The sequence below is a fragment of the Amycolatopsis eburnea genome (genome assembly GCF_003937945.1).
Taxonomy (GTDB): Bacteria; Actinomycetota; Actinomycetes; order Mycobacteriales; family Pseudonocardiaceae; genus Amycolatopsis; species Amycolatopsis eburnea.
In genome coordinates this window covers 454,811-511,720 of record NZ_RSEC01000061.1, presented here as the reverse complement: position 1 = coordinate 511,720, position 56,910 = coordinate 454,811, and the positions used below count along the sequence as shown (strand labels likewise).

The 56,910-nt window shown below is 71.7% G+C and carries 48 protein-coding genes and 1 pseudogene (1 of these 49 running past the window's edge); 17 read left to right on the top strand and 32 right to left on the bottom strand.

The window, feature by feature from the left end:
- Positions 1 to 165: 165 nt before the first annotated feature.
- Positions 166 to 2,919, bottom strand: a complete 2,754-nt coding sequence (locus EIY87_RS41605; protein ID WP_225440367.1) for an AfsR/SARP family transcriptional regulator — start codon at positions 2,917 to 2,919, stop codon at positions 166 to 168.
- 236 nt (positions 2,920 to 3,155) lie between these two features.
- Here EIY87_RS41605 and EIY87_RS41600 point away from each other — a divergent pair, with 236 nt between their 5' ends.
- The 4 genes from EIY87_RS41600 (at position 3,156) to EIY87_RS41585 (ending at position 6,762) form a co-directional block, all read left to right on the top strand.
- Positions 3,156 to 3,857, top strand: a complete 702-nt coding sequence (locus tag EIY87_RS41600) for a S1 family peptidase (protein ID WP_125315459.1) — start codon at positions 3,156 to 3,158, stop codon at positions 3,855 to 3,857.
- A 78-nt stretch (positions 3,858 to 3,935) separates the two neighbouring features.
- Positions 3,936 to 5,072, top strand: a complete 1,137-nt coding sequence (locus EIY87_RS41595) for a permease (RefSeq protein WP_125315458.1) — start codon at positions 3,936 to 3,938, stop codon at positions 5,070 to 5,072.
- A gap of 40 nt (positions 5,073 to 5,112) precedes the next feature.
- On the top strand, positions 5,113 to 5,682 hold the full coding sequence (locus EIY87_RS41590) for a TetR/AcrR family transcriptional regulator (RefSeq protein WP_125315457.1): 570 nt from the start codon (positions 5,113 to 5,115) through the stop codon (positions 5,680 to 5,682).
- A gap of 72 nt (positions 5,683 to 5,754) precedes the next feature.
- Positions 5,755 to 6,762, top strand: coding sequence for a medium chain dehydrogenase/reductase family protein (locus EIY87_RS41585; protein WP_125315456.1), 1,008 nt, complete (start codon positions 5,755 to 5,757; stop codon positions 6,760 to 6,762).
- Positions 6,763 to 6,813: 51 nt separating this feature from the next.
- Here EIY87_RS41585 and argG read toward each other — a convergent pair whose 3' ends face one another.
- Positions 6,814 to 8,259, bottom strand: a complete 1,446-nt coding sequence (gene argG / locus EIY87_RS41580; RefSeq protein ID WP_125315455.1) for an argininosuccinate synthase — start codon at positions 8,257 to 8,259, stop codon at positions 6,814 to 6,816.
- Positions 8,260 to 8,350: 91 nt separating this feature from the next.
- On the opposite strand from argG, the gene EIY87_RS41575 reads away from it, so the two are divergent.
- Complete coding sequence (locus tag EIY87_RS41575) at positions 8,351 to 9,283, top strand: aminoglycoside phosphotransferase family protein (RefSeq protein WP_125315454.1); 933 nt, start codon at positions 8,351 to 8,353, stop codon at positions 9,281 to 9,283.
- Here EIY87_RS41575 and EIY87_RS41570 read toward each other — a convergent pair.
- The 4 genes from EIY87_RS41570 to EIY87_RS41555 form a co-directional block, all read right to left on the bottom strand.
- Positions 9,198 to 10,280, bottom strand: coding sequence for a hypothetical protein (locus EIY87_RS41570; RefSeq protein WP_125315453.1), 1,083 nt, complete (start codon positions 10,278 to 10,280; stop codon positions 9,198 to 9,200). The two genes, EIY87_RS41575 and EIY87_RS41570, sit on opposite strands and share 86 nt — an antisense overlap.
- A 65-nt stretch (positions 10,281 to 10,345) precedes the next feature.
- A complete protein-coding gene (locus EIY87_RS41565; protein WP_125315452.1) occupies positions 10,346 to 12,055 on the bottom strand; it encodes a glycerol-3-phosphate dehydrogenase/oxidase in 1,710 nt (569 codons plus the stop codon).
- A gap of 7 nt (positions 12,056 to 12,062) precedes the next feature.
- The gene (gene glpK, locus EIY87_RS41560; protein WP_125315451.1) at positions 12,063 to 13,580 is read right to left on the bottom strand and encodes a glycerol kinase GlpK; all 1,518 of its coding nucleotides are present in this window, start codon (positions 13,578 to 13,580) and stop codon (positions 12,063 to 12,065) included.
- 16 nt (positions 13,581 to 13,596) lie between these two features.
- The gene (locus EIY87_RS41555; protein ID WP_125315450.1) at positions 13,597 to 14,418 is read right to left on the bottom strand and encodes an MIP/aquaporin family protein; all 822 of its coding nucleotides are present in this window, start codon (positions 14,416 to 14,418) and stop codon (positions 13,597 to 13,599) included.
- 154 nt (positions 14,419 to 14,572) lie between these two features.
- On the opposite strand from EIY87_RS41555, the gene EIY87_RS41550 reads away from it, so the two are divergent.
- Both EIY87_RS41550 and glpK (EIY87_RS41545) read left to right on the top strand, forming a co-directional pair.
- On the top strand, positions 14,573 to 15,325 hold the full coding sequence (locus EIY87_RS41550; protein ID WP_125315449.1) for an IclR family transcriptional regulator: 753 nt from the start codon (positions 14,573 to 14,575) through the stop codon (positions 15,323 to 15,325).
- A 13-nt stretch (positions 15,326 to 15,338) separates the two neighbouring features.
- Positions 15,339 to 17,288, top strand: coding sequence for a glycerol kinase GlpK (gene glpK / locus EIY87_RS41545; RefSeq protein WP_125315448.1), 1,950 nt, complete (start codon positions 15,339 to 15,341; stop codon positions 17,286 to 17,288).
- A 162-nt stretch (positions 17,289 to 17,450) separates the two neighbouring features.
- On the opposite strand, the gene EIY87_RS41540 is transcribed toward glpK (EIY87_RS41545), so the two are convergent.
- On the bottom strand, positions 17,451 to 18,221 hold the full coding sequence (locus tag EIY87_RS41540) for a substrate-binding domain-containing protein (protein ID WP_125315447.1): 771 nt from the start codon (positions 18,219 to 18,221) through the stop codon (positions 17,451 to 17,453).
- Between the two features lie 226 nt (positions 18,222 to 18,447).
- Here EIY87_RS41540 and EIY87_RS41535 point away from each other — a divergent pair, with 226 nt between their 5' ends.
- Complete coding sequence (locus EIY87_RS41535; RefSeq protein ID WP_125315446.1) at positions 18,448 to 19,893, top strand: DUF1996 domain-containing protein; 1,446 nt, start codon at positions 18,448 to 18,450, stop codon at positions 19,891 to 19,893.
- A gap of 1 nt (position 19,894) precedes the next feature.
- On the opposite strand, the gene EIY87_RS41530 is transcribed toward EIY87_RS41535, so the two are convergent.
- The 17 genes and pseudogenes from EIY87_RS41530 to EIY87_RS41450 form a co-directional block, all read right to left on the bottom strand.
- Entirely contained in the window at positions 19,895 to 20,587 is a 693-nt protein-coding gene (locus EIY87_RS41530; RefSeq protein WP_125315445.1) for a glycoside hydrolase family 12 protein, read from the bottom strand.
- Between the two features lie 133 nt (positions 20,588 to 20,720).
- A complete protein-coding gene (gene mmsB / locus EIY87_RS41525; RefSeq protein WP_125315444.1) occupies positions 20,721 to 21,941 on the bottom strand; it encodes a multiple monosaccharide ABC transporter permease in 1,221 nt (406 codons plus the stop codon).
- On the bottom strand, positions 21,938 to 23,458 hold the full coding sequence (mmsA, locus tag EIY87_RS41520) for a multiple monosaccharide ABC transporter ATP-binding protein (RefSeq protein ID WP_125315443.1): 1,521 nt from the start codon (positions 23,456 to 23,458) through the stop codon (positions 21,938 to 21,940). The genes mmsB and mmsA overlap by 4 nt, the downstream gene beginning before the upstream one ends.
- The gene (chvE, locus tag EIY87_RS41515) at positions 23,455 to 24,558 is read right to left on the bottom strand and encodes a multiple monosaccharide ABC transporter substrate-binding protein (RefSeq protein WP_125315442.1); all 1,104 of its coding nucleotides are present in this window, start codon (positions 24,556 to 24,558) and stop codon (positions 23,455 to 23,457) included. Before chvE ends, mmsA begins: the two co-directional genes overlap by 4 nt.
- A 17-nt stretch (positions 24,559 to 24,575) precedes the next feature.
- On the bottom strand, positions 24,576 to 26,075 hold the full coding sequence (araA, locus tag EIY87_RS41510) for an L-arabinose isomerase (RefSeq protein ID WP_125315441.1): 1,500 nt from the start codon (positions 26,073 to 26,075) through the stop codon (positions 24,576 to 24,578).
- A gap of 14 nt (positions 26,076 to 26,089) precedes the next feature.
- Positions 26,090 to 26,767 (bottom strand): L-ribulose-5-phosphate 4-epimerase, encoded by a 678-nt coding sequence (locus EIY87_RS41505; protein WP_125315440.1) that lies wholly within the window; start codon positions 26,765 to 26,767, stop codon positions 26,090 to 26,092.
- Positions 26,767 to 28,395, bottom strand: a complete 1,629-nt coding sequence (gene araB, locus EIY87_RS41500) for a ribulokinase (RefSeq protein WP_125315439.1) — start codon at positions 28,393 to 28,395, stop codon at positions 26,767 to 26,769. The genes EIY87_RS41505 and araB overlap by 1 nt, the downstream gene beginning before the upstream one ends.
- Positions 28,396 to 28,418: 23 nt before the next feature.
- Positions 28,419 to 32,228, bottom strand: coding sequence for a LamG-like jellyroll fold domain-containing protein (locus tag EIY87_RS41495; RefSeq protein ID WP_125315438.1), 3,810 nt, complete (start codon positions 32,226 to 32,228; stop codon positions 28,419 to 28,421).
- A 68-nt stretch (positions 32,229 to 32,296) separates the two neighbouring features.
- A complete protein-coding gene (yjfF, locus tag EIY87_RS41490) occupies positions 32,297 to 33,280 on the bottom strand; it encodes a galactofuranose ABC transporter, permease protein YjfF (protein WP_125315437.1) in 984 nt (327 codons plus the stop codon).
- Positions 33,277 to 34,311, bottom strand: a complete 1,035-nt coding sequence (locus EIY87_RS41485) for an ABC transporter permease (RefSeq protein WP_125315436.1) — start codon at positions 34,309 to 34,311, stop codon at positions 33,277 to 33,279. The genes yjfF and EIY87_RS41485 overlap by 4 nt, the downstream gene beginning before the upstream one ends.
- A complete protein-coding gene (locus EIY87_RS41480) occupies positions 34,308 to 35,801 on the bottom strand; it encodes a sugar ABC transporter ATP-binding protein (protein WP_125315591.1) in 1,494 nt (497 codons plus the stop codon). The genes EIY87_RS41485 and EIY87_RS41480 overlap by 4 nt, the downstream gene beginning before the upstream one ends.
- A gap of 30 nt (positions 35,802 to 35,831) precedes the next feature.
- The gene (locus tag EIY87_RS41475; protein WP_404800145.1) at positions 35,832 to 36,851 is read right to left on the bottom strand and encodes an ABC transporter substrate-binding protein; all 1,020 of its coding nucleotides are present in this window, start codon (positions 36,849 to 36,851) and stop codon (positions 35,832 to 35,834) included.
- Positions 36,852 to 36,889: 38 nt separating this feature from the next.
- Positions 36,890 to 37,933 carry a LacI family DNA-binding transcriptional regulator gene (locus tag EIY87_RS41470; RefSeq protein WP_125315434.1) on the bottom strand — a complete coding sequence of 348 codons (1,044 nt, stop codon included), beginning with the start codon at positions 37,931 to 37,933 and terminating at the stop codon, positions 36,890 to 36,892.
- A 237-nt stretch (positions 37,934 to 38,170) separates the two neighbouring features.
- Entirely contained in the window at positions 38,171 to 39,142 is a 972-nt protein-coding gene (locus tag EIY87_RS41465) for an endonuclease/exonuclease/phosphatase family protein (RefSeq protein ID WP_125315433.1), read from the bottom strand.
- Between the two features lie 257 nt (positions 39,143 to 39,399).
- Positions 39,400 to 40,326 (bottom strand): D-alanyl-D-alanine carboxypeptidase family protein, encoded by a 927-nt coding sequence (locus EIY87_RS41460; protein WP_125315432.1) that lies wholly within the window; start codon positions 40,324 to 40,326, stop codon positions 39,400 to 39,402.
- 266 nt (positions 40,327 to 40,592) lie between these two features.
- Positions 40,593 to 41,429: pseudogene (locus EIY87_RS41455) on the bottom strand (glycoside hydrolase family 16 protein); the annotation flags it as partial.
- A gap of 176 nt (positions 41,430 to 41,605) precedes the next feature.
- Positions 41,606 to 41,851 (bottom strand): hypothetical protein, encoded by a 246-nt coding sequence (locus EIY87_RS41450; RefSeq protein ID WP_125315430.1) that lies wholly within the window; start codon positions 41,849 to 41,851, stop codon positions 41,606 to 41,608.
- Between the two features lie 181 nt (positions 41,852 to 42,032).
- On the opposite strand from EIY87_RS41450, the gene EIY87_RS41445 reads away from it, so the two are divergent.
- Positions 42,033 to 44,072: a phosphocholine-specific phospholipase C gene (locus tag EIY87_RS41445; protein WP_125315429.1), complete on the top strand. Its 2,040-nt coding sequence runs from the start codon at positions 42,033 to 42,035 to the stop codon at positions 44,070 to 44,072.
- A gap of 120 nt (positions 44,073 to 44,192) precedes the next feature.
- On the top strand, positions 44,193 to 45,632 hold the full coding sequence (locus EIY87_RS41440) for a cellulose binding domain-containing protein (protein WP_225440366.1): 1,440 nt from the start codon (positions 44,193 to 44,195) through the stop codon (positions 45,630 to 45,632).
- 5 nt (positions 45,633 to 45,637) lie between these two features.
- Here EIY87_RS41440 and EIY87_RS49080 read toward each other — a convergent pair whose 3' ends face one another.
- Together EIY87_RS49080 and EIY87_RS41435 are read right to left on the bottom strand one after the other, a co-directional pair.
- Positions 45,638 to 45,763: a hypothetical protein gene (locus EIY87_RS49080; protein WP_263855658.1), complete on the bottom strand. Its 126-nt coding sequence runs from the start codon at positions 45,761 to 45,763 to the stop codon at positions 45,638 to 45,640.
- Between the two features lie 219 nt (positions 45,764 to 45,982).
- Positions 45,983 to 46,777: an SDR family NAD(P)-dependent oxidoreductase gene (locus EIY87_RS41435; RefSeq protein WP_125315427.1), complete on the bottom strand. Its 795-nt coding sequence runs from the start codon at positions 46,775 to 46,777 to the stop codon at positions 45,983 to 45,985.
- Positions 46,778 to 46,984: 207 nt separating this feature from the next.
- On the opposite strand from EIY87_RS41435, the gene EIY87_RS41430 reads away from it, so the two are divergent.
- Complete coding sequence (locus EIY87_RS41430) at positions 46,985 to 47,602, top strand: LysE/ArgO family amino acid transporter (RefSeq protein ID WP_125315426.1); 618 nt, start codon at positions 46,985 to 46,987, stop codon at positions 47,600 to 47,602.
- Between the two features lie 100 nt (positions 47,603 to 47,702).
- Complete coding sequence (locus EIY87_RS41425; RefSeq protein ID WP_125315425.1) at positions 47,703 to 48,407, top strand: DUF6008 family protein; 705 nt, start codon at positions 47,703 to 47,705, stop codon at positions 48,405 to 48,407.
- A gap of 6 nt (positions 48,408 to 48,413) precedes the next feature.
- On the opposite strand, the gene EIY87_RS41420 is transcribed toward EIY87_RS41425, so the two are convergent.
- Together EIY87_RS41420 and EIY87_RS41415 are read right to left on the bottom strand one after the other, a co-directional pair.
- Positions 48,414 to 49,451, bottom strand: a complete 1,038-nt coding sequence (locus EIY87_RS41420; RefSeq protein ID WP_125315590.1) for a LacI family DNA-binding transcriptional regulator — start codon at positions 49,449 to 49,451, stop codon at positions 48,414 to 48,416.
- A gap of 83 nt (positions 49,452 to 49,534) precedes the next feature.
- Positions 49,535 to 50,386, bottom strand: a complete 852-nt coding sequence (locus EIY87_RS41415; RefSeq protein ID WP_125315424.1) for a serine hydrolase — start codon at positions 50,384 to 50,386, stop codon at positions 49,535 to 49,537.
- A gap of 104 nt (positions 50,387 to 50,490) precedes the next feature.
- Here EIY87_RS41415 and EIY87_RS41410 point away from each other — a divergent pair, with 104 nt between their 5' ends.
- From EIY87_RS41410 to EIY87_RS41400, 3 genes are read left to right on the top strand one after another with little or no spacing between them, the layout of a single operon-like run.
- Complete coding sequence (locus tag EIY87_RS41410; protein WP_225440365.1) at positions 50,491 to 51,060, top strand: RNA polymerase sigma factor; 570 nt, start codon at positions 50,491 to 50,493, stop codon at positions 51,058 to 51,060.
- Entirely contained in the window at positions 51,057 to 52,121 is a 1,065-nt protein-coding gene (locus EIY87_RS41405; RefSeq protein ID WP_191984456.1) for a CU044_5270 family protein, read from the top strand. The genes EIY87_RS41410 and EIY87_RS41405 overlap by 4 nt, the downstream gene beginning before the upstream one ends.
- A 51-nt stretch (positions 52,122 to 52,172) precedes the next feature.
- Positions 52,173 to 52,913 (top strand): sulfite exporter TauE/SafE family protein, encoded by a 741-nt coding sequence (locus tag EIY87_RS41400; RefSeq protein ID WP_125315422.1) that lies wholly within the window; start codon positions 52,173 to 52,175, stop codon positions 52,911 to 52,913.
- Here EIY87_RS41400 and EIY87_RS41395 read toward each other — a convergent pair.
- Positions 52,910 to 53,566 (bottom strand): helix-turn-helix transcriptional regulator, encoded by a 657-nt coding sequence (locus EIY87_RS41395; protein WP_125315421.1) that lies wholly within the window; start codon positions 53,564 to 53,566, stop codon positions 52,910 to 52,912. The genes EIY87_RS41400 and EIY87_RS41395 overlap by 4 nt on opposite strands.
- An 88-nt stretch (positions 53,567 to 53,654) precedes the next feature.
- Between EIY87_RS41395 and folE the strand changes: the two genes are divergently transcribed.
- Positions 53,655 to 54,263 (top strand): GTP cyclohydrolase I FolE, encoded by a 609-nt coding sequence (gene folE / locus EIY87_RS41390; protein ID WP_191984455.1) that lies wholly within the window; start codon positions 53,655 to 53,657, stop codon positions 54,261 to 54,263.
- The gene (locus EIY87_RS41385) at positions 54,263 to 55,471 is read left to right on the top strand and encodes an NAD(P)/FAD-dependent oxidoreductase (protein ID WP_191984454.1); all 1,209 of its coding nucleotides are present in this window, start codon (positions 54,263 to 54,265) and stop codon (positions 55,469 to 55,471) included. Before folE ends, EIY87_RS41385 begins: the two co-directional genes overlap by 1 nt.
- A 60-nt stretch (positions 55,472 to 55,531) precedes the next feature.
- On the opposite strand, the gene EIY87_RS41380 is transcribed toward EIY87_RS41385, so the two are convergent.
- The 3 genes from EIY87_RS41380 to EIY87_RS41370 form a co-directional block, all read right to left on the bottom strand.
- Positions 55,532 to 55,969 (bottom strand): hypothetical protein, encoded by a 438-nt coding sequence (locus EIY87_RS41380; RefSeq protein ID WP_125315420.1) that lies wholly within the window; start codon positions 55,967 to 55,969, stop codon positions 55,532 to 55,534.
- Between the two features lie 109 nt (positions 55,970 to 56,078).
- Positions 56,079 to 56,738: a response regulator gene (locus tag EIY87_RS41375; protein ID WP_125315419.1), complete on the bottom strand. Its 660-nt coding sequence runs from the start codon at positions 56,736 to 56,738 to the stop codon at positions 56,079 to 56,081.
- Positions 56,735 to 56,910 carry the 3' portion of a sensor histidine kinase gene (locus EIY87_RS41370; protein ID WP_125315587.1) on the bottom strand. 1,321 nt of this gene lie beyond the right edge of the window, so 176 of the gene's 1,497 nt are visible here — the last part of the coding sequence; its start codon lies off the right edge, out of view; the stop codon is at positions 56,735 to 56,737. Before EIY87_RS41370 ends, EIY87_RS41375 begins: the two co-directional genes overlap by 4 nt.

Sequence of the window (56,910 nt, the reverse complement as noted above, 5' to 3'; positions counted from 1 at the left end):
CGACGGCCACCACCTCACGAGCGATCCCGGAACCGGCCCGCCCAGCACCCGGCCGCACCCCGCTCGGCTCGACGGCACCGGCACGCGCACCACCCGGCCGCGCCCGGGTTCAACGGCACCGGCCCGCCCAGCACCCGGCCGCAGCGCGCGCCGAACCCACCCGGCTCAAGGCCGGGTCGTCGCCGTCGATGGACTCCGCCTCCGCTGGGCCTGCTCCAGCAACGCCAGTCCCGTCGTTTCCCCTTGCCGGTTCCCGGTTTCCCGGAACACCCGCAACGCCCGGTCGCACACCCCGCGCGCCTGCACCGGCTCCCCCGCCGCCAGCAGCGTCTGCCCGATGCCCAGCAACGCGTACGCGCTGCAGCGCTCGTCGTCGAGGTCCTCCAGGATGCTCAGCGCCAGCCGCAGGCACGCCAGCGAATCCGGCAGCCGGCCGGCGTCGCGGTGCAGGGTGCCCAGCTCGGTCAGGACCTTCGCCTCGCGGTGCGGGTCCGCGATCTCGCGCGCCAGGTCGCGGGCCCGCCGCAGCCACGTGTCTGCCTCGGTGAACTCGCCCAGCAGCGCGTACGTCGAGCCGATCGCGTTGCGCATCTGCGCCACGCCGGTCCGGTCGCCCGCCTGCTCCAGGCCGGTCAGGGCCCGCCGGTAGTACTCGAGTGCCTCGCGCGGGCGGTCGCGGACCCGCGCGACCGTGCCGAGGCCCGCCACCGCCAGTGCTTCGCCGCGGACGTCGCCCAGTGAGCGGAACAGCGCCGCCGAGCGGTCCATGTCGGACACCGCCGCCTCGTATTCGTCGTGGTACAGCCGGACCTGGCCGAGGCCGCGGTGCAGCACGGCCGCGCCCGCGACGTTGCCCGCCGCCTCGACCGCCGCGAGCGCCGTCAGGTGGCTGCGGCGCCACTCGTCGTACGCGCCGCGCAGGTCGTAGAACGGGACCGCCGCCGCTGTCAGCTGCCAGGCCAGCTCGTCGAGGCCCGCGTCCGCCGCGAGCTGGACCGCGCCGGCGAGCAGCTTGCGTTCGGCCGTGAACCACTCCAGCGGCGCGGCGGGCAGCTCCGGGCTCGCGGCGGGCAGCGCCGGTCCCGTCATCGCGCCGAACGCCGGTGGCAGGCCCGCGGCGGCCGTCTTCGCCAGCGCGAGCAGCACCGACAACACGCGGGAAAGCGTTTCCCGCCGCACCGAAGCCGGCTCCTCCGCCAGCAATTCCGCCGCGTAGCACCGAAGCAGGTCGTGCAGCCGGTAGCGCGGCTGGCCGCCCGCGTCCCGGCCGGCCAGCGAAACCAGGTTGGCGTCGACGAGCACGTCGAGCACCTCGTGCGTGTCCTCGCGGCCCAGCACGGCGTCGACCACCCAGCTCGGGAAGTCCTGGGCGCCCAGCACCGCCGTGCGGCAGAACGCGGTCCGCGCCCGCGCGGGCAGCTGCCGCAGGCTCAGCTCGAAGCTCGGCCGGACGCCGAGGTCGCCGACGCGCAGCTCGCTCAGCCGGCTCGACTCGTCGGCGAGCCGGTCGTGCAGCGTCCGCAGGCTCCACGCCTGCCGCCCGGCCAGCCGCGCCCCGGCGATCCGGATCGCCAGCGGCAGGTACCCGCAGCAGCGCACGATCGCCGCCGCTTCGGCCGGTTCGCCGACGACGCGGTCCGCGCCCGCGACCCCGGCCAGCAACGCCGACGCCTCGCGTTCGCCGAACACGCCGAGCTCGACGTGCTTCGCGCCCGCCAGCTCCGGCAGCCGTCCGCGCGTCGTCGCCAGCACCGCGCACCCCGCGTCGGCGGGCAGCAGCGGCCGGACCTGCGCGGCCGTGGCGGCGTCGTCGAGCACGAGCAGCATCCGCCGCCCGGCCAGCCGCGAGCGGAACAGCGCCGCCCGCTGGCCGAGCCCGGCCGGCACGGCGTTGCCGGTGACGCCCAGCGCGTGCAGGAAGTCGGCGAGCACTTCGGCCGGTTCGCGCGGGGTGCCCGTGCCGGCCAGGTCGACGTACAGCTGGCCGTCCGGGTACCGCTCGGCGAGGCGGTGGGCGACGTGCATGGCGAGCGCGGTCTTGCCGGTGCCGGGCGCGCCGGTCAGCACCACCGGCGCCGGGCCGACGGCGGCCTCCAGGTCACGGACGTAGCCGTCGCGGCCGGTGAAGTCCGGCAAGTCGGCCGGGAGCTGCCGGACCGGCCGCGGATCCGGCGAAGGCGCCTGAAGCGGTTCGCCGGACAGGATCGCGGCCTGCAGCGCCCGCAGTTCCGGTCCCGGCTCGACGCCGAGTTCGGTGACCAGGCGCTCCCGCGCGGTCGAGTACGCCCGCAGCGCTTCGGCCCGGCGGCCCGCGCCGGTGAGCGCGAGCAAGTACTGCTGCCACAGGCGTTCCCGGTAGGGGTGCTCGGCCAGCAGCACGGTCAGCTCCGCGATCGCCGGGTCGTGGCGGCCCAGCGACACCTGCAGCGCCAGCCGTTCCTCGACCGCGGCCAGCCGGTTCTCGACCAGCCGCCCGAGTTCGGCGTCCCACGCCGGCGCGGTGGGCAGGTCCTCGAGGGGATCGCCGCGCCAGAGCGCTTCGGCTTCGGCCAGCAGCGTCAGCGCGACTTCCGGCGAGTCCGCGCGCTTCGCGTCACCGACGAGCCGGGTGAACCGGTGCGCGTCGACGGCGTCGGGATCGACGGCCAGCGAGTAGCCCGGGCCGTGGGTGCGCAGGAGCGTGTCCGGCAGCAGGCGGCGCAGGCGCCAGACGTAGGTCTGCAGGTTGGCGGTGGCCGATGTGGGTGGTTCGCGCGGCCAGATGGTCTCGACGAGCTGGCCGGGCGGCACCGTCCGGTTCGCGTTGAGCAGCAGGTGCGCCAGCAGCACCCGCTGCTTCGCCCCGCCGAGCGGCAGCGGCCGGCCGCCGACCGTCACGGTCAGCGGTCCGAGCAGGTGGAACCGCACTTCTGGCGCCATCGAGCCGGACTCTAACGAGGGGCCGCCGCGGCCGTGGGCGATTCGCTGACATCGCGGGCGCCGTTGTCACTCGGTTGGCAGCACACTGGACCGGACGGCCCACGACGAAAGTCGCGTCCTTGATCAACCGACTATCGGCGGGTTTCGGAGATTCACCCACAGCCGTGACGGTGGGTGTGTCCTTGACCACCCCGTCACCGCGAGGCCCCGGTCCGCGGCTGGAGGTTGATCGTAAAGTGCGTATCGCGCGAACCGGCGTAGTCGTCTCCGGTGTTTTCCTCTCGGCGTTCGTGGCCGCCGCGCCCGCCCTGGCCGCGCAGCCGGCCATCATCGACGGCGGCAACGCCGACTCGCTCCACTCCGCGGCCCGGATGTTCGCCGGCGGCCAGGAGATCTGCTCGGCGACTATCATCGCGCCGGACTGGATCCTCACCGCCCGCCACTGCACGCAGGGCGCCGACGGCCAGTCGATCAGCTTCCACGTCGGCGACCTCGACCAGACGAAGGGCACCACGGTCAACGCGACCTCGGTGCACGAGGCGCCGGACGCGGACATCGCGCTGGTGCAGATCGACCAGCAGGTGCAGACGGACTACGCGCCGCTGGGCAGCGAGGGCGACGTCAAGGTGGGCGACCAGGCCGAGGTCTACGGCTGGGGCGCGACCTGCACCGACAAGCCTGAGATCGAGTGCCAGTCCCAGCTGCTCAAGGTGGCGAAGGTCAGCGTGACGTCGATCGACTGCCCGGACGGCGCGGCGGGCGTCTCGGTCTGCGCGAACCGCGGCGACGGCATCACGGCGGGCGGCGACTCCGGCGGCCCGATGTACGCGAACGGCAAGCAGGTCGGCGTCGCGTCGACCAGCGACCGGCAGTCCTACACCGCGTACATCAACATCACGAAGTACCGCGACTGGATCTCCCAGACCGCCGGCGTCTGAGCCCGGTCACCGAACCGCCCGCCGTGTCCCTTGTGGACGCGGCGGGCGGTCGCGCCTCCCCGGGGGTACCTTGCGGACGTGGCGGAGATCGGTGAAGCACTGGCCATGGCGGGGTCGATGACCTGGGAGATCCTGTGGGCGCTGATCCTCGGCTTCCTGCTGAGCGCCGTCGTCCAGGCGGTCGTGCGGAAGTCGACGATCGTGCGGCTGCTGGGCGACGACCGGCCGCGGACGCTCGCGGTGGCGTCGCTGCTCGGCGCGGCGTCGTCGTCCTGTTCCTACGCCGCGGTCGCGCTGGCGCGGTCGCTGTTCCGCCGGGGCGCGCACTTCACCGCCGCGATGGCGTTCGAGATCGGGTCGACGAACCTCGTCGTCGAGCTGGGGATCATCCTGGCCCTGCTGCTGGGCTGGCAGTTCACCGCCGCGGAGTTCGTCGGCGGGCCGATCATGATCGTGCTGCTGGCGGTGCTCTTCCGCGTGTTCGTCCGCGGGCGGTTGCTCGAAAAGGCTCGCGAACAGGCAGAAAAGGGCATCGCCGGGTCGATGGAGGGTCACGCCGCGATGGACATGTCCGTCCAGGGCCCGGGTTCGTTCCGCCACCGGCTGTTCTCGGCGGACGGCTTCACCGCCGTCGCGCACGTGTTCGTCATGGAGTGGGCGGCGATCCTGCGCGACCTGGTGATCGGGCTGCTGATCGCCGGCGCGGTCGGCGCGTGGGTGCCGGAATCGTGGTGGCGCGCGCTGTTCTTCACCGACCACCCCGTCGCTTCGGCGATCTGGGGGCCGATCATCGGGCCGGTCGTGGCGATCCTCGCGTTCGTCTGCTCGATCGGCAACGCGCCGCTGGCCGCGGTGCTGTGGAACGGCGGCATCAGCTTCGGCGGCGTGGTCTCCTTCATCTTCGCCGACCTGCTGATCCTGCCGATCCTGAACATCTACCGGAAGTACTACGGCGCGCGGATGGCGCTGGTGCTGCTCGGCACATTCTACGCGGCTATGGTCGGCGCGGGCTACCTCGTCGAGCTGCTCTTCGGCGTCGCGGGCCTCATCCCGGCCGAGCGCTCGGCGACGATCGTGCGGGAAGGCATCAGCTGGAACTACACGACGTGGCTGAACATCGCGTTCCTGCTGCTCGCCGCGGCACTGACGACCCGCTTCTTCCGGACCGGCGGCGCCGGGATGCTCCGGATGATGGGCGGCGCCCCCGAGCACTGACGCTTGCCCCGCCGTCGAGAGTGAGTGTACAGTCACTCACATGACGAAGCGCGGTGCCACGCTCTCCACCTCCGACGCCCGGCGGGACGTCGTCGTCGACGCCGCCATCGCCGAGTTCGCCCGCGGCGGGTACCACGGGACGCCGATCAGCGCGGTGGCCGAGCGGGCCGACATCTCCCCCGCGTACGTCTTCAAGTTGTTCCCCGGCAAGGTTTCCCTGTTCGTCGCCGCGCTCGACCGGTGCTACGAACTCGTCACGCACGCGCTCTCCAACGGGGCCGCCCGGGCCGACGGCGAAGACCCCGACCAGCTCCTCTACGAGATGGGCGGCGCCTACGCCGAACTGATCGCCGACCGGAACCTGCTCATGCTGCAGGTGCACGCCCAGTCGGCCGCCGACACGCCGGAGATCGCCGACGCCGTGCGGCGCGGGCTGGCGAAGGTGACCGAGTTCGCCCGCTCGCGCTCCGGCGCCGGGGACGAGCAGGTGCAGCGGTTCATCGCCTACGGCCAGCTCTGCCACCTGATCGCCACCCTCGACCTGGACGAGCATGCCGGCGAGTGGGCCGCGATCCTCTCCGCCGGCATCCGCCACCCCGGCAAAAACTGACCCCGGCCAGCAAGTCCTTTTTCGCGCCCGTCGAGTGATTGACCAGTCACTCACATCTGGAAGGAACCCCTGATGACCGTCACCGAAATCGTCCTCCCCGGCCTCGTCGAGCCGGACGGCCTCCGCGTCGAGCACCGCGAGCTGCCGCCCCTCGCCCCCGGGGAAGCCTTGCTCCGCGTCGAGGCGAGCGGCGTCTCCTTCGCCGAACAGCAGATGCGGCGCGGCAAGTACTTCGACCAGCCGCCGTTCCCGTTCGTCCCCGGCTACGACGTCGTCGGCACGGTCCTCGACGCCGAGGATCCGGCGCTCGTCGGCCGCCGCGTGGCCGCCCTGACCAAGATCGGCGGCTGGCGCAGCCACCTCGCCGTCCCCGCCGCGGACCTGGTGCCGGTGCCCGGCGGGCTGGACGCGGCCGACGCGGAAACGTTCGTGGTCAACGGCATCACGGCGTGGCAGATGCTGCACCGGCACGCGAAGGTGCGGCCCGGCGGCACGATCCTGGTCCACGGCGCGAGCGGCGGCGTCGGCTCCACGCTCGTGCAGCTCGCCCGCACGGCCGGCATCACCGTGATCGGTACCGCCTCGGCGCGCAACCTCGACGTCGTGACCGCGCTCGGCGCCACCGCGCTCGACTACCGCGGCGATGTCCCCGCCCGGGTGCGCGAACTGGCGCCCGGCGGCGTCGACGCCGTCTTCGACCACGTCGGCGGCCCCGGCATCGCCGACTCGTTCCGCCTGCTGGCGCCCGGCGGCGCGCTGATCGCGTACGGCAGCGCGGCCACGAAGGACACCCCGGGCAACTCGCGGCTGCCGGTGCTCAAGCTCTTCGCGCGGCTGCTGTGGTGGAACGCCCTGCCGAACCGGCGCCGGGCGCACTTCTACAACGTCTGGGGCGGCAAGCGGAATCCCGCCCGGTTCCGCGCGCGCCTGGCCGAGGACCTCACGGCCGTCTTCGACCTCGCGGCGAAGGGACAGCTCGAAGCCCAGGTGGCCGCGCGGATTCCCCTGACGGAAGCGGGGAAAGCGCTGGCGCTGGCCGAATCCGGAACGGTGACCGGCAAGGTCGTCCTCGTTCCCTGAACGCACCGAAGGCCACCACGGCGGGCGTGGTGGCCTTCGGTGCGTGCTCGATCAGTCCGTGCCGAACTCCATCGCCGCGCTGTCGAGCAGCTCGACGTCGTCGGTCTTGCCGCGCGAGGCGATCACTTCGGCGCCGCCCTCCGGCATCGCGCCGATCAGGCCGGTCGACGCGGCCTGGGCGGCGCCGATCAGCTTCGGGTTCTTGCCGCCGACCATGCCGAGGCTCGCGTACTGCTCCAGCTTCGCCCGCGAGTCGGCGATGTCGAGGTTGCGCATGGTCAGCTGGCCGATCCGGTCCACCGGGCCGAACGCCGAGTCCTCGGTGCGCTCCATCGACAGCTTGTCCGGGTGGTAGCTGAACGCCGGGCCGGTCGTGTCGAGGATCGAGTAGTCCTCGCCGCGCCGCAGCCGCAGCGTCACCTCGCCGGTGATCGCGGTGCCGACCCAGCGCTGCAGCGACTCGCGCAGCATCATCGCCTGCGGGTCCAGCCAGCGGCCTTCGTACATCAGGCGGCCGAGCCGGCGGCCTTCGTTGTGGTAGCTGGCGAGGGTGTCCTCGTTGTGGATGGCGTTGACGAGCCGCTCGTAGGCGGCGTGCAGCAGCGCCATGCCCGGCGCCTCGTAGATGCCGCGGCTCTTCGCCTCGATGATCCGGTTCTCGATCTGGTCGGACATGCCCAGGCCGTGGCGGCCGCCGATGGCGTTGGCCTCCAGCACCAGGTCGACGGCGGAGGCGAACTCCTTGCCGTTGATCGTCACAGGCCTGCCGTGTTCGAAGCCGATCGTGACGTCTTCGGCCGGGATCTCCACGGCCGGGTCCCAGAACGCCACGCCCATGATCGGCTTGACGATCTCGATGCCGGTGTCGAGGTGCTCCAGCGACTTCGCCTCGTGCGTGGCGCCCCAGATGTTGGCGTCGGTGGAGTAGGCCTTTTCGGTGCTGTCCCGGTACGGCAGGTCGTGCGCGGCCAGCCACTCCGACATCTCCTTGCGGCCGCCCAGCTCGGTGACGAAGTCGGCGTCGAGCCACGGCTTGTAGATCCGCAGGGAGGGGTTGGCCAGCAGGCCGTAGCGGTAGAACCGCTCGATGTCGTTGCCCTTGTAGGTGGAGCCGTCGCCCCAGATCTGGACGTCGTCCTCGAGCATGGCGCGCACCAGCAGCGTGCCGGTGACGGCGCGGCCGAGCGGCGTGGTGTTGAAGTAGCTGCGGCCGCCGGTGCGGATGTGGAACGCCCCGCAGGTCAGCGCCGCGAGCCCTTCTTCGACGAGGGCTTCCCGGCAGTCGACCAGCCGCGCGATCTCGGCGCCGTACTGGCCGGCCCGCCCGGGCACGGAGTCGATGTCGGGCTCGTCGTACTGCCCGATGTCGGCGGTGTAGGTGCAGGGCACCGCGCCCTTGTCGCGCATCCACGCGACCGCTACGGAAGTGTCGAGGCCACCGGAGAAGGCGATACCGACACGCTCGCCGACGGGCAGGGAAGTGAGCACCTTGGACATGCGAATGATTATGCACGGCTATGCATCACCGTGCAATCCGGGGTGCCTGGCGTCACTGATATCGCGTTGACGTCGGTGGTTCGCTGGACGCATGGCCCGGATGCACGCCGACGAGCACGCGATCGACACCGCGCTGGTCCGGCGGCTCGTCGACGGCCAGTTCCCCCGGTGGGCCGGCCTGCCCCTCACTCCGTTGGCGTCCGGCGGCACGGTCAACGCGGTGTACCGCCTGGACGGTTCCCTGACCGTCCGGCTGCCGCTCACCGCGGGCGGCGCCGGCGACATCGCGAAGGAACGCCGAGCCCTCGCCACCCTCGGCGAGCTGCCGGTGGCGGTCCCGGCCGTCGTCGCGGTCGGCGAGCCGGCCGAGGGCTACCCGTGGCGGTGGGCGGTGCACGGCTGGCTCGACGGCACACCGGCCCGCGAAGGCCACCTCGCGCCGGCCCGCGACCTGGCGGAGTTCGTGCGTGCGCTGCGGGCGCACCCGCCGGACGGTCCCCCGACGCGCCGCGGGAAGCCCCTGTCCGATGTGGACACGGCCACCCGCCGGGCGATCGAAGAGCTGCGCGGCACCGGCGAGCCGTTCGACGCGGAGGCGGCCCTCGCCGTCTGGGCCGAGGCGCTCGAAGCTCCGCAGTGGACCGGGCCGCCGTGCCGGCTGCACGGGGACCTGATGCCGAGCAACCTCCTGCTGCGCGACGGCCGCCTCAGCGGCGTCCTCGACTGGGCGACCGCGGGTGCCGGCGACCCGGCGGCCGACCTGATCCCGGCGTGGAACCTGCTGACCGCGGACACCCGCGGCACCTTCCGCGACGAGGTCGGCGGGGACGACGCGACCTGGGCCCGCGGCCGGGGCCGCGCGCTGTCGATGGCGGTGATCCAGCTGCCCTACTACCGCCACACCAACCCGGTCATCTCCGCCAACGCCCGCTACGTGCTCACCGAGCTTGGTTGCCGACCGGCTCCCCGAAGCGCCACAGCACCGCGTGGGAGTTCTGGCCGGGCACCGAACACGACCCCGTGACCTCCCAGTCGTTCAGCCCCTTCGCGAAGCAGATCCCGCCCTCGGGCACCGGCAGCCGCAGCACCCGGCCGGCCCGGTCCCACACCACCGGCGTCCCCGCGTCGAGCTGCCCGAGCACCGCGCCCGACGGGCTCACGGCCGTGAACCGGCTGTCCGCGCCGTCCGCGAGCACGGTGAGCGTGCCCGCCGGGTCCCAGCGCGCGATCCGCGTGGTGGCGTCCTTGTCGCGCACCTCGCCGACGATCGTCCCGTCGGCGGCGATGGCCAGCGCTTCGCTGGCCTCCCAGGTGGTGTCGAGGACCGTGGGCCGGCCCGTCGAGTCCCACTTGGCCGCGTGGCCGCCGGTGCTGCCGACCACGGTGCCGGCGTTGTCGATGTCGTGCAGGGAACCGCCGTCGGTCAGCGCGACGACGGTGCCCGCGGGGTCCCAGTACGTCGTCTCGCTGATCACCGCGCCCGCGTCGTTCATCGCCCGGACCCGGCCGAGGCCGAGCACGGTGACCGTGCCCTGGCTGTCCCACCGCACCGCGGCGTCCGGACCGGGCGCGCCGTAGGCGGTCCCGGCGACCATGCCGCTCTCGTTGACCGCGACCGGCGTGGACCACGCGTAGCCGGGGAACCCGGTCGGCTGTTCCAGCTCCACCGGCACGCCGGAGGCGTCCCAGCGGGTGGCCCGCCCGGTCGTGACGTGGTTGGTCGAGTCCCCGACCGCCACGCCCGCCTCGCTGAGCGCGGTGGCTTTCACCGTGCTGTAGCCGTCCAGCGGCCGCAGCTCGCTGATCCGGCCGGCCGCGTCCCAGCGGGCGCCGTGCACGTCGAACGCCTTGTCGTAGGCCTCGCCGAACACCGTGCCGTGGTTCGTCACCAGCAGTCCCGAGCTGGTCAGCCCGCCGGGCAGCGTGCCGAGGTCGATCGGCCCGGTCACCTCGTCCGCACTCGCCGGGACCGCGGCGAGCACCGTCATCGCCGCCGCCGTCGCGAGAACACCTCTGAACATCCCCTGCTCCTCCCCTGTCGGGTGGGTTCCGGGGGGTCCACGCGCGGCGGCGGCGATCGGTTGAGTCAGCCCGGCAAAAGCGCCGGTGCCGCGAGGCGGGTGGCGTTCGCCGCCTCGTCGTCCGGGGCCTCCTGCGCCGAGCGTTCCGCCTCGACCCGCGCGAGGTAGTTCGCCACCTCGCGCTCGGTCCGCGGCGCGTCCCAGCCCAGCACCGGGGCCATCAGCGCGGCCACTTCGGGCGCCGCCGTCACGCCGCGGTCGCGCTCCTCGATCGAGATGCGCGTGCGGCGGGTCAGGACGTCCTCCAGGTGCAGCGCGCCTTCGTGCGAAGCCGCATACACGGCCTCCGCGCGCAGGTACTCCGAAGCACCCGGAATCGGTGACGCCAGCGAAGGATCGTCGCGGATCAGGTCCAGCAGGTTCCAGATCCGCGTGCCGTACCGCTGCAGCAGGTGCTCCACCTGCGGCACGGTCAGGCCCGCCCGCGAAGCGACGGCGAAGCGGTCGTCCCACAGCTCGTGGTAGCCGTCCGCGCCGACGATCGGGAGCCGGTCGGTCCACGACGGCGGGGCCGGGCGGCCGACGTCCTCGACCACCACGTCGACCGCGTCCGCGGCCATCACCCGGTACGTCGTGTACTTGCCGCCGGCCACGATCACCAGGCCCGGCACCGGGTGCGCCACCGCGTGTTCGCGCGACAGCTTCGTCGTCGCGGCCGCCTTCGCCGCGAGCAGCGGCCGCAGACCCGCGTACACGCCTTCGATGTCGTCGTGCGTCACCGGCGTCCGCAGCACCTTGTTGAGGTGCTCCAGCACGTAGTCGACGTCCGCGCGGCTCGCCGCCGGGTGCTCGCGGTCGAGATCCCACTCGGTGTCGGTGGTGCCGACGATCCAGTGCCGGCCCCACGGGATCACGAAGAGCACGCTCTTCTCCGTGCGCAGGATCAGCCCGGTGTCGAGGTCGATCTTCTCCCGCGGCACCACCAGGTGGATGCCCTTCGACGCCCGGACGGTGAACGGCGCGGGAATGCCGGCCGCCGCCGCCATGTCGTCGCTCCACACGCCCGTCGCGGCGACCACCGTGCGAGCGCGGATCTCGAACTCGATCCCGCTCTCGCGGTCGACGACCTTGGCGCCGACCACCCGGTCGCCGTCGCGCAGCAGCGACGTCACGCGGGCCCGCGTCAGCACCGAAGCGCCCTGCTCGGCCGCCGTCCGCGCGATCGTCATCGTGTGGCGGGCGTCGTCGACCTGGGCGTCGTAGTACTGGATCGCGCCGATCAGCGCGTCGTCGGCCAGGCCCGGCGCCGCCTTGAACGCACCGCGCTTGGACAGGTGCCGGTGCCGCGGCAGCGCGCGGGCGCCGCCGAGCGTGTCGTACAGCGTGACGCCGGCGCCGATGTACCCGCGCTCCCACACCCGGTGCTGGAGCGGCACCAGGAACTTCACCGGCCGCACCAGGTGCGGGGCCAGCTTCTGCAGCAGCAGCCCGCGCTCCTTCAGCGCCTCGCGCACCAGCTTGAAGTCGAGCTGCTCCAGGTAGCGCAGTCCGCCGTGGATCAGCTTCGACGACCGGCTGGACGTGCCGGCGGCGAAGTCGCGGGCCTCGACCAGCGCGGTCGACAGCCCCCGGGACGCGGCGTCGAGCGCGACGCCGGCCCCGGTCACTCCCCCGCCGACGACCAGCACGTCGACCTCTTCGCGCGCCAGCTTCTTCAACGTCTCCGCGCGGTACAGCGGGGACAGCGGCACGGCTTCCACCGAACTCCTCTTCATCGGATCCTCACTCCACATCGACCCAGTCGAGCGTGCGGCCGACGGCTTTCTGCCAGCCCGCGTAGCCCTCGGCGCGCTGCTCGTCGCTCCACGACGGCGTCCAGCGCTTGTCTTCGTTCCAGTTCTGCTCGAGCTCGTCGGTCGACCGCCAGAAGCCGACGGCCAGCCCGGCCGCGTAGGCGGCCCCGAGCGCGGTGGTCTCGGCGACGACCGGCTTCGACACCGGCACGCCGAGGATGTCCGCCTGCAGCTGCATGCACAGCTCGTTGGCGGTGACGCCGCCGTCGACCCGCAGCACGTCGAGCGTGACGCCGGAGTCGTTCTGCATGGCCTCGACGACGTCGCGGGTCTGGTAGCAGATCGCTTCCAGGGTGGCCCGCGCGATGTGGGCGTTCGTCGTGGCGCGGGTGAGCCCGACGATCGCGCCGCGCGCGTCGGAGCGCCAGTACGGCGCGAACAGGCCGGAGAACGCCGGGACGAAGTAGACGCCGCCGTTGTCCTCGACCTGGCGGGCCAGGCTTTCGCTCTGCGCAGCGCCGCTGATGATGCCCAGCTGGTCGCGCAGCCACTGCACGGCCGAGCCGGTGACGGCGATCGAGCCCTCCAGCGCGTAGACCGGCTTCTCGTCGCCGAACTGGTAGCAGAGCGTCGTCAGCAGGCCGTGCTGGGAGCGCACCAGCTCGTGGCCGGTGTTGAGGAGCAGGAAGTTGCCGGTGCCGTAGGTGTTCTTGGCCTCGCCGGGCCGGAAGCAGACCTGGCCGACGGTGGCCGCCTGCTGGTCGCCGAGGACGCCGGTGATGGCGACCTCGCCGCCGAGCGGGCCGTCGGCGCGGGTGGTGCCGAAGAAGCCCGGGTTCGACGAGGGCCGGATGGCCGGCAGCATCGAGCGGGGGACGTTGAAGAACGACAGCAGTTCGTCGTCCCAGTCGAGGGTTTCGAGGTCCATCAGCATGGTGCGCGACGCGTTGGTCGGGTCGGTGACGTGCACGCCGCCGTCCACTCCGCCGGTCAGGTTCCAGATGAGCCACGAGTCGGTGGTGCCGAAGAGCGCGTCGCCCTTCTCCGCGTCCTCGCGCACGCCGTCGACGTTCTCGAGGATCCACTGCAGCTTGCCGCCGGAGAAGTACGTCGCGGGCGGGAGGCCGGCCTTGCGGCGGATGGTGTCGCCCTTGCCCTCGCGCTCGAGCGCGGAGGCGATCCGGTCGGTGCGGGTGTCCTGCCAGACGATCGCGTTGCCGTACGGGCGGCCGGTGCGCCGGTTCCACACGACGGTGGTCTCGCGCTGGTTGGTGATGCCCAGCGCGGCCAGGTCGCCGTGGGTCAGGTTGGCCTTGTTGAGCGCGGTCGCGATGACCGAGCGGGTGCGTTCCCAGATCTCGGTGGCGTCGTGCTCGACCCAGCCCGGCTTGGGCAGGATCTGCTCGTGTTCGAGCTGGTGGCGGGCGATTTCGTTGCCGCCGTGGTCGAAGATCATGAAGCGGGTGCTCGTGGTGCCCTGGTCAACGGCGCCGACGTAGTCTGGCATCGGGGTTCTCCTCAACTCAGTTGGCGGGCTCGAGGTCCTTGGCGGGCATGGCGTCGAGCGGGTCCCCGGTGGGCAGGAAGCGCTCGATCAGGTACTTGTAGATCGCGCCGCCGACGAGGGCGCCGATGATCGGCCCGACGATCGGGATCCACCAGTAGGGGAAGCCGTACTGGTCGGACCACGCCGTGTCGTAGCCGGTCAGCCAGGACGCCAGGCGCGGGCCGAAGTCGCGGGCGGGGTTGATCGCGTAGCCGGCGTTGGTGCCCCAGGCCATGCCGATGGCGACGACGAGGAAGCCGACGACGACCGGGGCGAGGTTCGCGCCCGGCGAGGTGTTGCGCAGGTCGGTGATGGCGAACAGGACGATCAGCAGGATCGCGGTGCCGATGATCTGGTCGCGGAAGGCGCCCCAGTCGCCGACCGGGAGCGTGCCGTTGCCCGGCAGGGTGGAGAAGACGCCCTGGGTCTTGATCGTGAGGCCGGGGTCCTTGGCGTTGAGCACCTCGGTGTAGTTCCAGCGCACCAGCATCGCGGCGAGGAACGCACCGGCGGTCTGCGCGAGGGCGTAGGGGGCGACCTTGCGCCACTCGAAGCCCTTGAACACCGCGAGCGCGATGGTCACGGCCGGGTTCAGGTGCGCGCCGCTGATCCGCGAAGCGACGTAAACACCGAGCGTGACGCCGAGCCCCCAGGCCCAGGCGATGCTGTCGTGGTCCCCGATGCCCGCGGCGGCGACCTGCGCCACCACCCCGCACCCGAACAGGATGAGGATCATCGTTCCCACGAACTCGGCGGCCATCTCGCCGCCGAGCCCGCGGGCCTTGAGGTTTCGCACCATTGCTTTCCTCCACAAAGGACCTTGTCCCCCTACTGGTGGATGAAAGTTAAGTTCGGGTTTCGGGGTGGTCAACGCACGGCGGTCGGCATTGTCGAACGGCCGATGTGGATGTTCGACATTGTCGAATCGGGGCCGGTCAGGTTAAGGTCGCGCCGTGCCCGGTCCGATCCAGTCCATCGAGCGCGCCGCCGCGATCCTGCGGTTGCTGGCGCGCGGTTCGGGCCGCCTGGGCGTCGGCGAGATCGCGGAGTCGCTGGAGCTGGCGAAGGGCACGGCGCACGGGATCCTGCGGACGCTGCAGGGCGTCGGGTTCGTCGAGCAGGACCGCGACACGGGCAAGTACCAGCTCGGCGCGGCGCTGCTGCACCTGGGCACGAGCTACCTCGACGTCAACGAGCTGCGGTCGCGGGCGATCAACTGGGCGGACGCGCTGGCGGCGCGCAGCGGCGAGGCCGTCCGGATCGGCGCGCCGCTGGAGGGCCGGGTGCTGGTGGTGCACCACGTGTTCCGCCCGGACGACAGCCTGCAGACCCTCGACGTCGGCACGCTGCTGCCGCTGCACGCGACGGCGCTGGGCAAGGTGCTGCTGGCCTACGACACGACGCTGAAGGCGGACCCGGAGCCGTACACGCGCCGCACGCTGGTCACCCAGACGGCGATCAAGCGCGCGTGTGCGAAGGTACGTGAGGCGGGCTGGGCGGCGGAGAACGGCGAGATGATCTCCGGCGAGGCCGGTATCGCGGCCCCGATCCGCGGCCACGGCGGCATCGTGGTCGGCGCGATCGGGGTGACCGGCGCGGTGGAGCGGATCTGCGAGCCGGACGGCAGCCCGAGCCCGCGGCTGCTGGGCCACGTCCGCGACGCGGCGCGTGCGGTGTCGCGGGACCTGGGCGCGTCCCGGTGGTGAAGGAGGTGAGCACGTGGTCCAGCGGTACGTGATGTCCATCGACCAGGGCACCACCTCCACCCGGTGCATCCTGTTCGACGCCCGCGGCCGGCTCGTCTCGGTCGTGCAGCGCGAACACCAGCAGCACTTCCCGCGCCCCGGGTGGGTCGAGCACGACGCCGTCGAGATCTGGCGGAACGTCTCCCGGATCGTGCCGCAGGCACTGGCCGACGCCGGGGCGAGCGCGGAGCAGGTCGTCGGGCTCGGGATCGCCAACCAGCGCGAGACCACCGTGCTGTGGGACCGGCGGACCGGCAACCCGGTCGGGCGGGCCATCGTCTGGCAGGACACCCGCACCGACGCCATGCTCGAACAGCTCGCCCGCGAGCCCGGCGCCGACCGCGTGCGGCAGCTGTGCGGGCTGCCGCTGGCGACGTACTTCTCCGCGCCGCGCGTCCGCTGGCTGCTCGACCGCACCCCCGGCCTGCGCGAGCGCGCCGAGCGCGGCGACGTCCTCTTCGGGACCATCGAGAGCTGGCTGATCTGGAACCTCACCGGCGGCGCCGAGGGCGGCGTGCACGTCACCGACGTCACGAACGCCTCGCGCACCATGCTGATGAACCTGCGCACGCTCAGCTGGGACGACGAGCTGCTCGACTTCTTCGACGTCCCGCGCGCGATGCTGCCGGAGATCCGGTCCTCCACCGAGGTCTACGGCACCACTTCGCGCGTGGTTCCCGGCATCCGCATCGCGGCGGCGCTGGGCGACCAGCAGGCCGCGCTGTTCGGCCAGACGTGCTTCGCGCCCGGCGAGGCGAAGTGCACCTACGGCACCGGCAGCTTCCTGCTGCTCAACACCGGTCCGACGCCGGTGCTGTCCACCCACGGCATGCTCACCACAGTCGGCTTCAAGATCGGCGACGAGCCCGCGGTGTACGCCCTCGAAGGCTCGATCGCCGTCACCGGGTCGCTGGTGCAGTGGTTCCGCGACGGCCTGGAGCTGATCGGCAGCGCGCCCGAGATCGAGACCCTCGCCCGCACGGTCGAGGACAACGGCGGCTGCTACATCGTGCCCGCGTTCTCCGGGCTGTTCGCCCCGCACTGGCACAGCGAGGCCCGCGGCGTGATCGCCGGCCTGACGTCGTACATCACGAAGGGCCACCTGGCGCGCGCGGTGCTGGAGGCGACCGGCTGGCAGACCCGCGAGGTCGTCGACGCGATGAACGCGGACTCCGGGCTGGCGCTCTCGTCGCTGAAGGTCGACGGTGGGATGACCGCCGACAACCTGCTGATGCAGTTCATCGCCGACGTCCTCGACGTCCCGGTGGTCCGCCCGATGGTGGCGGAGACGGTGTCCCTCGGCGCGGCCTACGCGGCCGGGCTGTCCGTCGGGTACTGGCCGGACCTGGAGGGCCTGCGCCGCAACTGGCACCGCGCCGGCCAGTGGCTCCCGGCGATGGACCCGGCCCGCCGCGCGTCGGAGTACGGCCACTGGCGCCAGGCGGTGGAGCTGACGTTCGGCTGGATGCGCCCGGGCCCGGTCGCCGCCGCACCCGGGTCCGACCTGGTCGAGGTGCTGCTGGCCGACCACCGCCGCTTCGAGCAGCTGCTGCGCGACCTCCGCAACACCGAAGCCGACCGCGAGGCACTGGTGGCGGAGCTGGCGGCGTTGCTGGTCGCCCACGCGACGGCGACCGAGCGCATCGTCCGCCCGGACTCGCCGGGGATCCCGTTCGCCGAAGACCTTCTGGCCGTCCTGGAGAGCGAGGACTTCGAGAAGGCGTTGCCGCAGCTGGAAAACGTCGTGGACGCGCACGTGCGCGGCGAGGAACGCGGACTGCTGAACGACCTGCGGCGGGCGATGTCCACTTCGGACCGGACCGGGCTGGGGCGGGCGTTCGTCGCGGAACGGCGCCGTCAGCTGGACCTGGCCTGCGGGAACCCCGGCCACATCCGCGAACTGGGCGACCGGCTCACGCTCTAGTGTCGCGCGTCGCAAGTTGCCTTCCACGTTCGGAACGAGCGCCCCAATGTGGCGTTCGGTGCGTCCAACGCACCCAATGTGGCGTTCGGTGCGTCCAACGCAACCAACGCCACATTGGGGCGCATCAGTGGGCCGCTGTCAACGAACCTCGGACGCACGACACTAGCCCGCCCGCAGGCAGCGGCTGCTCTCCCGCACCACCAGCTCCCCCTCGACCGTCCCCCGCACCGGAGCCGCGACACCCTCGATCCGGGCCACCAAAGCAGCCAGCGTCTGGCGGCCCGCCGCCACGAAATCCTGCCGGACGGTCGTCAGCGGCGGGGCGAAGTACGCCGCCTCGGGGACGTCGTCGAAGCCGACCACGTGGGCGTCACGAGGGACTCGCACGCCCGCTTCGGTGAACGCCGCGAGCAACCCCAGTGCCATGTGGTCGTTGGCCGAGAACACCGCCTGCACGCCGGGTTCGGCGGCCAGGGACTGGCCCGCGCGGTAGCCGGACCGTGCCGTCCAGTCGCCGCGGACCACCGGGGGAACCTCGGCGCCGTGGCGCTCCAGTGTTTCGCGCCAGCCGCGTTCGCGGGCACGGGCCGCCGGGCCGTCTTCCGGGCCGCCGAGGTGCCAGACCGTCAGGTGGCCGAGCTCCAACAGGTGCTCGGTGGCGCGGCGCGCGCCCGCGTACTGGTCGGTCAAGGCGGCCGGGACGAGCGGGATCGGGGCGCGGTCCGGGACCAGGCTCCCGTCGAGCACGACGATCCCCGCCACGCCCTGCAGCCGCAGCCCCGCCACCGCGGCCGACACCGCCGCGTCGCCGGGACCCGGGACGCTGAAGACGTTCAGCGCATACCCCTGCTCGCGGGCGGCCACGCGGAGGCCGTGCAGCAGCGGTCCGGACGCGGTCGTGCCGGTCGCGATCACGCCGAGGGTGCCGGGCATGCCTCGATGTTAGCGATCACACCACCAGACGTGAACTTTGTTCACCTTCCATAAATAACGAAACGGTAACGCGCGATTCCACGCTTGAACCGGCCTCCGACAGGAGCCGTTTCTGCCAATGCCGGAACCAGTGCCCCGGACGCGGTGGCACTCCCCCGGGTTCCGCGCGTCTCCCACCGGGCACGCAGCTGTTTCCAGCGCGCCCGGAAAACCGAACGAGGTGACCATGGCCCGGAAAACCACCCGCACTCCCGCCACGGGCAGGCATCGCATCACCCGCCGCACGAAGATCGCGACCGGCGGTCTCGCGCTCGCGCTCGCCGTCGGCGGCATCGTCGTCGCGACCACCGCCGGGCGCACCGGCGAGGCCAGCGCCGACGAGGCCGACCCGTCGTTCTTTCTCGACATCGCCAAGGTTCCCAGTGGTGTTAACGTGAACAAAGCGCTGCAGAGACAAGGCGCGCGCGGCACGTTCACCGTCGACTGCGGCCGCAACGAAAACCAGCACTTCAACCCCGACAACTTCATCGCACAGCCCGGTGTCCGCAACGGCGCGCAGCACTTGCACGACTACGTCGGCAACCTGTCGACGAACGCCGATTCGAACAACAAGAGCCTCGCGAAGGCCGGCACCACCTGCAAGAACGGCGACAAGTCCGCGTACTTCTGGCCCGTCGTCCGGATCGACACCGGCGAGGCGGAGGCGAACCCGCCCGCGACGCAGCCGGACCGCGCCGGCAGCGCGAAGGACAAGGCGAGCACCCAGGTCGACTGCCCGGACGTCGCCAGCAAGCTCCCCGACGTCCCCGACCAGGCCATGGACGAGGTGAACCGCAACCTCGACCTGCTCGACAAGCAGATCGACGAGGCGAACGCGCGGATCGCGAACGGCGACCTCAAGACGCCGCAGGACGTCCAGAACGCCGTCGTCGGCCCGCTCAAGGACAAGCGGGCCGCGACCATCGACCGGATCGCCATCGCGATCGGCCGCCGGGCGGCCAAGCCGACGAACCTGGGCGGGCTCGCGGCGTGCGTGCTCAAGCAGAACGGCCAGGGCGGGCTCGACAACGGCGGTCAGAACAGCGGCGGCCAGGCGGCCGAGCTGCCGGGCGTCAACGACAAGAACGAGCTGGCCGGCAACGACGGCGAGATCCAGCGCGTCCGCTCGGCGACCATCACGTTCACCAGCGGCGGCGCGAAGAAGGTCGTCGCGATGCCGCAGTTCCTCCGCATCCTCTACGGCGACGCCAAGCAGAGCACCAACGGCCCGGCCAACGCCCGCCCCAGCTGGACGTGCACCGGCTTCGAGGACCGGCTGACCGACCACTACCCGATCTGCCCGCCGAACAGCCGGGTCGAGCGGATCCACGCGTTCCCGAACTGCTGGGACGGCAAGAACATCGACAGCGCCAACCACCGCACGCACATCGTGTTCGCCGACCAGCAGGGCAAGTGCCCGCAGGGCTTCAAGAACGTGCCGCAGCTGGTCATCAAGCTGGTCTACGACATCCCGCACGACATCCAGGTGAAGGGTCAGTACAAAGTGGACGCCTTCCCGCAGGAGAGCCACAACCCGCGCTCGGACCACGACGACTTCGCCAACGTCATGGGCCAGCGCCTGATGAACCAGGTGGTCAACTGCATCAACACCGGCCGTACCTGCCGGCAGTGATTCAGGACGACGTGACCGAATAGCTGTTCGCGGCGAAGTCCAGTCCACCGGCGGACGAGGTGATCTCGAAGCCGAACTGGACTTCGCCGAGCGTCACGTCGCCGAACCACCCGCGGGCGCGGATCCAGTTCAGCACCGCCAGGACGTCGACCGTCCCCGCGTTGGTGTTCGACGTCCGCACGAACGAGAAGACCGCGTTCGACCCGTTCGATCCCTGGTAGACGTCCCAGGTGTGGCCGCCGACCGTCGCCGTGGTCTGCTTGGTGCCGAGCGGACCGACTGCGCCCTGCTTGTTCATCCACAGCATGATTTCGTAGGCGTTGTTGTCCGCCCAGATGTCGTACGCCGTCTCGTAGGCGCCGCTGCCGGGACGGTTCACCGAGAAGCTGCTCGACACCTTTCCGAGCGCGCTCAGCTTCTTGCCGACGTTCTTCGCCGAATGCGGGTACGACTTCACGCCACCCGTGTTCGGCTGATCCGACCACACACCCCAGTTGGAATACGAATTCGCCCAGATGGTCTGCGGGCCGGCACCACTGCCCCAGACGTCGTTGCGGATCGTGTACCCGCCATTGGACCAGGTCGCCCATTTGTCCGAAGACGACCACGTCGCAGCTGTTGCCACACCTGTAGAACCGGCCACGGAAGCGGCCACGGTCAGGGAAACCACAAGGGAACGCACGACTTTGCGCATGGGGAAGGCCTCCACGGTGAGGGATTCACCAGCACTATGAAGGTCCCGTTACCACCCGGTCAAGCAATTCGAGAACTTCGAAAAGGAAAGGGGCTTTCCCGTCGAACGGGAAAGCCCCTTTTCGATGCCGGACTCAGGAAGCCGCGCGGCGTTTCGTCCAGATGTCGTACGCCACGGCCGCCAGCAGCACGACGCCCTTCACCAGCATCACCCGCTCGCTCGGCGCGCCGATCAGGGACATCCCGTTGTTGATGACCGCCATGATCAGGCCGCCGGTGATCGCGCCGACCACCTTGCCGACGCCGCCCTGCACGGCCGCGCCGCCGATGAACGCCGCCGCGATCGCGTCGAGCTCGAAGTTGACGCCCGCCGTCGGGCCCGCCTGGTTGAGCCGGCCGGCGAAGATGACCCCCGCGAGCGCGGCCAGCACGCCCATGTTGACGAAGATCCAGAACGTCACCTGCTTGACCTTGACGCCCGAGAGCGTCGCCGCCTGCAGGTTGCCGCCGACGGCGTAGATGTGCCTGCCGAACACCGACTTCCCGGCCACGAGCGAGTAGCCGAGCACCAGCGCCGCCAGCAGGATCAGCACCCACGGCAGGTTCTTGAACCGCGCGAGCTGCACGACCAGCGCCATCACCAGCACCGCGATCCCGGCGAGCTTCAGCACGAAGACCGCGAACGGGTCGACGTCCTGGCCGTAGCCCAGCCTGCCCATCCGCTTGCGCCACTGCGTGAACACGATGCCGGCCACCGCGGCCACGCCGGCCAGCAGCGACACCAGGTCGGCGCCGCCGAGCGGGCCGAGGCCGATGTTGCCGAGGTACCCGTCGGTGAAGCCGTTGGACAGCGTGCGGATCGCGTCCGGGAACGGGCCGATGCCCTGGTTGCCCAGCACGGTCAGGGTCAGCGCCCGGAACGCCAGCATGCCGGCGAGCGTCACGATGAACGCCGGGATGCCGAAGTAGGCGACCCAGTAGCCCTGCCACGCGCCGATGACCGCGCCGACGGCGAGGGTGATCAGCACCGCCCAGAACCACGGCATCTGCGAGTTCACCATCAGCACCGCCGACACCGCGCCGGTCATCGCGACGACGGACCCGGCGGACAGGTCGATGTGCCCGGAGATGATCACCAGGATCATCCCGATCGCGAGGATCAGCACGTAGCTGTTCTGCACGATGATGTTGGAGATGTTCTGCGGTTCCAGCAGCGCGCCGCCGGTGAGCACCTCGAACAGCACCACGATCAGCGCGAACGCGACGTAGATGCCGCTCTGGCGCGGGTTGATCGAGATCCTCCGCTTGGAGCGCTCAACCGGGGGCGCGGCCGGCCGCGCTTCGGTCGTGGTCATTCCCGTTCCTTCGTCATGTACTGCATGAGCAGTTCCTGGGTGGCTTGTTCGCGGGTCGCCTCACCGGTGATCCGGCCCGCCGACAGCGCGTAGATCCGGTCGCAGAGCCCGAGCAGCTCCGGCAGCTCGGAGGAGATGACCAGCACGGCCTTCCCCTGCGCGGCCAGCTCGTTGATGATCGTGTAGATCTCGAACTTCGCGCCGACGTCGATGCCGCGCGTCGGCTCGTCGAGGATCAGCACGTCCGGGTCGGTGAAGATCCACTTGGCCAGCACGACCTTCTGCTGGTTGCCGCCGGAGAGCTTCCCGGTCACGCTGCGCACGGACGGCGCCTTGATCCGCAGGTCGCGGTGGTAGCGGGCGGCCGTGTCGTGCTCGGCGTGCTCGTTCACCCACCCCCGCTTCGCCAGCTTGCCCAGCCCGGCCGCGGACACGTTGCGCTGGATGTCCTCGATCAGGTTGAGCCCGTAGCGCTTCCGGTCCTCGGTGGCGTAGGCGATGCCGTGGCGGACGGCGTCCTGCACGGACCGGACGTCGATCTCCTTCCCGTGCTTGACGATCCGCCCGGAGATGTCCTTGCCGTAGGACCGGCCGAACACGCTCATCGCGAGCTCGGTGCGGCCCGCGCCCATCAGCCCGGCCAGCCCGACGATCTCCCCGCGCCGCAGCGAGAGCGACGCGTTGTCGACGATCACCCGGCCCGCCTGGGTCGGGCTGTGCACGGTCCAGTCCTCGATCCGCAGCACCTCTTCGCCGATGTCCGGTTCCCGGGGCGGGAACCGGTGCTCGAGGTCGCGGCCGACCATGCCGGTGATGATGCGTTCCTCGGTCAGCCCCGCCGCGTCCAGCGTCTCGATCGTCTTGCCGTCGCGCAGGATCGTGACGGTGTCGGCGATCGCGGTCACCTCGCCCAGCTTGTGCGAGATGATCACGCAGGTGACGCCCTCGTCGCGCAGCCCGCGCAGCAGCTCGAGCAGGTGGGCCGAGTCGTCGTCGTTGAGCGCCGCGGTGGGCTCGTCGAGGATGAGCAGCTTCACCTCCTTGGACAGCGCCTTGGCGATCTCGACGAGCTGCTGCTTGCCGACGCCGAGCTCCTGCACCGCCCGCGTGGCGTTTTCGGCGAGGCCGACGCGCTTGAGCAGCGCGCCGGCCTCGTGGTTGGTGCGGTTCCAGTCGATCCAGCCCCGCTTGTGCTGTTCGTTGCCGAGGAAGATGTTCTCCGCGATCGACAACTGGCCGCACAGCGCGAGTTCCTGGTGGATGATCACGATCCCGCGCCGCTCGCTGTCGCGCACCGACCCGAACTCGCACCGCTGCCCGTCGAAGGTGATCTCGCCGTCGTACGTCCCGTGCGGGTAGACGCCCGAGAGCACCTTCATCAGGGTGGACTTCCCGGCGCCGTTCTCCCCGCAGATCGCGTGGATCTCCCCCTGGCGCACGGAAAGCGTGACGTCGGACAGCGCCTTGACCCCGGGGAAGGTCTTGGTGATCCCGCGCATGCCGAGTAGTTCGGTCATTTCAGCTGACCTGCCGTGTAGTAGCCCGAGTCGACCAGTTCCTTCTGGTAGTTCGACTTGTCCACGGTCACCGGCTGCAGCAGGTAGGACGGGACGACCTTCTTGCCGTTGTCGTAGTCGGTGGTGTTGTTGACCTCGGGCTTCTGTCCCTTGAGGACGGAGTCGGCCATCTTGACGGTGGTGTCGGCGAGCTTGCGGGTGTCCTTGAAGACCGTCGAGTACTGCTCACCGGCGATGATCGACTTGACCGAGGCGACCTCGGCGTCCTGCCCGGTGACGATCGGGTAGGGCTGGCCGGCGGTGCCGTAGCCGTTGCTCTTCAGCGCCGACAGGATGCCGATCGACAGGCCGTCGTACGGCGAGAGCACGCCCGCGACCTTCGCGCCACCGGTGTAGGTCTTGGTGAGCAGGTCCTCCATGCGCCGCTGCGCGGTGGCCGGGTCCCAGCGCAGGATGGCCGCGCGGGCGAAGTCGGTCTGCCCGCTCTTGACGACCAGCTTGCCGCTGTCGATCAGGGGCTTCAGGACGGACATCGCGCCGTTGAAGAAGAAGGTCGCGTTGTTGTCGTCCGGGGAACCGGCGAACAGCTCGACGTTGAACGGCCCCGGCCCGGTGCCCAGGCCCTTGACCAGCGAGTTCGCCTGCTCCACGCCGACCTTGAAGTTGTCGAACGTGGCGTAGTAGTCGACGTTCGGCGAGTTGCGGATCAGCCGGTCGTAGGCGATGACCGGGATCTTGCGGTCGGCCGCCTCCTGCAGCTGGGTGGTGATGGCGGTGCCGTCGATCGAGGCGATGACCAGGAGCTTGGCGCCCTTGGTGATCTGGTTCTCGATCTGGTTCACCTGGGTGGGGATGTCGTTCTCGGCGTACTGGAGGTCGACCTTGTACCCGAGCTTCTCCAGCGCCGACTTGATGTTGTCGCCGTCGTGGATCCAGCGCTCCGACGACTTCGTCGGCATCGTGACACCGACCAGGCCGCCCGCCGCGCTCGTGCCGGACGGGGCCGCCTGGTCCGCCGTCTTCTGGCTCGAGCCGCACGCCGACAGCGTGAGCGCGAGCCCCGCGGCCGCGAGCGCCGCGATTCCTCTGGTGAACTTCATTGTTCCGTTTTCCTTTCTCAGAAACCCTGGGCGAGCCGGTGGTAGGCCTGGTTCCAGCGGATGCGGTCGGCGAAGCCGTGCGGCGTGGTGTCGGAGTCGATCACCAGCAGCTCGACGCCGAGCAGGTTCGCGAAGTCGCGAAGGGATTCCGTGCTGACGGCCTGGGTGAGCACGGTGTGGTGCGGGCCGCCCGCGGTGATCCACGACTCCGCGGACGTCGACAGCGACGGCGCCGGCTCCCAGACCGCCCGCGCCACCGGCAGGTTCGGCAGCGGCTCGTCCGGCTCGACGACCTCGATCTCGTTGGCCACCAGGCGGAACCGGTCGCCGAGGTCGACCAGGCCGAGGGTGACGCCGGGGCCGGGTGCCGCGTCGAACACCAGCCGGACCGGGTCCTCGCGGCCGCCGATGCCCAGCGCGTGGATCTCGCACGACGGCTTCGCGGCGGCGATGCTCGGGCAGACTTCGAGCATGTGGGCGCCGAGGATCTTCGGCGTGCCCGGCCCGAAGTGGTAGGTGTAGTCCTCCATGAACGACGTGCCCCGGTCGGACCCGACGCCCATCGCCTTGACCGCGGCCAGCAGCGCCGAGGTCTTCCAGTCGCCCTCGCCGCCGAAGCCGTAGCCGTCGGCCATCAGCCGCTGGACCGCGAGCCCGGGCAGCTGGCGCAGGCCGCCCAGGTCCTCGAAGTTCGTCGTGAACGCGCCGAACCCGCCGTCGGTGAGGAACTTCCGCAGCCCGGCTTCGATCTTCGCGGCGTACCGCAGCGACTCGTGCCGCGCTCCCCCGGCCGCCAGGTCCGGGACGACGTCGTAGTCCTGGGCGTACTGCGCCACGAGCGAGTCCACATCGGACACCGAGTCGACGGCTTCGACCAGGTCGTTCACGCCGTAGGTGTTGACGGAGACGCCGAACCGCAGCTCGGCTTCGACCTTGTCCCCTTCGGTGACGGCGACGTCGCGCATGTTGTCGCCGAACCGGGCCAGCCGGAGGTTGCGCAGGTGGTCGGCGCCGATCGCGGCGCGTGCCCACGCGTCGATCCGCGCGACGACGGCCGGGTCCGACACGTGGCCGGCGACGGTCTTGCGCGGGACGCCGAGGCGGGTCTGGATGAACCCGAACTCGCGGTCGCCGTGCGCGGCCTGGTTGAGGTTCATGAAGTCCATGTCGATGGTCGACCACGGCAGGGCTTCGTTGAGCTGGGTGTGCAGGTGCAGCAGCGGCTTGCGCAGCGCGTCCAGCCCGGTGATCCACATCTTCGCGGGCGAGAAGGTGTGCATCCACGCGATCACGCCGACGCACGCGGCGTCGGAGTTGGCTTCCTGCAGGACGCGGCGGATCGACGCGGACTCGGTCAGCACCGGCTTGCCGACGATCTCGGCCGGGAGCCCGCCGGAGGCGGCCAGGAGCTGCTGGATCCGCAGGGACTGGCCGGCGACCTGTTCGAGGGTTTCCTCGCCGTAGAGGGCCTGGCTCCCGGTGAGGAACCAGAGCTGGGGTTTCGACGCGCGGGTCATCGTTCTCCTTGGAATCAGTGCTGGCCGTAGACGTTCTGGTACCGGGCGTAGAGCCGGTCGACGTCCTCGGGCGGCAGGGGTTCGGGCGTGCCCAGCTCGAAGGCCTTGTGGACGGTGCGGGCCACGTCCTCGACCATCACGGCGGCCTTGACCGCGTCGCGGGCGGTGCGGCCGACGGTGAACGGGCCGTGGTTGCGCATCAGCACGGCCGGCGACCGGCTCGCGCGAAGCGTTTCGACGATGCCGCGGCCGATGGAGTCGTCGCCGATCAGGGCGAACGGCCCGACCGGGATCTCGCCGCCGAACTCGTCGGCGATCATCGTGAGCACGCACGGGATCGGCTCGCCGCGCGCGGCCCACGCCGTGGCGTACGTCGAGTGCGTGTGGACGACGCCGCCGATCTCGGGCATGTGCCGGTAGACGTAGGCGTGCGCGGCGGTGTCCGACGACGGCGCGAGGTCGCCCTCGACGAGCTCACCGTGCAGGTCGGTGACCACCATGGTGTCCGCGGACAGGTTGTCGTAGGACACCCCCGAGGGCTTGATCACCAGCAGGTCGCGGCCGGGGACCCGGGCCGAGACGTTGCCCGCGGTCCAGATGACCAGCTCGTTGCGGGTCAGTTCGCCGTGCAGCTTCGCCACGGTGTCCCGCAGTTCGGCGACGGTGTCGAGCACTTCACCGGTCAGGGACATCAGGACCGTCCTTTCGCGACTGCGCGGCGGCGGGCGGCGAGGCGGTGCATGACATCGTTGCCGCCACGGCCGAAGTAGTCGTGCAACGTCGTGTACTCGGCGTACAGCTCGTCGTAGGCGGTGACGTGCGCGGGCACCGGCTGGTAGACCGCGCGCTCGACCGAGCCCATCGCGGCGGCGGCCGCGCGGATGTCGGGGTAGGCCCCGGCGGCGACCGCGGCGTGGATGGCCGAGCCGAGCGCGGGTCCCTGCTCGGAGCCGATGACCGACAGCGGGAGGTTGGTGACGTCGGCGTAGATCTGCATGAGCAGCGCGTTCTTGACCAGGCCGCCCGCGATGATCAGCTCGGTGACCGGGACGCCGGCCTCGCCGAAGGTCTCGATGATCTTGCGGGTGCCGAACGCCGTGGCCTCCAGCAGCGCGCGGTAGACGTCTTCGGCGCGGGTGGCCAGCGTCTGGCCGACGATCACGCCGGACAGCTCGTGGTCGACGAGCACCGACCGGTTGCCGCTGTGCCAGTCCAGGGCGACCAGGCCGTGTTCGCCGATCTCCTGCTGCGCGGCCAGCCGGGTGAGCTCCTCGTGCCCGTCCTGGGCGAAGTGCTCGGTGAACCACCCGAAGATGTCGCCGACACCGCTCTGCCCGGCTTCGTAGCCCCAGAGGCCGGAGACGATCCCGCCGTCGACGACCCCGCACATGCCGGGGACTTCCCGCAGCTCGGCGCCGTTCATCACGTGGCACGTCGAGGTGCCCATGATGGCGACCATCTGACCGGGTTCGACGGCGTTCGCCGCGGGCGCGGTGACGTGCGCGTCAACGTTGCCAACGGCCACGGCGATGCCCTCGGGCAGCCCGGTCCACTCGGCCGCTTCGGCGCTCAGTGAGCCGGCGCGCGAACCCAATTGCCCCAGGGGGTGTTCGAGCTTGTCGGCCACGAAGGACTCGAAGCCGGGCGCCAGTTCGCGGAGGAAGTCGCGGCTGGGGTACTGGCCGTCCTGCAGGATGCCCTTGTACCCGGCGGTGCACGCGTTGCGGACGTAGGTGCCGGTCAGCTGCCAGACGATCCAGTCGGCCGCCTCGACCCAGTACCGCATCGCGCCGTAAACCTCCGGTGCCTCTTCGAACACCTGGAGTCCCTTGGCGAACTCCCACTCCGACGAGATCAGCCCGCCGTAGCGCGGCAGCCACTTCTCGCCGCGCGTGCGGGCCAGCTCGTTGATGCGGTCCGCCTGCGGCTGGGCCGAGTGGTGCTTCCACAGCTTGACGTAGGCGTGCGGGTTGCCTGCGAACTCGGGCAGCTCGCACAGCGGCGTGCCGTCCGCGGTGGTCGGCACCATCGTGCAGGCGGTGAAGTCGGTGGCGATGCCGATGACGTCGGCCGGGTCCGCCCCGGCCGCGGCGAGCGCGGCCGGGACGGCGGTGCGGAGCACTCCGACGTAGTCCGCGGGCACCTGCAGCGCCCAGTCCGGCGGCAGCGGGCGACCGGTGGCGGGCAGCGTCTCGTCGAGCACCCCGTGCGGGTATTCGAAGACCGCGCTGCCCAGCTCGGCGCCGTCCGCCACGCGCACGACCACGGCGCGGCCCGACAGCGTGCCGAAGTCGACGCCGACGGTGAGTGGTTGTCCCACGGTGTCCTCTCTCCTGGTGTTGTTCAGCGGCCGGTGATGACCAGGGTGGTCACGGAGTTGGCGGGCAGGGTCAGCTTCGACGTCGCGGCCAGTCCGGTGATCTCCCTGGTCTGCGGCACGATGGCGGTCGGCGCGGCGAGGCTGTTGCGGCCCGCCGGGTCGCCGGTGAGCGTGGTGAGCGTCCCGGTGCCGTCGACCGCGGTGACGCCGGTGAGCGCCAGCCGCGCGGTCTGCACCTGGCCGGTCGGGTTGACGAGCTTGACCGTGAACGTCTTGCGGCCGTTCTTGGTGGTCACGTTGACCACCTGCCGCAGCGGGCTGCCCTGGTTGAGGCGGCTGGTCACGATCTGCTTGCCGAGGGTGCTGGAGAACATCTGCTGCACCCAGTACGACGGCGAGGCGTAGCTCGTCCCGGCGTCGAAGCCGATCAGGTTGACCGGCCAGTTCGACTGGTTCTCCTGCACCAGCACCGGCGCGTACATCGAGCCGATGACGACGTCGCTGTTGCGTTCGAGGCCGGTGAGGAACGCGGCTTCGCCGATGGCGGCGGCCAGGGTGCCGGTGGGCCGGCCGTCCTGGGCGCCGTACTCGCCGACGAGGATGTCCGGGCCGGAGCGGTCCGCGGTGTCGTAGCGGGTCGAGTTGTCGGTGAACCACTGCGGCGACTGGTAGTAGTGGTCGTCCGCGGCGTCCGAGCGCACCCCGGTCGAGGTGCTCGACGCGGCGCCGCCCTGCAGACCGCCGGTCGTCGCGATGACCGTCAGCTGCGGGTACTTCGCCTTGATGGCGTTGTACATGTCGGTGAACCGCCAGGCGTAGCTGCCCGAGCCGTCGAACCAGTCCTCGTTGCCGACCTCGACGTAGTGCAGGTCGAACGGTGCCGGGTGCCCGTCGGCGACCCGCTTCGCGCCCCACGTCGTGGAGGCGTCGCCGATGGCGTACTCGATCTCGTCGAGGGCTTCCTGGACGTACTGCGGGTAGTCGGCCTGGTCGACGTGCTGGCCGTTGAGCGTGTAGCCGGCGAACAGGGCCAGCAGCGGCTGGGCGCCGATGTCCTCGGCCAGCTTGAGGTAGTCGAGGATGCCGAAGCCGTCGGTGGACCAGTAGCCCCACGCGGTGTTCTGGTGGCCCGGCCGCTCCTCCGGCTTGCCGATGGTGTTCTTCCAGGCGAACCGGGTGTCGAGGGTGTTGCCTTCGAGGTAGTTGCCGCCCGGGACGCGGAACAGGCCGAGCTTCATGGCCGCGAGCTTCTGCCCGAGGTCGAGGCGGACGCCGTGGTTCTTGAAGGTGGGCGGGAACAGCGAGACCTGCTGGAACCAGGCGTCGCCGGTCAGCGCCGTCTTCCCCTTGTTGACCAGGGAGACGACGATCCGGTTGTCGGTGGACGCGGTGATGGTCGACGGCGTGGTGAAGCTGAACGTCTGCTGCGCCCACGCGGGGCCGACCGGCTGGACGTCCTTGCTCGCCAGGACCGTGCCGTCCGGCTTCTCCAGGCTGACGCGAACCGCGCCGGTCCAGGTGCCCTTGCCGAAGAAGCTGCCGGTGTACTTGGTGGCGGGTTTCGCGGCGATGCCGTAGTAGCCGACGTTGGCCGCGGCCACGCGACCACCCGCCGGGACCGCGTCGGCGTGCAGCTTCAGCGACCGGTCGAGGGCGGTGTTGAGCGGGGTGGCGGTGTCGATCGCGTACGTGCCGGTGGCGCCCGGCGAGGTGACGAGCGACCAGTACGGGACCGGGGTGTCGCCCGCGCCGCTGCCGCGCTGGTAGGCCTCCTTGAAGGTGCGGTTGCGGACGAGTTCCGCGTACAGCCCGCCTTCGACGGAGTGGCTGATGTCTTCGAGGATCGAGCCGTAGGTGGTCGGGCGGGTGTTGGCGCGGACGACGTTGGCGTCGACGTCCAGGTGGTTGGCGCCCGCGAGGGTGCCGATCTGGGCCGCGGTGAGCGGGAAGCGGCGCAGTTCGAGTTCGTCGACGGCGCCGGTGAACCCGGCGCCCACGGTCAGCGGCGCGGTGGCGGTGCCCGAGGCCGGGCAGGCGGAAACGTCCAAAGTGGTCCCGGTCGGGGTGCCGCAGGTGCTGGTGACCGCGGCCGCGTCGCCGTCGGCGTAGACGGTGAGCCGCTGCGAGGCGCGGTCGAGGACGAGGGCGGCGTGGTGCCAGTTGCCGTCGGCCAGGCCGCCGCCGGTGGTGGTCACCTGGATCGTGCCGACCCGGGCGGTCAGCTTGCCGCCGGTGACGCCGAGGGCGTAGCCGTCGCCGTGGTCGACGAGGGTGCCGTCCGCGGTGGTGCGGAACCAGGCGGCCAGCGAGAGCGAGCCGGTGCCGGTGTCGAACGCGGGCGAGGTGCCCATGTCCACAGTGGACTTGCCGTCGAACTGGACGGCCTTGCCCGCCGCGCCCGCGGTCCACGTCGCCCCGCGGAGGGTGCCGTCGGCCGCGTTGGCGCTCGAGTCACGGGCGACCGTGCCGGCGCCTTCGTCGAAGTGCCACGATCCGCTGGCGGCCAGCGAAGCGACGGCGGAGGCGGTCAGCGGGGTCGGGTAGGCGCGGACGTCGTCCACTCCCCCGGCGAACCAGTCCGCCGGCGCGCCCGCCCACTTTCCGCGCCCGATGACCAGGTGCCCGGAGGCGGTCCACGGCGTCGTGAACGGGACGCTCTGCTGCAGGGTTCCGTTGACGTACAGGGAAAGCGTGCCGGCCGCGCGGTTGTAGACGCCGACGACGTGCTGCCACTGGTCGGCCTGCGCGGGCAGCGTGGACACCGCCGAGGACGACGCCGTGTCGCCGTCGCCCGCGCGGCGGGTGAAGGCGAACCGGCCGTCGGCGGCGCGCTGGAGGTAGAAGCCGCTGATCGCCGAGCCGTCGACGCTCACCGCGGTGCGGAAGCCGGTGGCCGCGGTCGGCTTGACCCACGCGGACACCGAGAAGCTCTGCGCGGTGTCGACGACCGGCGCCGGGGCGTCGATCGCGGCGTCGGTGCCGTTGAGCACCGCGCCGTGCGGGCCGACGACGCCGTCACCCCAGGTCGCGCCGCCGGTGAGGGTGGCGGTGCGCGCGTCGAGGGAGTCGTCGGCGGCGGTGGTGCCGGTGCCTTCGTCGAGGGTCCAGTGCCCGGCGATGGCCAGGCGGGCGGCGTCGGCCGGGGTCAGCGCGCCGGAGTACGCGCGGACGTCGTCGATCGAGCCGTCGAAGTAGTCCACCGGGTTGCCGCCGTACTTGCCGCGGCCGATCACCAGGTGACCCGTCCCGGCCCAGCCGGCGGGCGCGGCGACGGTGGCCTGGCGGGTGCCGTCGACGTACAGCGACAGCGTGGACGCCGCGGCGTCGAACACGCCGGTGAGCTGGTACCACTGGCCCACGACCGGGTCGAAGTTCGCGCCCGCGACGACGCCGTCGGCCGGGGCGTCCCCGGCCAGCCGCGTGAAGGCGAACCGGCGCGAGTCGTCGCGGAACTGCAGGAAGAAGTTGCTGACCTGGTTCCCGTCGACGCTCACGAACGTCTGGAAGCCGGACGTCTTGTCGAGCTTGACCCAGCTGCTCACCGAGAAGCTCTTGGTCGTGTCCAGCACGGGCGCGCCGGCGTCGGCGAAGCCGCTGGTGCCGTCGGTGGTCAAGGCACCACCGCGGATTCCCGGGCCCCAGCCCGCGCCGGGGTTCAGGGTGGCGGGGTGGTCGCCTGCGGTGTCGGCGGCGGTGGTCCCGCTGCCGTCGTCGAACGCCCAGTGCCCGGCCAGCCCCGGCTCGGGGCCGGCCGCGGCGGTCGTCACGGGCAGGGCGGACAACAACGTGACGGCCGCGAGCACGGCCAGGGGCCGCCGGAATCTGTGGGGCATGGCTCTCCTTCGAGCGTTAGCGCTCACATTACGGGTGCGAAGGCGGAGCTTTCACGGGAAAGCTCCGCCTAACGGGTTCGTCGGGTGACCAGGCGTTGCAGGACGATGAAGACGAAGAGGAGTGCGCCGGTGATGATCGAGGTCCACCAGGAGTTGAGGGTGCCGTCGAAGGTGATCAGCGTCTGGATGATGCCCAGCACCATGATCCCGAGCACGGTGCCCAGCACGTAGCCGGAACCACCGGTGAGGATGGTGCCGCCGATGACGACCGCGGCGATCGCGGTCAGCTCCAGGCCGACGCCGTTGAGCGGGTCGCCGGAAGACTTGTACAGCACCAGCAGCAGCCCGCCGAGCGCCGAGCAGAACCCGCTGATCGTGTAGACGGCGATCTTCGTGCGGCCGGTCTTGAGACCCATCAGCATCGCGGACTGCGCGTTGCCGCCGATCGAGTAGACCGTGCGCCCGAACCGGGTGAAGGCCAGCACGTACACCGCCGCGAGGACGACGACGAGCGCGACGACCACGCTGATCGAGATGTGCAGCTCCCCGCCCAGCGGGATCTGCGTCTGGGCGAGGGTGGCGATCGTCGGGTTGTCGATCGAGTACGCCTCGGTGCTGATCGTGTAGCAGAGCCCGCGGGCGAAGAACATCCCGATCAGCGTGGCGATGAACGGCTGGATCTCGAAGAAGTGGATGAGCGCGCCCATCCCGGCCCCGAGCAGGGCGCCGATCACCAGCACCACGGCGATCGCCGCGTACGCGGACCAGCCGTGCTTCTGCATCAGGTCGCCGGAGACCACTGTGGACAGTGCGACCACCGAGCCCACCGACAGGTCGATGCCGCCGGTGAGGATCACGAACGTCATGCCGACCGCGACCACGAGCAGGAAGGCGTTGTTGATGAACAGGTCGAGCACGACCTGCCCGGAGCCGAACGCGTCATAGCTGGCCGCGCCGAAGACGTAGGCGCCGATGAGCAGCGCCATCGTGGCGAGGATCGGGAGGTGCCGCTGCTGCGGCCGGTAGCCCTTGATGCGGGTCAGCGTGGTCATGCCGTGACCTCCACCTTTTCCGGAGCGGACGCGGGCGCCGGCGCGGCCGGGCGGGCCTTGCGGCGGCGGAGCTTGCGGCGGAACGCGGGCGACTGCAGCAGGCACACCGCGAGCACGACCACGGCCTTGAACAGCATGATCGCCTCGGGCGGGATGCCGAGGGCGTAGACGGTGGTGGTCAGCGTCTGGATGAGCAGCGCGCCGATCACCGCACCGCCGATCGAGAAGCGGCCGCCGGTCAGCTGCGTGCCGCCGACGACGACGGCGAGGATGGCGTCGAGCTCGATGAACAGCCCGGCGTGGTTGGCGTCGGCGCTGTGCACGTTCGCGCTGATCATCAGCCCAGCGATGCCCGCGCACAGCGCGCAGAAGACGTAGACGAGCCAGGTCAGCCGGGCCGACCGGAGGCCCGCCAGCCGGCTGGCCTCGGGGTTCCCGCCGACGGCTTCGACGAGCAGGCCGAGGGCCGAGCGGCGGACCAGCAGCGACGCCAGCACGAACACGGCCAGCGCGATGAGGATCGCGCTGGGCAGGGTGAACACGAACCCGCTGCCGATCCATTCGTACGGCGCCGAGTTGATCGTGATGATCTGCCCGCCGGAGATCAGCTGCGCGATCCCCCGGCCGGCGACCATCAGGATGAGCGTGGCGATGATCGGCTGGATGCCCAGCTGGGCGACGAGCCAGCCGTTCCACACCCCGAGCACCAGCGACAGCCCCAGCGCGAGCCCGACCGCGACGAGCGTGGCACCGACGCCGTCGGGGTGGTCGGCGATCCACAGGCACGCGAGCGAGCCGCTGATCGCGACGACCGCGCCGACCGAGAGGTCGATGCCGCGGGTGGCGATGACGAGCGTCATGCCGATCGCGATGAGGATCAGCGGGGCGCCGTTCTTCAGGATGTCGACGAGGTTCCCGTAGAGGTGACCGTCGCGCAGTTCGATCGAGAAGAACGCGGGGCTCGCGATCAGGTCGCCCAGCAGCAGCGCGAGCAGCGCCACCACGGGCCAGAACAACCGGTGCTTGGTCATGAGACGGCTCCCTCGGCCATCGTGGCCATCACGTCGTCCGCGGTGAGTCCCTGGTTTTCGCGCTGGGCCACGACTTTCCGGTCGCGCAGCACGACGACCCGGTGGCTCAGCCGCAGCACCTCGTCGAGTTCGGCGGAGATGAACAGCACGGCCATCCCCTCGGCGGACAGCTGCGTGACCAGCCGCTGGATCTCCGTCTTCGCGCCGATGTCGATGCCGCGGGTCGGCTCGTCGAGGATCAGCAGGCGCGGTTCGGTGATGAGCCAGCGGGCCAGCAGCACCTTCTGCTGGTTGCCGCCGGACAGGTTGCCCACCAGCGCTTCCGGGTTGGCGGGCCGGATGTCGAGCGCCTTGATGTACTTGCCGGCGATCTCGTCCTGGCGGCGCCGGGACAGCGGCCGCGCCCAGCCGCGCGAGGCCTGGAGCGCGAGGACGATGTTCTCCCGGACGGTCAGTTCTTCGACCAGGCCTTCGGTCTTGCGGTTTTCCGAGCAGAACGCGATCCGGTGGTCGAGCCCGGCGCGCGGGGTGCGCAGGTTCGTGGTTTCCCCGTCGACGCGGATCGACCCGCTGTCGGCGTGGTCGGCGCCGAAGAGCAGCCGGGCCAGCTCGGTGCGGCCCGAGCCCAGGAGCCCGGCGAGACCGACGACCTCACCGGCGTGGACGTCGAGGCTGAACGGCTCGACGCCGCCCTTGCGCCCCAGGTCCGCGGCGGACAGGAACACCGGCGCGTCCGCGACCTCGGCCCGGGTGGGGCCGGAGTCCTCCAGGTCCTCGAGGACCTGGAGTTCCTTGCCGATCATCTTGGTGACCAGCTCGACCGGCGTGATGTCCGCGGTGCGGTACTCGCCGATCAGCTTTCCGTTGCGCAGCACCGTCATCCGGTCCGCGACGGCGAAGACCTGGTCGATGAAGTGGGAGACGAACAGGATCGCCAGGCCCTGCTCGCGCAGGGACCGGACGACCTTCAGCAGCTGCTCGACCTCGCCGGCGTCCAAACTGGACGTCGGCTCGTCGAGCACGAGCACCCGCGCGTCGACGTCGAGCGCGCGGGCGATCGCGACCAGCTGCTGCACCGCGATGGAGCAGGTGCTCAGCTCGGCCGAGACGTCCACGTGGACGTCCAGCCGGGCGAGGAGCTCCTCGGCCCGCCGCCGCATCGGCCCCCACTGGATGCGGCCGAAGCGGCGGGGTTCCCGGCCGAGGCAGACGTTCTCCGCCACGGACAGGTTCGGGCAGAGGTTGACCTCCTGGTAGACCGTGCTGATGCCGGCCTGCTGGGCCTCGCCGGGCCCGCCGAAGGAGACGGCGGTCCCGGCGAGGGTGATCGTGCCCGCGTCCACGCCGTACACCCCGGTCAGCACCTTGATCAGGGTGGACTTGCCGGCGCCGTTCTCCCCCATCAGCGCGTGGACTTCGCCGGGGAACAGGCGGAAGCCGACGCCGTCGAGGGCGAGGACGCCGGGGAACTCCTTGCGGATCCCGGTCATGGTCAGGATTTCGGTGGACACGGGGACCTCTCAGTACTGCCGCTGCGGCAGGGCGGCCTTCGCCGACGCCTGGTCGAACTCGGTTTCCTGGGTCTCGATGCGGGCGGGCACCTGCTCGCCGGCGGCGACCTTCTTCACCAGGTCCATCAGCTGCGGGCCGAGCAGCGGGTTGCACTCGACGACGTGGTTGATCTTGCCGTCGGCCAGCGCGGTCAGCGCGTCCTTGACGCCGTCGACCGAGACGATCTTGATGTCCTTGCCCGGGACCTTGCCCGCGGCTTCGATCGCCTCGATGGCGCCGAGCGCCATGTCGTCGTTGTGCGCGTAGAGGACGTCGATCTTGGGCTGGGACTTCAGGAAGGCCTCCATGACCTCCTTGCCCTTGGCGCGGGTGAACTCACCGGTCTGCGAGGCGACGATCTTGTACTTCGGGTCCGCCGCGATGACGTCCGCGAAGCCCTTCTTGCGGTCGTTCGCCGGGGCGGACCCGGTGGTGCCCTGCAGTTCGACGATGTTGACCTGGCCGGTGGCGCTGCCGAACTCCTTGGTCAGCCACTGCCCCGCCTTCTTGCCCTCGGCGATGAAGTCCGAGCCGAGGAAGGTCTTGTAGAGCGACTTGTCCGGCGAGTCGATCGCGCGGTCGGTGAGGATGACCGGGATGTTGGCCGTCTTGGCTTCCTTGAGCACGGTGTCCCAGCCGGACTCCACCACCGGCGAGAAGGCGATGACCTTGACCTTCTGCTGGATGTAGGAGCGGATGGCGGAGATCTGGTTCTCCTGCTTCTGCTGCGCGTCGGAGAACTTCAGCTCGATGCCGGCGGTCTTGGCCGATTCCTGGATCGACTTCGTGTTCGCCGTCCGCCAGCCGCTCTCGGCGCCCACCTGGGCGAAGCCGAGCGTGACCGCCCCGCCGGAGCCACCGGAAGAGCCACCACTCCCGCAGGCGCTGAGCAGCACGAGTCCGGCCGCCGCGGCCGCCGCGGCGGCCCATCGCTTCTTCAGCACGTTCACTCCTCGATCGACGGTGATCAAATTTGTTAGCGTTAACATTCAGAGGGGTCGTTCTGGGGCCGGGCGCGTTCGCCGTGCTAACGCGGCCCGGTGCTCTCGCGGACGATCAGCTCGGGCACGACCAAGGCGCGCGCGTGCCGGTCACCCCCGTCCATCCGCTGGGTGAGCAGGCCGAACGTGCGCCTGCCGACTTCGATGAAGTCCTGGCGCACCGTGGTGAGCGGCGGCGTGAAGTACGCCGCCTCGGGCACGTCGTCGAAGCCCGCGACGCGCACGTCGCGCGGCACCGAAACACCGGCCTCGGCGAACGCGCGCAGCAAGCCGAGCGCCATCTGGTCGTTGCCGGCGAAAACGGCGTCCAGCTTCGGTTCCTTGGCGAGGGATCGCCCCGCCTCGTAGCCCGACCGCGAGCTCCAGTCTCCGCGGATCACCCGCGGGGCCGGGACCCCGTGGCGTTCCAGGGTTTCGCGCCAGCCGAGCTCGCGGTCGCGGGCCTCCAGCCAGTCCTCCGGCCCGGCGACGTGCCAGACCGTGCGGTGGCCGAGGGCGAGCAGGTGCTCGGTGGCGCGGCGGGCGCCGTCGCGCTGGTCGACGGAGATGACCGGCACGGGCGCGGTCTCCCCGCCGCCGACGGCGACGACCGGGAAGTCCGCGGGCGCGGCTTCCAGCGCACGGCCCGCACTGACGTGCGGGGCGATGACGATGATGCCTTCGACCGCCTGGCGGCGCAGGTTCTCCACCGCGTCGGCGATCGACGACCGGCCCGGCCGGCTGACACTGGAGATCGTGATCGCGTACCCGGCTTCGCGGGCGGCGTTCTCGATGCCGTACAGCGTGCTGGCCGGACCGTACAGATTGGACTCGAGCGCGACGACGCCGAGCGTCCCGGTCCGCCCGGTGACCAGCGCGCGGGCCGCGGAGTTGGGCCGGTAGCCCAGTTCCTCGATCGCCGCGAGCACCCGGGCCCGCGTCTCGGGGCGCACCGGGCCGGTCCCGTTGATCACCCGGGACACGGTCATGTGCGAGACCCCGGCCACGCCCGCGACGTCGGTCAGGCTCGGCTGCCGCGTCCCGGCCGCGGTCACCCGCACGGGTCCGCCGGAGCGGGGTCGTTCGGCCACCGGCGTCCCCTCTCCGTCCGCGTCGACTGGGCCTGCGTCACCTGTTCCGGTGACGGCGAGGAGTAGTGTTAGCGATAACACCCTCGCGGTCAACCCTGGGTCGCGTAACGGTGTGGTCACGTGCGCCGGACTCCCCGCCGCCGCGGCTTCCGGGCCCCGGCCTGCGGAAAGCCTGGTTTGTGATTCACCAGGTGCGCGGTGACCACGGTGTTCAGGCGCATGTTCGCGCCCCCGGCGTCAGAGCGCGACGGTCGCCGCCACGGGCAGGTGGTCGCTCCCCGTCGCGGGCAGCGTCCAGGCCGCGACCGCCCGCACCCCGCCGACGAAGACCTGGTCGATCCGCGCCAGCGGCAGCGACGCGGGCCAGCTGAACCCGAACCCGTCCCCGGCCTCGTCCTGCGCGGCTTTCAGGCGAGCGGTGATCGGGGCGAGCGCCCGATCGTCGGTGGTCCCGTTGAAATCCCCGACGAGCACGACCTTTTCGGCGGAATCCGCGGCGACTTCGGCAGCGAGCCGCTCGACAGCGGCGTCCCGGCCGTTGGCGGTGAACCCCGAATCGAGCCGCACCCGCACCGACGGCAGGTGAGCGACGAAGAGCGCGACGGGCCCCTTCGCAGTGTCCACAGTGGTCCGAAGCGCCCGCGTCCACGGCATGATCTCGACCGGCCGGGTGTCCCGGAGCGGGAAGGTGCTCCAGACCCCGACGGTCCCCTGCACGGTGTGGTGCGGATACCGGGCGGCGAGCGCGTCTTCGTACTTCGGGATCTCGGACCGCTTCAGCTCCTCGAGCGCGATCACTTGCGCGTTCGAGGCGGCGAGGGCTCGCGCGGTGCCGGCGGGGTCGAGGTTTTCGTCGTTGACGTTGTGCGAGACGACGGTGAGGTCGCCGCCGGTGCCGCGGTGGTCGAAGAGCTTGGCGCCGAAGGAGGTGCTCCAGACCAGAGTCGGGAGGAGGAGCGCGACGAGAGCCAAGGCCGAGCGGCGCAGGAGGGCTGCGGTGAGCAGGAGGAGGACGAGGGCGCCGGTCCACGGGAGGAAGGTTTCGAGGAGGCTGCCCGCGTTGCCCGGCCAGTTGGGGATGAGGGGGTGGGCCAGCAGGAGCAGGGCGGTGAGGATGGCGAGGGCGGCGATGATGCGGCCGCGACGCCAGGTTCCGGGCCGGCGTCGGGACGACGGTCGCCCGCCCGGTCCCGGCGGCTGGGACGGCACTCGCCCGCCGACCGACGCCACAGACTCAGAACCCGCGACCGGCGGCCGGGCGCCTGCGCCGGGCACTCGCCCATCCGCCGACCCGGACCGGGTCTTCGCCCCCGGCACTCGCCCATCCACCGACCCCACCGGCCGCAAACCCGCACCCGGCACCGGCCCGCCTGCCTGCTCCACCGGCGCCGTGGCCGGGCGCCCGCCGCTCCACCCCAGCGGCTGGGTCACCGCCGAACCCTGGTCGCCCGGTGGCACGGTCGCCGTCATCGCGTGGCCGCCGTCGGCAGCTCGTGCTGGATCGCCGCGATCAGCCTGCGGCTGTTCTCCAGCGCCGCTCGCAAGCCCGATGCCGGGCTTCCACCCGGGCTCTGGTGCAGCACCACGCCCAGGATCAGCGCACCGCCCGGGGCCTGCGCCGCCCACATCAGCGCGCCGCCCGCGGCTGTGGACGAGCCCGTCTTCAGGCCGATCACGCCGTCTTGGCCGAGGAGGGTGTTGGTGTTGACCACCGTGCCCGGGACGCCGTCGACGCGCAGGCTCGGCGTCGCCACGATCGCGCGCAGCACCGGGATCTTCATCGCCTCGCGCGCCAGCCGCAGCTGGTCGGCGGCGGTGCTCGTGGTGGAGTCCTCGACGCCGCTCGCGCCGGTGTACGTCGTGCTCGTCATGCCGAGCGCCGCGGCCTCGCGGTTCATCTTGGCGACGAACGCCTCCTGGCTGCCCGCGTCCCAGCGGGCCAGCAGCCGGGCGACGTTGTTGCCGGACGGCACCAGCATCAGGGCCAGCAGGTCGCGCTCGCTGATCCGGCGTCCCGCGCGGACCGGCGCGGTCGACTCCTCCGCCGAGGTCGATTCGGCCTCGGCCTGCTCGTCGACGGTGATCCGCGGGCCCGCCTCGCCCGCGTCGAGCGGGTGGTCCTTGAGCACCACGTAGGCGGTCATCACCTTGGTGACGCTGGCGATCGGCACCGGCTCCTGCGCACCACGCGTGCCGAGCGACCCCAGCCCCAGCACCTCGGCGCTCGCCTGCCCTTCCGACGGCCACGGCAGCGCCAGGTCGATCGCGGGCCGCGCGGCGCTCGCCCGGCCGGCGAGTTCCGGCGGGAAGAGCACCCAGCAGGTCACGGCGACGACGACGGCCGCCGCGGCGGCGATCCCGCCGGCGACGGGTGGGATGCGGGTACGGGCCATGGTCTCCTCCGGCTGCCGGGGCACGCTCGTCCGAGCGCACTCCGGTCACTCTGTCCGGGGAAGATCGCCGGCCCGTCGGGGTTGTTCGACAGGTCTGAACCAGGAATGTCACAGCTCTGTACCAAGGCCCGGCCGGCGCGACGTCGTGACCGACTCGTTCACCGCCGATCCGCCCATCCGCGCCCGGCCCGGGAAAAGACGCGGGACCGGTCCGCTCCCCGCCGCGCACGGGGAGCGAGCCGGTCCCGCCGTTCGAGGGCCGCTCAGCTCACGTGGACGTAGTCGACCACCAGCTGCTGCGGGAACTGCGTGCTGCCGTCCGGGTCACCCGGCCAGTAGCCGCCGACCGCGAGGTTGAGGATCACGAAGAACGGGTGGTTGAACGCCCACGTGTTGCCGCCGACGTCGGCCGGTGTGCGGGTCTGGTAGGCGTTGCCGTCCACCGACCACACGATCTTGTCGGTCGACCAGTCCACGGCGTAGGTGTGGAAGTCGTCGGAGAAGTTCGGGCCGGTGTAGGCCGCTCCGATGCCGCCCGAGCCCGAGTAGCCGGGGCCGTGGATGGTGCCGTGCACGGTGTTGGGCTCGAACCCGACGTTCTCCATGACGTCGATCTCGCCGCAGTTCGGCCAGCCTGCGCTGCCGATGTCGGTGCCCAGCATCCAGAACGCGGGCCACATGCCCTGCCCGCGCGGCAGTTTCATCCGGGCTTCGACGTGCCCGGACGACGTGGAGAACTTGCCGGAGGTGTTCAGCCGCGCCGAGGTGTACTCGCACGCGCCGTACCAGCAGTTGTTGCCGCTGTTCTCCTTCTTCGCGGTGATCACGAGGTGGCCCTGGCCGTCGAGGGCCGCGTTGGCGGTCCCGTCGGTGTACCACTGCCGTTCGTGGTTGTTGACGTTGTCGCCGGTCTCGTGCACCCACTTCGAGCCGTCGACGCCGCTGCCCGCGGGGCCGTCGAAGTCGTCGGTGAAGCTCTCGAGAACCGAAGCGGCCTGGCTCGGCGGGGCGGCCACCACGGCGCCGAGCGCGAGCAGGGCGGCGGGGACGGCCAGCAACCGGGCCGTCCGGCGCCACCGGGTGGGGATCCTGGTCGACGTCATTGTCGCCTCTTCTTCTTCCGCGGGCGACGGCTGGCGGCTCACCGGCGCCCTATTTGTTGTGGATCACAACAAAGTATGGAGGCCGAGGTTGCGAAGAACAAGGCTAGTCGGTCGGACATTTTCCGACGAGTACCCGATGGTCCGGACCACCGGGTACTTTCGGGCAACCAGGCCGGTCAGCGCTGGATGCAGTCGAGGCCGATGCCCAGCGGCGTCGCCAGGTACTGGCAGATGTGCGTGGCGTGGGCCGCGTCGGTTTCCGTGCAGGCGACCGGCACGCCGAGCAGGTCGACCGAGCAGTAGGCGTAGAACTGGTTCGCGCTGCCCGGCACCGGGTCGGCCGACGCCGGGGCCGCCGCGGCGACGACCACGGAAGCGGCGAGCGCACCGGCCGCCGCGAAGGAAGCGATTCGGGTCTTCATCGTGCTCTCCTCCCGTCAGGGTTCGTGCTGATCAAGATTCCCCGCCCGGTTCCCGTTCAGTTCCCGATCACCGGAAAGTGTCGGGATTGCAGGATTACGTCCGAACGTCGGTGTTTTCGAACACCTTCACTCACCTACGCTGGGCGCGCTGCCCCGCCGAGGCCCCCTGGAGGCTCCCGTGATGGCCGACCCGCACGAGCTCACCCGACGCAGTTTCCTCGGCGGCGTCGCCGCCGCCGGCGCGCTCGGCGCCCTGCCGCCCGGCATGGCCGAGGCGCTCGCCGAACCCCGCGCCACCGGCAGCCTTTCCGACGTCGAACACGTCGTCGTCCTCATGCAGGAGAACCGCTCCTTCGACCACTACTACGGCACGATGCGGGGCGTCCGCGGCTACGGCGACCGGTCGGCGATCGTCCAGCCGAACGGCCAGGACATCTTCCACCAGCCCGATTCCGGGCGCAGCGATGGCAAGTACCTCCTGCCGTTCCGGGTGGACACGGCCAAAGTGGACGGTCAGGACCTCGGCGACCTCGGCCACGGCTGGACCGACCAGCACCAGGCGATCGCCGGCGGCGCGAACAACGCGTGGATCCCCGCCAAGGGCGAGATGACCATGGGCTACTTCGGCCAGGGCGACATCCCGTTCCACCGCGCGCTCGCCGACGCGTTCACGGTGTGCGACCACTACTTCTGCTCGGTGCAGGGCCCGACCACGCCCAACCGGCTCTACCTGTTCACCGGCACCATCGACGCCGCCGGGCAGGCGGGCGGCCCGGCGAACTACAACCCCGCCGACTACCAGCCGGTCTTCCGCTGGACGACCTACCCGGAACGCCTGCAGCAGCACGGCGTTTCGTGGAAGGTCTACGCCAACAAGGAGGTCGGGGACGCGAGCGGCTCGTTCGTCGGCGACTACGGCGACAACCCGCTCTGGCTCTTCCAGGCCTACCACCAGGACTACACGAGCGAACTGTCCCGACGGGCCAGCGTGTTCAAGACCTGGGGACCGGATTCGGGGCAGGGCAAGGACGTCGACCACGTCCTCGCCGAGTTCAAGGCCGACTGCGCGAGCGGCTCGCTGCCGAAGGTGTCCTGGATCGTCGCGCCCTACGGCTACTGCGAGCACCCCGAAGCACGGCCCGTCGACGGCGCCGCGTACACCCAGACCGTGCTGAACGCCTTGTGGGCCAACCCGAAGCTCTGGGAGTCCACAGTGGTCTTCATCAACTACGACGAGAACGACGGCTTCTTCGACCACGTCGCCCCGCCGATCGCGCCGTCCGGCACCGCGGGCGAGTACATCGGCGGGCAGCCGATCGGTCTCGGGGCGCGCGTGCCGATGACGGTGATCTCGCCGTGGAGCCGCGGCGGCTGGGTCAGCTCCGAAGTCACCGACCACACTTCGGTCCTCCGGTTCCTGGAACGCTGGACCGGCGTCGCCGAGCCGAACATCAGCGCGTGGCGCCGCGCGCTCTGCGGCGACCTCATGACGTGCTTCGACTTCGGCACGCCGAACTCGCAGATCCCGCTGCTGCCGGACACCGCCGCGCTGCGCAAGCAGGCCGACGACACCCAGACGAAGCTGCCGAAGCCCGCCCCGCCCGCGACCGGCGCGCAGCAGGTCCCGGTCCAGGAGGCGGGGACCCGGCCCGCCCGCGCGCTCCCCTACCGGCCGCTGGTCACGACGTCGCTGAGCGCCGACCGCAAGATCCTCACCACGACGTTCGCCAACCAGGGCACCGCGGCCGTGCAGCTGATGGCCTACCGCAACGACGGGCAGACCGACGGCCCGTGGCCCTACGACGTCGCACCCGGGGCGCAGGTCAGCGACACCTGGCGGATCCAGCTCTACGGCGGCGGCAAGTACGGCGTGGCGGTGCACGGGCCCAACCGGTTCCGCTGGGTGCTGGCCGGGGACGCGAACAGCGCCGGCGCGGGCGTCGACGTCCTCGGCGGCTACACCACCGAAAACAAGCTGCGGCTCACCATGCGCAACGGCGGGACGACGACCGTCAAGCTCACGATCACCGCGAACCACTACCGCACCGACGGGCCGTGGACCTACACCCTCGCCGCCGGGCAGACAGTGACCGACGACTGGAACCCGGTCGCCTACGGGTCCGGCTGGTACGACCTGTCGGCGAGACTCGACGCCGACCCGAAGTTCCTGCGCCGGTTCAGCGGGCACCTCGAAACCGGCGCGCCGAGCGTCACCGGCTAACCGTTCACATCCATGACTGGTGTTCAGCCCATTGACGGGCTCTGCCGGGGTCGCCTATAAAGGGAACGTCCGGGTGTACGCCGCAACACCTCCGCTGTCCCCCTTTCCCGGAGGCCACTGGTGTCCCCACGTAGTGCCGTTTTCCTCGGAGCCGCAACCGTTTCCGCCGCCGCGCTCGCCCTCGCCCTGACCGGCGGGGTCACCGCGGCGGCGGCCGCGGCGAACCTCTCCGCCACCTTCGCGCAGTCCTCGGTCTGGACCGGTGGCTACGGCGGCGGCTACACGATCGCGAACCGCGGCGACGCGGCCGCCACCGGCTGGACGGTCGAGTTCGACCTGCCGGCCGGCTCGGCGGTGACCGGCTCGTGGAGCTCGGTGAAGACGCAGACCGGGCAGCACTACAAGTTCACCAACGCCGGGTTCAACGGCACGGTCGCCGCCGGTTCCAGCGTGAGCTTCGGCTTCAACGTCTCCGGCGCAGGCGTCCCCATCGGCTGCACGGTCAACGGCGCCGCGTGCGCGGGCGGCGGCCAGGCCACCACCACCCCGACGACGCCCACCACGACCACCACTCCCCCGCCCAGCGGCGACACCGTGAACGTCTCCACGGCCGCCCAGCTGCAGGCCGCGCTGGCGAACGCGGCGCCGGGACAGGCGATCAAGCTGGCGCCCGGCACCTACCGCGGCTCCTTCATCACGACGAAACCCGGCACCGCGGCGAAGCCGATCACCCTTTCGGGCCCCGCGAACGCCGTCCTGATCAACGACGGCCCGTCCGGTGACGCACCCGGCTGCCCGGCGCCCACTCCCGGCTGGGATCCGGGCTACGGCCTGTGGCTGTCGGGCGCGCCGTACTGGAACCTGACCGGCTTCACGGTGCAGGAGTCCAAAAAGGGCATTGTCGTCGACGCCTCGCCGCACACCACCATCGACGGCGTGACCGTGCACCACATCGACGAAGAGGCGATCCACTTCCGCCGTTCGTCGGCCGACAGCGTGCTGAAGAACTCCACGATCACCTACACCGGCCTCGTGCAGCCCGGCTACGGCGAGGGCGTCTACCTCGGCTCCGCCAACTCGAACTGGGGCTGCCACGGCAACTCCGGCGGCGTCGACCGCGGCGACCGGATCCAGGTGCTGGGCAACCACATCGGGCCGTTCGTCGCGGCCGAGCCGATCGACGTCAAGGAAGGCACCTTCGACGGGGTCATCCGCGGCAACACGTTCGACGGGCGCGGGATCAGCGGCGAGAACTCGGCCGACTCCTGGATCGACGTCAAGGGCATCGGCTACACGATCGAGGACAACACGGGCACGTTCGCCGCGCCCGGCACGTTCGCCAACGGCTACGAGAACCACAACACCAGCACGAGCCCGTCGTTCGACAACGGATGCGGGAACGTCTGGCGGAACAACAAGTCCGACCTCGGCGGGGCCGGCGCCTACGCGATCAAGATCAGCTCGGTGTCGAAGTGCGCGGCGCACCCGAACGTGGTGTACGCGTCGAACACCGTGACGAACGCCAAGTCGGGCTTGACGAACATCACGGTCACGCCGTAGTCCCCCTAAAGGTGCATGGCCAGCCAGAGGGCCACCCACGCGGCGGCGGCGATCAACGCGCCCGCCACCGCCGCGAGGAGCACCCGGTGCAGGCCGCGGGCGGGTTTCGCCGGTGTCTCGATGTGGTCCATGGAGTCGATCATGAACCACGCGCGCCGATCACGACAGCCGGCGCGCTCGTCCGGGCGACCCCTGCGCGGGGTACCCCGGGCGACGCACGTCACCCCCGCCGGCGGGAACACCGGCCGCCGCGGCTCGTTGTAGGGAGTGCCGGCGCGGGTGAAACCCCCGGCCCCCCCAACCCCCGTTCCCTCCCGGGGTTCCCCCGTGCTCCTGGGCGGGAACGGGCCTCAGGGCACGATGGCGTCGACGTACCCGCCGTCGACCCGCACGGCCGCCCCGGTCGTGGCCGAGGCGAACGGGGAACTCAGGTACACCACCAGGTGCGCGATCTCCTCGGGCTCGATCAGCCGCTGCAGCAACGACTGCGGCCGGTACTGCTTCATAAACTGGCGCTGCGCCTCGTCCCACGGGACGTCCTTGCCCACCAGCTGGTACACGAAGTCCTCGACGCCGCCGGTGTGCGTCGGCCCGGCGATCACCGCGTTGACCGTGACGCCGGTGCCCGCCGCGTGCTTGGCGAACCCGCGGGAGACACCGAGCAACGCCGTCTTCGACACTCCATAGTGGATCATCTCGGCCGGGATCACGATGGCGGAATCGCTGGCGATGTACTGGATCCGGCCCCAGCCGCGTTCGGTCATCCCCGGCAGGTAGGCGCGGGTGAGCCGCACCGCGGCCAGGACGTTGACCTCGAAGTAGCGGCGCCAGTCGGCGTCGGTGATGTCCAGCGGCTCCTGGGCGCCGAAGATGCCGAGGTTGTTGACCAGGATGTCGGCGTCCGGCACCTCCTCGACGACCTGCGCGGCACCCGCCTCTTCCGAGACGTCGCCGGGTGCCGGGAGGAAGTCCGCGTCCGGCAGGTCTTCGCGCAGCCGCGCGATCGCCTTCTGCACGCCCGTTTCGCTCCGGCCGTTGATCGCGACGCGGGCGCCCGCGGCCGCGAGACCCACCGCGATCGCCGAGCCGATGCCCTGGGTGGACCCGGTGACCAGTGCCGTCTTCCCGCTCAGGTCCACCCGCATCGTGAAAGCCCTCTCTCGCCTCGACGTCCCGCCCGATTCAAGCACAGCCGCCCGCCGCGCACCGGCTGGAAAACCGGTTGCCCGGCCGGCGCCGCGGCTACACCATCTGCGCATGACTTCCTGCCGCACGCCGCTCCCGCCGACCGCCGCGACCACCGCGCCGGTCCGGCAGCAGCGCCGTCCCCGGAGGCCGATCCCGCCCGCGCTGTGACCGCCGCGCTGCTCGCCGGCCTGGTGGCCGGCTACGGCATCGCGATCCCGGTCGGCGCCGTCGGCACCTACCTGGTCGCCCTCACCGCCCGCACCTCGCTCCGCACCGGCATCGCGGCCGCACTCGGCGTCGCCACGGCCGACGGGGTGTACGCGCTGGTGGCGGTGCTCGGCGGGGCCGCGATCGCGAGCGTGATCACGCCGGTGGCCGGGCCGCTGCGGCTGGTCTCGGCGGGGATCCTCCTCGTACTGGCGGCCCGCGGGGCCGTCGTGGCCCTGCGGTCGCACCGGGACGCCACCGAACGGCCCGTGACACCGCTCGCGCCCGGCCGCGCGTACGCCGGCCTGCTCGGCATCACGCTCGTCAACCCCGCGACCATCGTCTACTTCGCCGCCTTGGTGGTCGGCGGCCGCGCGGGAGCTCCGGTGCCGGTCCTCGACCAGGGGGTGTTCGTGCTCGCCGCGTTCGCCGCCTCGGCGAGCTGGCAAACCCTCCTCGCGGGCGGCGGCGCGCTGCTGGGCCGGGTCCTCACCGGCCCGCGCGGGCGGCTGGTGACGGCGCTGGCGTCGAGCGCGGTGATCACCGCGCTCGCCGTCCGGCTTGTCCTGAATTGAGCGAAAACCGTTGCCCTGCAACGGTTCGTCCGGCGCACACGGGAAGACGATTCCCGGCCGGGTCCGGCGTTAGCCTCGGGCTCGACGACGGGAGACGGCCATGGACATGCCGATGACGTCGACGCCCGGCTGGGACGTCGTGGGAGCGACCCTCCTCGTGCTCTGGGCGCTGGCCATGTGGGGCGCGGTCGGCGTCCTGGCGTACGCGAACCGCCGCGCGGTGCGGCCATGGGTGTACCGCGGCTCGGCCGCCGTGATCGGCATCGGGGTGCTGGGCCAGCTCGGGCACGTCCAGGAGCACGTCGCCCAGGCCGGCTACTGGCTCGGCCACCCGAACTCGCCCGCGTGGATGACGCCGTGGGGCACCGGGCTCGCGAACGGCCTGCAGCGGGTGCTGCCGGACCGGCCGACGTTCGGGATGGAGCTGCTGCACCTCACCGGCAACTTCATCTTCCTGGCCGGTCTTGCCGGCGTCATGGTGATCACGCGGCGGGCGTTGAAGACCCGGGCCCGCCGCTGGGCGAAGATGGGCGTGTGGATGCAGGGCCTGCACGGGCTCGAGCACCTCGTCCTCACGGTGTCGGTGGCGTCCGGCTCGCGCGCGATCGGGCTCTCGACGTTCTTCGGGCTCGTCGACGCCGGTCCGGGCCTGACCACCTACCGCGTCTGGTGGCACTTCGTCGCGAACGTCGTGGGCTCGATCATCTTCGGGCTCGCGCTCCACCACCTCTGGAAGGAACGCCGTGAAGTGCGGGCGACGTTCTTCGTGCGCCCGCTCCCCGACGTCATCCGGCGGGCGGCGTAGCGCAGGTCAGCGCGGGCCCGTGCTCTCCCGGACGATCAGCTCCGCGGGCACCAGGTGCCGGGCCCCGGCGTCGCCGCCGGCCATGCGCTCCTCCAGGAGGCCGAACGTCCGGCGCCCCACCTCGATGAAGTCCTGGCGGACCGTCGTCAGCGGCGGCGGGAAGTACGCGGCTTCCGGCACGTCGTCGAAGCCCGCCACGTGCACGTCCTCCGGCACCCGGATCCCGGCTTCGGTGAACGCCCGCAGCAGGCCCAGCGCCATCTGGTCGTTCGCCGAGAACACCGCCTTCAGTCCCCGCTTCCCGGCCAGCGCCCGCCCGGCTTCGTAGCCCGAGCGCGGGCTCCAGTCCCCGCGCACGAGCGCCGGGACGCGCAGGCCGCGCGCCTCCAGGGTCTCCCGCCAGCCGCGCTCGCGGTCGCGGGCTTCGAGCCAGTCCTCCGGGCCGGCGAGGTGCCAGACCGTCCGGTGCCCCAGCGCGAGCAGGTGCTCGGTGGCGCGGCGGGCGCCGTCGTACTGGTCGACCGAGATCACCGGGACCGGCGCCGACTCACCGCCGCCGACGGCCACCAGCGGGATGTCCGACGGGGCGGCCGCCAGCGCGCGGCCGGCCGTGACGTGCGGGGCGATCACCACGATGCCCTCGACCGCCTGGCGGCGCAGGCTTTCCACGGCGTCGCCGATCGACGTCCGGCCGGGGCGGGTCACGCTGCAGATCGCGACGCCGTAGCCGGACTCGCGCGCCGCGTTTTCGATGCCGTACAACGTGCTCGCCGGCCCGTACAGGTTCGACTCCAGCGCGACCACGCCGAGCGTGCCGGACCGGCCGGTGACCAGGGTCCGCGCGGCGGTGTTGGGCCGGTAGCCGAGCTTCTGCACGGCGGCGAGGACGCGCTCGCGGGTTTCGGGGCGCACCGGGCCGCTCTCGTTGACCACGCGCGAGACGGTCATGTGCGAGACCCCGGCCATGCCGGCGACGTCGGCCAGGCTCGGCTGCCGCGGCCCGGGTGCCGGCGCCTTCGTCTGCTCCTTCGCCCGGTCCACCACCCTGGCCCCTTCCACCTCGCGCCGTGTCCCCACGCCGGAGACGGTACCGCCGAATCGGCGTGCACCGGGCCTCCCGCGCCGCGTCAGGACCAGCCGAGCGGATCGGAGAGCGCTTTCACCACCGCCGTGACGCGCTGGGTCGCCACCGCCCAGCCGGTCGCGGCGGGCTGGGCCGTGAGCACGACGACGACGTACCGCGCGCCGACCAGCCCGCTGGTGTGCAGGTTCCGGCCCGGGTCGCAGCACGACCACCCCTGCTTGACGGCCCAGCCGCCCGGCACCGCGGCGGGGATGCCGAAGAACTGGTCGAAGCCGTCCGCGCCGCGGTGGGTGGCGTTGCCGAGCGCGTCCAGGACGACCTGGCGGGTGCCCTCCGGGGCTTCGTCGAGGAGGTACGCGTAGATCCGCGCGACGTCGGCGGCCGTCACGAGGGTGCTGCCCCAGTGCAGCGGGTCGGCGGGCGGCCGGGTGGCCGTCAGGCCGGCGCGCGCGGCCCAGCGGGTGACGAGCGACGGGCCGCCCAGCTTCGTCCAGAGCCGGTTCGCGACCGCGTCGTCGCTGCGGGAAAGCATCCCCACGACGTCGCCGTCCGGCTCGCCGCGCCGCAGTGCCTCCAGCGCGATCAGCAGCTTGACCAGCGACGCCGACGGGTAGACGGCGTCCGGGCGGTGGGAGACGACGTCCTGGCCGGTTTCGCGGTCGTGGACGAGCACGCTCAGCCTGCCGGGCACGAGCGCGGCGAGCGCGGCCTCGTCCGGCAGCGGCGGCGCAGGGGCCGACGTCGCCGTCGTGGCCACGCTCGTGGACAGCGACGGCGAGGCGGGCGGCTGAGCGGCGGCCGGACCCGGCGGGCGCACCGCCGCGGCCGCCCCGAGCATCGCCACCACGGCGCCGGCGCACGTCGCGGCCAGCAGTATCGCGTTTCCCCGGTGCATACGGGCTGTTGTCCGGACCCACCGCCGGTGTTCGCCCGATGTGTCCTGCGTCTCATCCGGACGTGCGCGCGGGGACGCGGAGCGCGGCGGCGACAACCAGTAGCGTGACCAGAATCGTGGAACGGCTCGACCGGCCCGACCTCGCCGCGCGAGATCCGAAAGAGGTCTTCTCGCGGCTCTTCGACGAGTACGCCCCGCCCCTGCGCGGATACCTCGCGGGGCGGGTCGGCGTGCACGCCGCCGACGACCTCGTGGCCGAGACGTTCGTCGTCGCGCTGCGCAGACGGGCCAGCTACGACCCGGCGCAGGCGCCGATCCGCGGCTGGCTCTACGGCATCGCGACCAACCTGCTGCGCAACCACGTGCGCCAGGAGGTCCGCGGGTTCCAGCTGACCGCGAAGGCCGGCGCCGTCGAGCGCCCGGCCGAGAACCACGACACCGCGGTCGCCGGCCGGGTCGACGCGGCGGCCCGCCTGCGCGTGCTGGCCGGCGCGCTGGCCGCGCTGTCCGAAGAGGACCGCGACGTCCTGCTGCTCACGTCCTGGGCCGGTCTCGAACCGGCCGAAGTCGCCGAGGCGCTCGGCGTGCCCGCGAGCACGGTGCGCTCGCGCCTGCACCGCGTGCGCCACCGGCTCCAAGCCCGGCTCGTCCCCACCGAGGAGAACCCGCTATGACCGAGCTCGACGAAACCCTCGAGCTGCTCCACCGCGACGCCCGCACCGCGCCGGCCGACCTCGCCGCCGCCCGCGCGAAGCTCATGGCCGCGCTCGACGCCGGTACCGTCGTCCCCTTGCGGCGACGGCGGATCCGCCGGTTCGCCGTCCCGGTCGCGGCGGCCGCGGCGGCGCTGACCGCCGTCGTCGTGCTGCGCCCGGCCGAGCCCGTTCCCGACGCGGCACCGGCGCCGACGGTCCCGCTGCCCGACGTCAAGCTGATGTCGGCGGCGCAGGTGCTGAACCGGGCGGCGGACCTCAGCGTCGGTGCGGCCGACCAGCCGGTCGGGCCCGGGCAGTTCCGCCTCGTCGCCGAGCACACGTGGGTGGGGCGCGGCGTCCAGAGCGCGGACGGCGGCGGGTACACGTACCTGTGGGAGCAGGAGGTCGACCGGTGGATCCCGGCCGCCGAGCGGGACGTGTGGCAGGAGACGCGCAAGATCCTGAGCACCGGGAAGTTCCTCGGCGGTACGGTGCCGCAGGCGCAGGCACCCGAGCCGGAGATCACCAAGACCGACCAGGGCCAGTGGCAGGGCGCGTGCGGTGACTTCTTCCCGAAGGCCAAGCCCGTCAAGAAGTGCGGTGACCCCACCGACTGGGACAGCCCGGCGTTCTACGCGGCGCTGCCGCGCGACCCGGCCGCGCTGTACGCGAAGCTGCGGGACCTGACGAAGGGCCGCGGCTCGACGCCGTCGGTGATGTTCCACTTCGGCATCGAGATCCTGCGGGCCGGGCTGATGCCGGCCGAGCTGCGCGCGCAGTGGTACCGGGCGCTGGCGAAGATCCCGGGCATCACCGTGCTGGCGGCGTCGGCGAACCTCGACGGCCGCTCCGGCGTCGCGCTCGGCCTCGACGACCGGCACGAGATCCGGCAGCTGATCATCGACCCCGTCACCGGCGGGTTCATCGGCGAGCGCACGGTCGCCGGCGCCGAGCCGAACGACCCCTGGATCAAGCCGGGCACCGAGCTCGGCGCGAGCGCGATCACCACGTCCGTCGTGGGCGCACTCGGCGCGAAGTAGCCGGCGGCCGTCCGCCGTGCCCCGCCCCCGGGGTACGGCTACGGTCGGCCGGTGGGCATCGCCGTCCTGCTCCTCGCGATCCCGGTGGGGATCTGCATCGGCGTCGTCGGCATCGGCGGCGTCCTGCTGCCCCCGGCGCTCACGTGGCTGACCGGCCTCGACATCCACGCGGCGGCGGGCACGAGCAGCTGGTCCTTCCTCTTCACGGGTCTCGCGGGCACGGCAGCGTACGCCCGGCACCAGGCGATGCCGTGGCGTTTCGGCGGGTGGCTGACGCTCGGCGCGGCCCCGGCGGCTGCGGTGGGGGCACTGGTGAACGGCGCGGTCCCGGCGACGGCGTTGTGGCTGGTGCTGGCGACGCTGACGGCGGGGTCGGGTGCGTTCAACCTGTGGGGACGGCCGCGGGAGTCCGCCGGCCGTCGTGAGCTGTCGCCGGTTGCCGCCGTCGCCGTCGGGGTCTTCATCGGGTTCGGGTCGGCGCTCACCGGGACCGGCGGGCCCGTGCTCCTCGTTCCCGTCCTGCTCGCCCTCGGCGTCCCCGCGCTGACCACCGTCGCCGCCGGGCAGCTGGTGCAGCTTCCGCTCGTCGGGTTCGCCACGCTCGGGTACGCCGCGCACGGGTCCGTCCACTTCGGACTCGGGAGTCTCCTCGGCGTGCTGGCCGCGGCCGGTGTGCTGGCCGGTGCGCGCCTGGCGCGGCGGCTTCCCGGCCGACACCTGCACCGCGTCGCCTCGGCCGCGCTCGTCGGCTTCGGCGCGGTGCTCTTCGTCCTGCCCTTCCTCCCGCGCTAGGCAGGCCCGAGGCGCACGCAGCACAACCCCGGCCCGGGCTCCAGCCGCGCGCGCAGACCTCGCTCGCCGACGCCGTCGAGCATGCCCTCGACCAGGCCGAGGTTCATCTCGCAGACCAGCCGCTGGTGCGTCCGGGCCAGCTGGTGGAACGGGCAGTTGCCCAGCAGCACCTGATCGCCGTCGACGCGCGGTTCGAAGCCGTGTTCTTCCAGCGTGCCGAGGATGTCCGGGGCGCCCGAGGCCAGCTCGGCGCCGCGCTCGCGGGCCCGGCGGGTCAGGATTTCGCGGGCCGGGTCGCCGGTCTCGTCGGCCTCCTCGACGGCGGTGGCGAGCAGCTGACCGGCGAGTTCGTACTGGCGTTCCGGCAGGGAGACGCTCACCTGGCGGTCGGACCGCCGGTACAGCTTCGCCGGCCGCCCGGCGCCCGGGCCGCTGCGGCCGGTGCGGCGTTCGTGGCCGACCGCCAGCAGCTGCTCGTCCACCAGGCGGTCGAGGTGGAACGCGACGGTCGCGCGAGGCAGGCTGAGGGCCGCGGCGGCGTCGTCGCGGCTCACCGGTACCGGCTGGCGGACGACGTAGGAGTACAACCGGCGCCGGGTCGGCTCGTCGAGCGCCGCGACCGCGGCCAGCGCGCCGGCCTGGGGTTCGTGCATCGTCGCATTCTAAAACACATAACTGTTGACGAAAAGGGGCGGGAGCTTCTAACGTCGGCTCGACTTGATTTTAGAAGGAGGCACGCCCGTGAGCGTCGAACCCGTACCGCTGCGGCACCTCGGTGTCGTCCACGACCGCGACGCCGTCGACCTGCACGCCGCGGAGCGCGCGGTCGCCGACCTGCTGCGGGCGCTCGGCAAGGACCCGACGTCGGAGCACCTGGGCGACACGCCGCGCCGGGTCGCCCACGCCTACGCGGAAATGCTGCGGCCGCGCGACTTCCAGCTGACGACCTTCCCCAACGACGAGGGCTACGACGAGCTCGTGCTGGCGAAGAGCATCCCCGTGCAGTCGCTGTGCGAGCACCACATGCTGCCCTTCCGCGGCGTCGCGCACGTCGGCTACCTCCCCGGCGACCGGATCCTCGGCCTGTCGAAGCTCGCCCGCGTCGTCGAACTGTTCGCGCGCGACCTGCAGGTGCAGGAACGGCTGACCAAGCAGGTCGCGGACTGGCTGCAGGAGCACCTCTCGCCGAAGGGCGTCGGCGTGGTGATCGAGGCCGAGCACCTGTGCATGTCGCTGCGCGGGGTCCGGGCGACCGGCGCGCAGACCGTCACCTCGTCGCTGCACGGCCTGCTGCGCGAGGAACCCAAGACGCGGCAGGAGTTCTTCGCGCTCACCGGGGTGGTCTCCTGATGGACACCTTCGTCGTCATCGGCGCCGGGCTCGCCGGCGCGAAAGCCGTGGAAACCCTGCGGGCGGAAGGCTTCGAGGGCCGGATCGTCCTCGTCGGCGCGGAACCGGACCTGCCCTACGAGCGGCCGCCGCTGTCGAAGGGCTACCTGCTCGGCCAGGAGGACCGCGCGTCGGTGTTCGTCCACGACGACAAGTGGTACGTCGAGCACGACGTCGAGGTGCTCACCGGACGGCGCGCCACAGCACTGGACCGCGCCGCCCACGAGGTCGAGCTGGCCGGCGGCGAACGCCTCGGCTACACGAAACTGCTGCTGGCCACCGGATCTTCGCCGCGGCGGCTGCGGGTCCCCGGCAACGACCTCGACGGCGTCCACTACCTGCGCCGGCTGTCCCACGCGGACCAGTTGCGCGAGGCGCTGTCGGCGAGCGGCCGCGTCGTCGTCGCCGGTGCGGGCTGGATCGGCCTGGAGACCGCCGCGGCGGCGCGCAGCTACGGCTGCGAAGTGACGATCGTGGAGCCCGGACCCTCGCCCCTGCACGCCGCGCTCGGCCCGGAGCTGGGCGGGTTCTTCGCGGACCTGCACCGCGGGCACGGCGTCGAGCTGCGGCTCGGCACCGGCGTGACCGGGTTCGACGGCGACGGCGCGGTGTCGGCGGTGCGGACCGACGACGGCGAGATCCCGGCCGACGTCGTCGTCGTGGGCATCGGCGCGCGGCCCGAGACGCAGCTGGCGGAAGAGGCTGGCCTGACCATCGACGACGGCGTCCGCGTGGACGCGGCCCTGCGCACCGAGGACCCGGACGTCTTCGCGGCGGGCGACGTCGCGAACGCGTGGCACCCGCACTACGGGCGGCCCCTCCGCGTCGAGCACTGGGCGGCGGCCACGAACGGCGGTCCCGCGGCGGCGCGGTCGATGCTCGGCCAGGCCGTCGAGTACGCCGAGCTGCCGTACTTCTTCTCCGACCAGTACGACGCGGGCATGGAGTTCACCGGCTGGTTCCCGCCGGGCGGCTACGACCGCGTCGTCCGGCGCGGCGACACCGAGGCGTTCCACGCGTTCTGGCTCGCCGGCGACCGCGTGGTGGCGGGCCTGCACGTCAACAAGTGGGACGACGGCCTCGACGCGGTGCGCGAGCTGATCCTCAGCGGCCGGAAGGTGGATCCGGACCGGCTCGCCGATCCCGACCGGCCCCTCGACGGCGACTAGCCCGACGCGCTGAAGGGGACTTCCCTCGCACGAGGAAAGTCCCCTTCAGCGCATCTCGTTCTAGTCCGCGCGCCGGTGCCGTCCGCCGCGCGACGCGCCCGCGATCGCCCGCACCCGCAGCGCCAGGTCACCGCGTCGGGCCCTGCGCGCGTACTCCAGCAGCGCTTCCACCTGCTCCTGCGGCAGCCACCCCTGATCCGCGCCCGCCTCCAGCCGCAGCAGGTGGGTCACCAGCTCCCGGGAGTCCTCGTCGTTCTCCCCGGCCAGCTCCGCGAACCGGCAGGCCGCCTCGGCCTCGCCGTCGCACCACGCCGTCATGGCCAGCAGCGTCGCCGTCGCGGTCATGATGTCGCCGCGGTGGACACCACCCTCGGCCGCCAGGTGCTCCGCCAGCTGGAAGCTGCGCGTGCCGACCCCTCCGGCCCCTTCCCGGCGCACCGCTTGCGCGAGTGCCCGGATCTGCTGCGTGACGTAGTCCCCGCTCGACAACCCCGACATGCCGTCCCCTCCACCGCGCACCCCGATCCGTGCGTCCCCCGACAGGTGTACCGCATCGGCCGGTGGATACGTCGAACGCCCCACCGGTTTCGTCCGATCGGTCCCGGATTCAGCCCGAGCGTCCGGGACCGGCGCGCCGCTGGGACATGTAGACCGCCGCCGAGGTGCGCCGTTCGACGCCGAGTTTGTGCAGCACCGAGGAAACGTAGTTCTTCACCGTCTTCTCGGCCAGGAACAGCCGCTCGGCGATCTGGCGGTTGGTCAGGCCCTCCGCGACCAGGTCGAGCACCCGGCGCTCCTGCGGGCTCAGCTGCTCGTAGCGCGGGTCCGCGGTGGCGACGTTCTCCCCGCGCAGCTTGTTCATCACCGACGCGGTGAGCGTGGCGTCCAGCAGCGAGCCGCCGCCGGCGACCGTGCGGACGGCGTCGATCAGCGACCGGCCGGAGACCTGCTTCAGCATGTAACCCGCCGCGCCCGCCATGATCGCGCCGAACAGCGCGTCGTCGTCCGAATAGGACGTCAGCATCAAGCACGCGGGCGCCGGGTCCACAGTGGACCGGATCTCGCGGCACACCTCGACGCCCTGCCCGTCCGGCAGCCGGACGTCGAGGATCGCGACATCCGGGCGCGCCTGCGGGATCCGCACCAGCGCCTCGGCCGCCGTCGCGGCCTCGCCGACCACTTCGATGTCCGGCTCGGCCTCGAAGACGGTCTTCAGCCCGGTCCGGACCAGCTCGTGGTCGTCGAGCAGGAACACCGCGATCGTCATCGTCCACTCCCCTGCTCGCCGGCCCGCGCCGGCAGCTCGGCGGTCCATTCCAGCCGGGCGCCGCCCCCTTCGGCGGCCACCAGCGCGCACGTCCCGCCCCACCGGGCCGCCCGCGCGGCCAGGTTGGCGAGCCCGCTGACCCGGTCCGGCTCCGGCGGCGGTCCCGTCCCGT

What these genes read in the sequence shown, in the direction of transcription:
- mmsA (WP_125315443.1), bottom strand. Translation starts at nt 23,458, where the DNA reads ATGACCGAACTACTCGGCATGCGCGGGATCACCAAGACCTTCCCCGGG.
- EIY87_RS41375 (WP_125315419.1), bottom strand. Translation starts at nt 56,738, where the DNA reads ATGACGATCGCGGTGTTCCTGCTCGACGACCACGAGCTGGTCCGGACC.
- EIY87_RS41380 (WP_125315420.1), bottom strand. Translation starts at nt 55,969, where the DNA reads ATGTCGGGGTTGTCGAGCGGGGACTACGTCACGCAGCAGATCCGGGCA.
- EIY87_RS41460 (WP_125315432.1), bottom strand. Translation starts at nt 40,326, where the DNA reads ATGGCCCGTACCCGCATCCCACCCGTCGCCGGCGGGATCGCCGCCGCG.
- EIY87_RS41540 (WP_125315447.1), bottom strand. Translation starts at nt 18,221, where the DNA reads ATGCCCGGCACCCTCGGCGTGATCGCGACCGGCACGACCGCGTCCGGA.
- EIY87_RS41605 (WP_225440367.1), bottom strand. Translation starts at nt 2,919, where the DNA reads ATGGCGCCAGAAGTGCGGTTCCACCTGCTCGGACCGCTGACCGTGACG.
- EIY87_RS41480 (WP_125315591.1), bottom strand. Translation starts at nt 35,801, where the DNA reads ATGACCGGGATCCGCAAGGAGTTCCCCGGCGTCCTCGCCCTCGACGGC.
- EIY87_RS41485 (WP_125315436.1), bottom strand. Translation starts at nt 34,311, where the DNA reads ATGACCAAGCACCGGTTGTTCTGGCCCGTGGTGGCGCTGCTCGCGCTG.
- EIY87_RS41530 (WP_125315445.1), bottom strand. Translation starts at nt 20,587, where the DNA reads ATGCGCAAAGTCGTGCGTTCCCTTGTGGTTTCCCTGACCGTGGCCGCT.
- EIY87_RS41590 (WP_125315457.1), top strand. Translation starts at nt 5,113, where the DNA reads ATGACGAAGCGCGGTGCCACGCTCTCCACCTCCGACGCCCGGCGGGAC.
- EIY87_RS41505 (WP_125315440.1), bottom strand. Translation starts at nt 26,767, where the DNA reads ATGTCCCTGACCGGTGAAGTGCTCGACACCGTCGCCGAACTGCGGGAC.
- EIY87_RS41435 (WP_125315427.1), bottom strand. Translation starts at nt 46,777, where the DNA reads ATGCGGGTGGACCTGAGCGGGAAGACGGCACTGGTCACCGGGTCCACC.
- yjfF (WP_125315437.1), bottom strand. Translation starts at nt 33,280, where the DNA reads ATGACCACGCTGACCCGCATCAAGGGCTACCGGCCGCAGCAGCGGCAC.
- EIY87_RS41405 (WP_191984456.1), top strand. Translation starts at nt 51,057, where the DNA reads ATGACCGAGCTCGACGAAACCCTCGAGCTGCTCCACCGCGACGCCCGC.
- EIY87_RS41565 (WP_125315452.1), bottom strand. Translation starts at nt 12,055, where the DNA reads ATGAAGAGGAGTTCGGTGGAAGCCGTGCCGCTGTCCCCGCTGTACCGC.
- EIY87_RS41385 (WP_191984454.1), top strand. Translation starts at nt 54,263, where the DNA reads ATGGACACCTTCGTCGTCATCGGCGCCGGGCTCGCCGGCGCGAAAGCC.
- EIY87_RS41450 (WP_125315430.1), bottom strand. Translation starts at nt 41,851, where the DNA reads ATGAAGACCCGAATCGCTTCCTTCGCGGCGGCCGGTGCGCTCGCCGCT.
- EIY87_RS41585 (WP_125315456.1), top strand. Translation starts at nt 5,755, where the DNA reads ATGACCGTCACCGAAATCGTCCTCCCCGGCCTCGTCGAGCCGGACGGC.
- araA (WP_125315441.1), bottom strand. Translation starts at nt 26,075, where the DNA reads ATGACCCGCGCGTCGAAACCCCAGCTCTGGTTCCTCACCGGGAGCCAG.
- EIY87_RS41395 (WP_125315421.1), bottom strand. Translation starts at nt 53,566, where the DNA reads ATGCACGAACCCCAGGCCGGCGCGCTGGCCGCGGTCGCGGCGCTCGAC.
- EIY87_RS41570 (WP_125315453.1), bottom strand. Translation starts at nt 10,280, where the DNA reads ATGTTCAGAGGTGTTCTCGCGACGGCGGCGGCGATGACGGTGCTCGCC.
- glpK (WP_125315451.1), bottom strand. Translation starts at nt 13,580, where the DNA reads ATGCCAGACTACGTCGGCGCCGTTGACCAGGGCACCACGAGCACCCGC.
- EIY87_RS41535 (WP_125315446.1), top strand. Translation starts at nt 18,448, where the DNA reads ATGGCCCGGAAAACCACCCGCACTCCCGCCACGGGCAGGCATCGCATC.
- EIY87_RS41475 (WP_404800145.1), bottom strand. Translation starts at nt 36,851, where the DNA reads ATGTTAACGCTAACAAATTTGATCACCGTCGATCGAGGAGTGAACGTG.
- EIY87_RS41575 (WP_125315454.1), top strand. Translation starts at nt 8,351, where the DNA reads ATGGCCCGGATGCACGCCGACGAGCACGCGATCGACACCGCGCTGGTC.
- EIY87_RS41415 (WP_125315424.1), bottom strand. Translation starts at nt 50,386, where the DNA reads ATGCACCGGGGAAACGCGATACTGCTGGCCGCGACGTGCGCCGGCGCC.
- EIY87_RS49080 (WP_263855658.1), bottom strand. Translation starts at nt 45,763, where the DNA reads ATGGACCACATCGAGACACCGGCGAAACCCGCCCGCGGCCTGCACCGG.
- EIY87_RS41445 (WP_125315429.1), top strand. Translation starts at nt 42,033, where the DNA reads ATGGCCGACCCGCACGAGCTCACCCGACGCAGTTTCCTCGGCGGCGTC.
- argG (WP_125315455.1), bottom strand. Translation starts at nt 8,259, where the DNA reads ATGTCCAAGGTGCTCACTTCCCTGCCCGTCGGCGAGCGTGTCGGTATC.
- chvE (WP_125315442.1), bottom strand. Translation starts at nt 24,558, where the DNA reads ATGAAGTTCACCAGAGGAATCGCGGCGCTCGCGGCCGCGGGGCTCGCG.
- EIY87_RS41495 (WP_125315438.1), bottom strand. Translation starts at nt 32,228, where the DNA reads ATGCCCCACAGATTCCGGCGGCCCCTGGCCGTGCTCGCGGCCGTCACG.
- EIY87_RS41425 (WP_125315425.1), top strand. Translation starts at nt 47,703, where the DNA reads ATGGACATGCCGATGACGTCGACGCCCGGCTGGGACGTCGTGGGAGCG.
- mmsB (WP_125315444.1), bottom strand. Translation starts at nt 21,941, where the DNA reads ATGACCACGACCGAAGCGCGGCCGGCCGCGCCCCCGGTTGAGCGCTCC.
- EIY87_RS41555 (WP_125315450.1), bottom strand. Translation starts at nt 14,418, where the DNA reads ATGGTGCGAAACCTCAAGGCCCGCGGGCTCGGCGGCGAGATGGCCGCC.